Genomic DNA, 55,657 nt, shown 5'->3' with positions numbered 1-55,657 from the left:
CGGGGTCGGCGGCAGTTGCGAGCAGCCCTCTGATCTTCAGGCCGTTCTGGAGACGCTGAAGGACCGGGAGGCGCGCGTCGCCAGCCGCGAGCGCGCGCTCGAGGACCGGATGCAGGCGCTGGCCATCGCCGATGAGCAGATCACCACGCGGCTCGCGGCACTGGCAGAGGCCGAGGACTCGCTCAGGCGCACCCTCGCCATCGCCGAGACCGCGGCCGAGGACGATCTCGACCGTCTGACCCGCGTCTACGAGACGATGAAACCGAAACAGGCCGCCGCCCTGTTCGAGCAGATGGACGCGCGGTTCGCGGCGGGATTTCTGGCACGGATGCGCCCCGATGCGGCGGCGGCGATCATGGCCGGGCTGAGCCCGGAGGCCGCGCATATGTTCAGCGTCGTGCTCGCCGGGCGCAATGCCGAGAGCGATTGAGCGGCGGCTCTTAACCGGCGGGTAACCGGCGGGTGTGAAACTCGCGGTCAGCGTGTCGATACGGAGAGGGTGATGATCGGACTGGTCGGTATTGTAATGATCTTTGTCATGGTCTTCGGCGGCTATCTCGCTGCGGGGGGCAAGCTGGGCATCATCCTGCACGCGCTGCCGTTCGAGATGATGATGATCGCCGGTGCCGCCATTGGTGCCTTCCTCATCAGCAATGACCTATCCACCGTGAAACATACGGTTCGGGACATCGGCAAGGTCTTCAAGGGACCGCGCTGGAAACCCGGCGATTATCGCGATCTGCTGTGCCTGCTGTTCACCCTGATCCGGCTTGCGCGGCAGAACCCTGTAGCGGTTGAGGAACATATCGAAAACCCGGCTGACTCGTCCATTTTTACCCGCTATCCGCGCATCCTCGCCGATGCCGAGGCGGTCGCGCTGATTGGTGACACGATGCGCTCGGCCTCGATGAATTACGACGATCCTCACCAGGTCGAGGAGGTGCTCGACAAGCGGATGGAGGCTCAGCATCACCATGCCTTGCAAACCAGCCACGCGCTTCAGACCATGGCCGACGGGCTGCCGGCGCTTGGCATCGTGGCCGCCGTTCTGGGGGTGATCAAGACCATGGCTTCGATTGACCAACCGCCCGAAATACTTGGCAAGATGATCGGTGGCGCGCTTGTCGGCACCTTTCTCGGCGTGTTCCTGTCCTACGGGTTCGTCGGGCCCTTCGCCACAAAGCTGCGCGAGGTTGTCGAGGAGGATGCGCATTTCTACCGCTTGATCCGCGAGGTTCTGATCGCAAACCTGCACAGCCACGCCGCGAACATCTGCATCGAGGTGGGTCGGCAGAACACGCCCGGCCACAACCGGCCCAGCTTTGGCGATCTGGAAGAGGCGCTCAAGGCACTCAAGCAGGAGGCTGCATGATCCGCGCCGCTGTTTTCTGTCTGGTGCTTTTGTTTGCCGCGCCCGCTATTTCCCAGAGCGTGACGGTGCGCTCGGGCGCGCATGAGGGGTTCGACCGGCTGGTGATCGACCTGCCGCGTCGCCTTGATTACCGGATCGAGGAGCACTCGGGCGGCGCGACACTTGTGTTTGATGGTCCCACGCTCCGTTTCGACGTCACCGCCGTCTTTGCCCGGATCGCCCGAAACCGACTGCGCGCGCTTGTCGCACCCGAAGGGCAGGGGCGGCTCCGGCTCGACCTGATCTGCGATTGTCCGCTGCGCCCGTTCTGGCATGGCGCAGCCATGCTCGTCATCGACATCGCCGACCCGGTCCAGCCCTCGCTCACGCCCCGTCCTGCCGCCCGCCTTGGACCGGCAGCCCCGTCGCCCGCCACAGAGGCGCTGGTCGCTCAGCTCGACCTTGCGGTTGCGCCGGATCGAGGACTCGATGAAGCCTCCGCGGCCCTGGTGCCCGATCTTGACCGGATGCACTCGGTTCTGCTGCACCAACTGGGGCGCGCCGCCAGCCAGGGGCTGGTCACGGCAGAACCCGAGGCGCGTGGGATCCACCTCGCGCCGCCACCCTCCGACACGCCGGAGCCTGCGGCGCTGGCGGTTGATGTGCTGCCCGAAGCGCCCGATGATCCCATCGCCCTGCGCGCCCGGACCAGCATGGATCGCGACGTGGCGGGAGGGGCGAGCGCGGCACGATTGCCGGTTTCCAATGAACCTGACTGTCCGGCACCAGGGCGTCTCGACGTGCCGGCCTGGGGCGATAGCCTCGCTCTGCCGGAGGACATGGGCCGCCTCTACCGCGATCTTTATGGTGAATTCGACGTGATCAACCCACAGGTCGCGCACGATCTCGCGCGGTTTTACATCCATCACGGCTTTGGCGCCGAGGCCCACCAGATCCTGAATCTCGTCGCTGCACCGCATGCCGACACCCGGCTGTTGCGCGATCTCGCGCAGCTTGTTGATCAGACGCCCCTTTCCGCCAACAGCCCGCTGCAAGAGGCGACGGATTGCGGCGAACCGGCGGTGCTCTGGGCGCTGCTTGCACGCGGACCGATCGACGCGGCGCTGACCTTCGATCATGGGGCCTTGCAACGCAGCTTTGCGGCATTGCCGGCAGGGTTGCGCCGTGGCCTCGGGCCGGGGCTTGTGCGCAATCTGGTTGCGGTCGGCCATGTGGACACGGCCCAGCACCTTCAGCGCATGATCGAACGGATCGCTGCGCCGGACGAGGCCGGAACCGGTCTGGCGCGTGCCGATCTGGCGGCGCAGGTGGCCGGACCGAACATCGCCGCGCTGGCCGAGGTCAGCCGCAGCAATTCGCTCCATGCCGCCGAGGCGCTCGCGCTTGCCATTGAGGCCGCGCTCTCGCGTGGCGCGCCGGTGACCGTCGATCAGGCGCAACTGGCCGGGGCGTATGCGCATGAATTGCGCGACACGGTGATCGGCGACCGGCTCGCCGTGGCCCATGTGGCCGCTCTCGCCGCCGCCGGGGCCTTCGACGAGGCCGCCACCGCGTTCGACCGGCGGGCGCTCGACCCGGCGCAACCGGTGGCAAGGGCCATGGCCGAGAGCCTTTTGCGCGAAGTCGTCCGCGCCGCCGATGACCTTACGTTCCTGCGCTACGTGCTCGGTGATCGCGTCATGCCTCCGGAGGCCATGAGCGACCAACTTGTCGGGGCGATTGCCCGCCGCCTGCTTGACGCAGGCTTTGCCGATGTCGCCGACCGTATCCTGCCGACCATCCGGTCCGATCCCTCCCTCCGGCTTCTGCGCGCCGAAATCGCGCTTGCGCTCCAACGACCGGCCGAAGCCGATCTTGCGTTGTTGGGCCTTGACGGGCGCAAGGCCGACCGGCTGCGTGCCCGCGCCCGAAGCCTGCGCGGCGATCATGTCAGCGCGCAGGCGCTCTTTTCCGCAACCGACGCTCTGCCCGAGGCGGATCGGGCCGCTTTGTACACGCGTGACCCGGAGGTGCTGGCGCGGGCTTCGGATCCGCTCTTGCTCGAGGTGGCAGACCTGCTGGGCGGCCCGGCGGGTCCGGTTCCGGATGGCGTGGCAACGCTCGACCGGATCGCAAGCCTGCTGGCGGAAACGGGCAGCGCGCGCGCGACGCTGACAGGTTTGCTCGACGCACTCCCGCGCCCTCAGGACGGCGTGCGGTAAGGCGGGGCCGCGCTTACCGAATCTCAATCTCTCGCCGCGAAGATCGCACCGACCACCGATCTCCGCGGTGCACCCCAGAATGGATATTGTCTTGCAAAACCTGCTCATCACCCTGTGTTTCGCTCTTGTCCTGCCGACTGTCCTTTTTCCCGTGCCTCGGGCCATGGCGCGCACCGCGTTGTGCGATGCCGCAGCACGGGAGGTGGCAGATCGCGCGGGCGTGCCACTGCCGGTGATGCGTGCGATCACCCGCGTCGAGACCGGACGCGGGCGTGGCCTCGAGCCCTGGCCATGGACCGTCAACATGGAGGGCAAGGGCCATTGGTTCGAGACTCGCGCCGAGGCCGAGGCGTTTGTCGCCCGCGCCATGGCGCGTGGCGCGCGCAGCTTCGATATCGGGTGTTTCCAGATCAATCACCGCTGGCATGGCACGGCATTCCGCTCTCCCTCCGAAATGTTCGACCCGCTCCGCAACGCCGCCTATGCCGCTCGTTTTCTCAAGGATCTCCATGCGCAGAGCGGCAACTGGTCGGTGGCGGCGGGCTGGTTTCACTCGCGCACACCGGAGCGCGCACGAGAGTACCGCGCGCGGTTCGAGCGGGTGCGCGCCGCGCTTTCCGATGCCCCGCCCGATGTGCCGACCCTGCCGCGCGACCCAAAGTTGCCACGCGGCCCTGGTACGGCCCATGCCGCGACCCGAGCGCCCGCCTCCAACACATTTCCGCTCCTGACAAGAAGCATGTCGGGGGTCGTGCGCGGCTCGCTCGTGCCGCTCGACCGCCCCGCGCCGCCACCGTTTTTTCCCGCACTCGTTGCGGCGCGGGGGTCCTGAGCCATGCCGCGCCTGACCCCCACCCAACTCTTTCAGCCCACTGTTCTGCTTGCCGTCGCATTGATGGCGGTCATCACCATGATGATCCTGCCGATGCCGGCGTTCATGCTCGATATCGGCCTTGCTGCCTCCTTTGCGCTGGCCATCCTGATCTTCACCATCACGCTCTTCATCGAGCGGCCGCTTGATTTCTCCTCCTTTCCGACGATTCTGCTGGCTTCGCTGGTGCTCCGGCTGTCGCTCAATGTCTCTTCGACCAAGCTCATCATCGGCCAGGGCCATACCGGCACCTCGGCGGCAGGTGACGTGATCGAGGGCTTCGCCAATTTCGTCATGGGCGGCAGCGTGTTTCTCGGACTTGTCGTCTTTGGCGTGTTGCTCATCGTCAATTTCCTCGTGATCACCAAGGGGGCCGCGCGCATGGCCGAGGTGGGCGCGCGGTTTGCCCTCGATGCGATGCCCGGCAAACAGCTGGCCATCGACAGCGATATGTCCGCAGGCGCCATCACCCATGAGGAGGCGCGCGAGCGCCGCAGCCGCGAACAGCAGGAGACGACATTCTTCGGCTCGCTCGACGGGGCGTCGAAATTCGTCAAGGGCGATGCCGTCGCGGGCCTGCTGATCACGCTTCTCAACCTGGTGATGGGGCTGATCATGGGCACGGTGGTGCACGACATGCCGCTTGGCCGCGCTTTCGAGACCTACGCGATCCTGACGGTCGGCGACGGGCTGGTGACGCAGATCCCCGCTGTGGTCATCTCGATCGCCACAGCACTTCTGCTCGCGCGCGGCGGCACGCTTGGGGCCACCGACGCGGCCATCGGGGCGCAGATCGGTCGCCATCCGGCGGCGCTCGCCACGGTAGCCGTGCTCATGGGCCTCTTTGCACTGGTCCCGGGACTGCCCTTCGTGCCGTTCATTCTGGGTGGGCTGGTGCTTGGCGGGGTGGCGGCCATGGGGTATCGCGCGCGGTCAAAGGCCCCCCTGGCCGAGGCCGCAACCCCCAGCGCGCCGCCGCCCGAGCCGTCCATGGGCGACATTCTGGAGCTCGACGACATCCACGTCGAATTCGCCCCCGATCTGGTCAATATGGTGCTCGATCCCGGCGAGGGGCTCGATGCGCGCATCGCCAACATGCGCCGTCACGTCGCCACCCGCTACGGCCTCATCCTGCCCGAGATCCGGTTGACCGACGATGCAGGGCTACAGGCGGGCAGCTACGTGATCCGCGTGCACGGGGTCGAGCAGGCCCGCGCCGGGCTGCGCCCGGATAACCTTCTCGCGCTTGACCCGGCAAGTCACCCGGCCCTGCCCCCCGGCGAGACGGTGCGCGAGCCGGTCTATGGCGCGCCTGCCCGCTGGATCCCCGGTGCCGCGCGGGACATGGCGGCGCTTGATGGTGCGACGCTCGTGACGCCGACCGAGGTGCTGGCCACCCATCTGCTCGAGGTGATCCGACGCAATCTCAGCCGCCTCTTGACGATGAAGGCGATGCGGCGGCTGCTCGACGAGATGGTCAACCTCTCGGACCGTGCTCGCGGCGAGGCCAATCGCAAGCTGCTGGAGGAGATGATCCCCGACCGTATCGCACCTGACCTCTTGCATGCGGTGTTGCGGCTCCTGCTGGCCGAACAGGTCTCGATCCGCAACCTGCCGCTGATCATCGAGGCGGCGGCGGAGGGCCGCGCGGGCGGCGCCGCGCCCGAGACGGTCTGCGAGCATGTCCGCCAGCGTCTCGGCTTTCAGCTCGTGGCCGAGCTGACCCGCCCCGACGGCACCTTGCCGCTCATCCAACTGGCCCCGGAATGGGAAGAGCGGTTCAGCGCCTACCAGATCGAGGCCGAGCGCGGGCGGATCGACGTGGCGCTGCCGCCGGATCTCTTCAACGCGCTGACCGGGGCCGCCGCCGAGGCGGTCAACGCGGCGCAGGAAAAGGGCATCGCACCCGCCATCGTAACCTCGACGCCGCGCCGCCGGTTCCTGCGCACGGCGCTTGCCGCCAAACAGATCGGCGCGCCGGTGCTTTCCTTCGAGGAGATCGGCACCGAGAGCAGACCCTCTCTCGTGGGGGTGGTGGCGGCATGAGCGGGCTGGCGACACTCCTGCCGCTGGCGCAGGAGCTGCTATGGCTGCATGCGCTGGTGTTTCTCCGGATCGCGCCGCTCATCGCGCTCTTCCCCGGCTTCGGCGAGACGTCGGTGCCAATGCGCCTCAAGCTCGGGCTTGCCCTCGGCCTTTCGGCCATCGTCACGCCCGCCATGGCCCCCGACCTGGCCGGGCGGCTTCCCGTCAATCCCGACCTCCTGCGTCTCATCCTGACCGAGACCGGCATCGGCCTGATGCTCGGTCTTGGCATCCGCCTTTTCGTGCTTGCGCTTCAGACCGCCGGGGCGATTGCCGCGCAATCCACCTCGCTGTCGCAGATCCTCGGCACGGCTGGCGTCACCCCCATGCCGGCCATCGGTCACCTGCTCGTGACCGGCGCGCTGGCGCTTGCCATGATGCTCGGGCTGCATCTGCGGCTGGCCGAGCTTGTGATCGCAAGTTACCGCCTCCTTCCGCCCGGCGTGCCGCCGCTTGCGGCGGCAGTGGCGGAATGGGGCATTGCGCGCGTGGCCCATGCCTTTGGTCTTGCCTTCACGCTGGCCGCTCCCTTCGTCATCGCCTCCACGCTCTACAACCTCACCCTTGGTATCATCAACCGCGCCATGCCACAGCTCATGGTGGTCTTTGTCGGTGCGCCGGCGATCACCGGGGCGGGGCTCGTTCTCCTGATGCTGCTGGCTCCGGCCATGCTCGGGCTCTGGGCGGAGGCACTTGGTGATTTTCTCGCCGATCCGATGGGGGCGCGCTGATGGCCGACGCGCAGGACGAGGGCGACAAGAGCCACGAGGCCACGCCGCAAAAGATTGAAAAGGCGCGCGAAAAGGGAGAATTGGCGCGCTCCGCCGATCTCAATACCGCAGGCTCCTATGCGGGCTTCGTTCTGGCGGCACTGGCGCTTGGCGCGGGCTCGGTGTCCGAGGCCGGGTCCCTGATGATGCGCTTTCTCGAACAGCCGGACCGCCTTGCCGCGCTGGCCTTCGAAGGCGGCTCGGGCGGCGCGGCGCTCGGCGGACTCATGGGCGGGCTCGCGCTGGCGCTCATGGCGTGGTTCCTGCTGCCCGGCGCGGGCGCGCTCCTGTCGGTGGTGGCGCAGCGCAGCCTTGTCTTTGCACCGTCAAAGCTTGAGCCGAAGCTGTCGCGCATCGACCCTGTCGAGAATGCCAGGAACAAATACGGGCCCAGCGGTCTATTCGAATTTGCCAAGAGCGCAGTCAAGCTTTTGGCCTATTGCGTGCTGCTCGGCACCTATCTTACCGGGCAGTTGCCGCGCCTTGCGGCCACGCTTCATGCGGCACCAGGCCAGATCGGGGCGGTCATGGCGCGCATGGTGGTGGAGTTTCTTGCCGTGGTGCTGCTGCTGGCCATCGCCATCGGCGCGGTCGATTATCTCTGGCAGCGCTTCGATCATGCCCGCCGCCAGCGCATGTCGCACCAGGAGATCCGTGATGAGCACAAGGAGAGCGAAGGCGATCCGCACATGAAGCAACAGCGCCGTCAGCGCGGCATGGACATCGCCTCTCGGCAGATGATGGCCGAGGTGCCGAAGGCCGATGTGGTGATCGTCAACCCCACCCATTACGCGGTGGCCCTCAAATGGAGCCGTGCGCCCGGCGCGGCCCCGGTCTGCGTCGCCAAGGGCGTCGATCACATGGCCCGTGCCATCCGCGAGACGGCGCATGAGCACGGCGTGCCGGTCCACAGCGATCCGCCCGCCGCGCGCGCGCTCCATGCCGAGACCGAAATCGGGCAGCAGATCGACCCGCGCCATTATCGCGCCGTCGCGGCCGCGATCCGCTTTGCCGATGCGATGCGCCGCAAGGCGCGGGCCTTCGGATGAGGCCGGGCGACGGCTCTGCGCTTGCTGCGGTGACGGCGGCGCGGCTCGACCAGGAAACGGCGCGGCTACGCGCGGTTCTGGCGGACGAGGCGCGGCTGCGCGCGGCGCTTGCGCGCCTTGACGCGCAGGCCGAGGCGGCGCGGGCTCTGCCGGAGCAGGCGATGCGCGGACTGCGCGAAATCGGCGCGGATCTGTCATGGCAGGGGTGGGTGGGACGAAGCCGCGCCGCTCTCAATTCCGAGCTTGCGCTTGCACTTGCGCGCAAGGAGCGGGCGCTGCCACCCCTACGCCAAGCTTTTGGCAAGGCCGAGGCGGCGCGTGCGCTTGTCGCGCATCATCTCAGCCTGAGACATCACGACCGCCAGGCCCGCGAGGCGCAGCGCCTCGAGCATCTCGCGCTTCTGCGCCTGGCCCGTGCCCGCGATCACACGTCCTGACGCGCGATTTCGGTGATCAGCACGCCGCGCACATCCTCGCCCAACAGATCGCGCGCCACTTCGATCAGCATCCGGCGCAGCACATCCATGCTGTTGGCATCGGTGAACGCCCCGTCAAAGCCACCCCGGTTGGCGTGATCGAACATTGCCTGAAGAAGTCCATCGCGCAGTCGCGGCTCGCGGTTGTAGACCGCGTCCGCTGTCCCAAGCCGCATCTCGACGCTGAGCGAGATGACCACCATGGCGGTCACCCGGTCACGCGCAACGACCGGCACGACGAACTGGTTGTTGAGCCGCACGAATTCGGTTTGCCCGCCAGTCTGCCCATCGGTCTGCCCATCGGTCTGCCCCGCCGCCGCGGGTGCGGCCGTCTCCGCGTCGCCCGCCTCGGGGACGGGTGTCGCAAGAAACAGCCCCGCGCCGATCCCGGCGCCGAGGCCAAGCAGCAAAAGCAGCACGGGTAAGAGAATGCGCATCATATCGCTGGCCCCCGTTCAGAACGGCAGGATCGCGTCCAGCACCTGCTGGCCGATCCGGGGTTGCTGGACATCGGTGATCTGACCGCGCCCGCCATAGGAAATGCGCGCGGCGGCGATCTTGTCATAGGTGATCTCGTTCTGGCGCGAAATGTCCTCGGGACGCACGAAGCCCGTCACCAGAAGCTCCCGCAGCTCGAAATTGACCCGCACCTCCTGCGAGCCCTGGATTTCCAGAACCCCGTTGGGCAGTACCTGCATCACCGTGGCCGCGACCCGCAGCGTCAACTCCTCGCTGCGGCTGACCGAGCCGTCGCCGCCCGAGCGGCTGGAGGAAGTGATCCCGACCGCCTGATCGAGGCTCGCCCCCTCGGGCAGGTTCCGGTTGATCCGTTGCGGCAGGCCGAAAAAATCGGGAATGCCGAGATTTTCCGAGCCGGTGCGCGCGCGGTCCGTCGTGTTTGAGATTTCTGCTTCCTCATCGATTTCCACCACCACGGTCAGGATGTCACCGCGCCGCGCCGCGCGCCGGTCACCCAGAAGCGACTTGCGCCCGCCATCCCACAGCGAGGCCTCCTGCACCGGCACGCGGCCCGCGCTCTCGAGCGGCAGGCCCGGATCGAGCATCGCCAGTTGCTCGGTCGAGTTCATGGTCGGCGTGAAACTCGGCGGCTTGCCGATGTGATCCATCCGCCCGCAGCCCGCGACGGCCAGCCCGACCAGTAAAACCACTCTCATGATCCGCTCCTACCTTGACACTTCAATGCGCCCATCGGCGGTGACGCGGCCCGTGACGGTGGCGCGCGAGGCAAGGTTCATCACCCGCACGTAATCGCCCGTTCCGGCGCGGGCGAGCGCGCGGCCTTCGGTTTCGATCCTTAACCCGCCATGGGTATAGATCAGCGGCACCACCTGGTTGCGCTCGATGCTGGCGGGCGGGCCGATATCGCCCGCCCGGATCGCGCGGCCCGGATAGAGCGCGACGCGCGCCTCCTGACCGATGATCGCGTCGAGCCCGGGCAGCCCCGTCGCGCCACCGTCGCGCCGGATCACGTCCTCGGGCGCGATGATCTCCTGCGGGCGGATCACGCGCAGTGCCTCCACCCGGTCCGCGAGCGCCGGGGTGGCCAAGGCGACGAGGATCGCGAGCAGAAACCGCATCACCGCACCTGCGTCGTGGCGGCGAGCATCTGGTCGGCGGCGGTGATCACCTTGGCGTTGAGCTCATAGCCGCGCTGCGCCTCGATCAGTTCGGTGATCTCGCGCACCGGATCTACAGAGCTGTCCTCGAGAAAGCCGTGGCGCAACGTGCCAAGTCCGTCCTGTCCGGCGGTGGTCACATTGGCCGGGCCCGAGGCCTCGGTTTCCAGAAAGAGATTGCTGCCGATGGCCTCGAGCCCCTTGGCATTGGCAAACCCGACAAGGTTGAGCTGCCCCAGCGACTGTGCCTCGACCGCATCGTCGAAAAAGGCAAAGACCTCGCCCTCGGCATTGATCGACAGGCTGCGCGCATCGTCGGGAATGGTGATCTCGGGCGCAACCGCAAAGCCCTCGGAGGTGACGATCACCCCCTCGGCGGAACGTTTGAGCGCCCCGTCGCGGGTATAGCCCGACTGCCCCGAGGGCAGCGTCACCTCGAGATAGCCGTGACCGTCGATCGCCACATCGAGATCGCCGCCCGTGGCCCGCAGCGAGCCTTGGGTCAACTCCACCGTCACGGCGGCGGGCCGCACGCCGAGGCCCAGCTGCACGCCGGTGGGCAAGACCGAGCCGTCGGAGGCCGAGATCGTGCCCGCCCGCGTCACCTGCTGGTAATGCAGATCGGCAAATTCGGCGCGGCGCGCATTGTAACCGGTGGTCGACATGTTGGCGAGGTTGTTGGAGATGGTCTCGACCCGCATCTGCTGCGCGGCCATGCCGGTGGCGGCGATCTTGAGAAGTCTCATGGCGGTCTCTCCTTATCGGGTGAAGGTGTCGAGCGCGCGGCGGACGCGTTCATGTTCGGCCTCGAGAAAGCTCTGGCCCATTTCATAGGCGCGCTGCACCTCGATCATCCGCGCGATTTCGCTCAGCGGCTCCACGTTGGAGCCTTCGCGGAACCCTTGCAGGATCTTGCCCTCCTCGACCGGGACAATCGCGCCCCGGCTCTCGAAGAGGTTGCCACCCACGCGGATGAGCGCCGCGCCCTCGACCGGCTGAAAGAGGCCAAGCTGCGCCAGCGGGCGGCCATCCGCGCTCAGCGTGCCGTCGGTCCCGAGGCCGGGACGGCCCGCGTCGGGCGGGATGAAGACCGGCGCGCCGCCCGCATCAAGCACGCGAAACCCGTCCATCGTCACCAGATCGCCCTCACCCGAGAGCGCGAAGGCCCCGGCGCGCGTCAGCCGCTCGCCCTCGGGCGTGTCGATCAGGAAAAACCCCTCGCCCTCGATGGCGAAATCGAACGCGCCGCCGGTGGCCTCCACCGGCCCCTGCACTTGCGAGGTGACGGGCGTGTTGCCACGCGCCATCGACAGCGACGGCGCGCCCTCGGCGCGGGCGACGAATTCCGAGAAGATCATCCCCTCGGCGCGATAGCCCGTGGTTGCCGCATTGGCGATATTGTTGGCGATCATCTGCATTTCGCGCATCAGCCCGGTCTGGCGGGTGAGCGTGGCATATCCTGCGGCTTCCATGTCTCAGCCTCCGATGATGAGCGGCACGAGCCGGTCCTGAAAGAACGCCACCAGCGTCTGGGTCATGAATCCCATGCTGAGCCAGAACACGAGCACGATGGCCCCGAGCTTGGGCACGAAGGTCAGCGTCATTTCCTGGATCGAGGTCAGCGCCTGGAAAAGGCCGACGATCAGTCCGCCGACCAGCGCCACCGTGAGGATCGGCAACGAGATCAGCATCGCAACCCAGAGCCCCTCGCGCAGCGTGTCGTAAAAGAGGATTTCCTCGCGCATGGGTCAGACCGGCATCCGCAGGATTTCCTGATAGGCCTCGACCACCCGGTCACGGACCGTCACCGCCGTCTCGACGGCAAGTTCGGTCTGCGCGAGCGCCTGGACAAGCGCGTGCGGATCGGCCTTGCCCGCGATGGCGGCCATCGCCGTATCTTCGCCCGCGCGCAGGGTGGCGGCGAAATCGCGCGCCAGCGCCTGAAAACCTGCGGCGGCATTGGTCCCGGCCTCGGGTTCGGTCGCGGGGCGAAGGGCGGCATAGCCCCGCGCGGCGGAAACGGCACTCACATCCATTCTGGCTCTCCTTTTCTCGGTTGGGGTCAGCGGCGCAAGAGATCCATCAGGCTCGACGACATCTGTCGCGCCTGCTCGAACATCTTGAGATTCGCCTCGTAGCTGCGTTGCGCCTCGCGCGCGTCGGCCATCTCGATCATCAGATCGACGTTGGAGCCGTCGAAATGCCCGGTCTCGTCGGCAAGCGGATGCCCCGGCTCATAGACCTGGCGGAGCGCGCTGCGGTCGAGGCGCACCGGCCCGGTTTCGACGCGCCCGGTTTGGGCCGCGCCGTGCTCGGGGCGAAAGGCCACGGTCTTGCGCCGGTAGCCGGGCGTGTCGGCATTGGCCATGTTTTCGGCCACATGCCGGAGCCGTTGGGATTGCGCCTTGAGGCCGCTTGCCGAGACGCTCAGCGCGTTGGAAAAGTCGCTCATTGCTCAGCCCTTCTAACTGCGTGAAATGGCGGTGCGCAGCACGGTCAGCCCGGACCGGTATATGGCCAGCGCGCGCCCGTGTTGCCGCTGCACATCGACGGCGCGCAGCATTTCCGTCTCGAGCGAGACCGAGTTGCCGTTGGGATCGCGCGCGGTGCCACGTTCCGCATGGCTCTCGAAGGGCTGCGGGCCGCCCTGCCCGAAAAGATGGCCGGGCCGTGTCGCGCGCATCCCCGGCGGGGCGTCGAGATAGGCGGAAAAGGGCGCGATATCGCGCGCCGCATAGTCCGGCGTGTCGGCATTGGCCATGTTCTGCGCCACAACCGCCTGCCGTGCGCCAGCGTGCCGCGCAAGCGCATGGGACAGGCGAAAGACGTCGAGATTTTCAAACATCGGGGCTTCTCCCTCGATTGGCTTCAACCAAGGCTTAACCCTGATTCGTTTAGAAATGGTTCTCGGGCGACGGTCAGGAGCGATTCCATGAAACAGACGGCATTGGCGGGGCTGCGGGCGGAAATCACGGGGCTGAGTGCTGCGCATCCGGTCGGACGGGTGATTTCGGTGGCGGGCGGGCTCTTGCGGGTCAGTGGCCTCTCGGGCGCGGCGCGGCTTGGCGACCGGGTGCAGGTTCAGACCGCGCGCGGCCAGCTTTCGGGCGAGGTCTTGCAGATGGAGGCGGCCGCGCTGCTGATCCTGCCTGACGAGGCCGCCGAGGGTGTGGCTTTGGGCGACCGCGTGCGCTTGATGGGGCCATCCGAGATTGCCCCGTCGGACGACTGGATCGGTCGCGTGATCGACCCGTTCGGCGTGCCGCTCGATGGCCGCCCGCTATTGCGCGGACCGGTCGCGCGGCCCCTGCGCGCCGACCCGCCCGCGCCTGCGCGCCGTCATCCGCTGGGCGCGCGGCTCGAGACGGGCATGGCCGTGTTCAACACCCTTCTGCCTGTCGTGCGCGGGCAGCGGATGGGGCTTTTCGCCGGGTCCGGCGTGGGCAAATCCATGCTTCTGGGCCATCTCGCGCGGCATATGCAGGCCGATGTCGTCGTTGTCGCGCTGATAGGCGAGCGCGGGCGCGAACTGGGAGAGTTCGTGCGCCATGTGCTTGGCCCCGAGGGCATGGCGCGCGCGGTGATCGTGACGGCGACCTCGGACCGCTCGGCGCTGGTGCGGCGGCGCTGCGCGCTTGCCGCCATGGCCGTAGCCGAGCATTTCCGCGACGCGGGCCGCCATGTCCTCTTTCTCGCCGATTCGATCACCCGCTTTGCCGAGGCGCATCGCGAAGTGGCCATCGCGGCGGGCGAGATGCCCGCGCTGCGCGGCTTTCCGCCCTCGACGGCGCACACGATCATGTCGCTGTGCGAGCGCGCGGGACCGGGCGAGGGGGGGCAGGGCGACATCACCGCACTTCTGACCGTGCTTGTCGCCGGATCGGACATGGAGGAGCCGGTGGCCGACATCCTGCGCGGGGTGCTCGACGGGCATGTGGTGCTCGACCGCGAGATCGCCGAGCGCGGGCGCTATCCGGCCATCGACCTGCTGCGCTCGGTCTCGCGCAGCCTGCCACAGGCGGCGAGCGACGATGAGAACCGCCTCATCGGGCAGGCGCGCCACCTGCTTGGGACCTATGCGCGTTCCGAGACGATGGTGCGCGCGGGGCTTTATGCCGAGGGCAGCGACCCCGCGCTCGATCAGGCGATCCGCATCTGGCCCGAGCTTGACGCCTTTCTGGCCGAACGCGAACCGGCCGATACCGCCAACAGTTTCGCACGCCTCGGCCTTTTGCTGCGTCGTGCGGGGCCGGGGGGCGGGCGTGTTCCTGTGGTGCGTTAGCGTCGGGCGGCGCGACGGTGAAGGTCATGCCGGACCGGCTCATAGGCAATCCTCCGGTCGAAACCCCTCGGGGATGTGGTCGATCCCGTCGAGCATGAGATCGGCCATCACCTCGGCCACCTTCGGGGCCATGCCGAAGCCGATCTTGAAGCCGCCATTGGCGATGAACGCACCCGCCTTGAACGGGTGCGGCCCCAGCATCGGCGCGCGGCTGCGGGTGCGCGGGCGCAGCCCGGCCCATCTCAGGATCACCGGCGCAGCCGCCAGCGCGGGCAGGGCAGCGCGGGCGCGCGCGATCACGTCGTCAAGCTGTGCATCGGTGGCGGCAGGGTCTGCAAAGTCACGCTCGGAGGTGGAGCCGATGGCCACCGTCCCATCATCGTGCGGCACGATATGCACGCCCCCGGCAAAGACCTGCGGCAGCGCGCGCGCGTCAAACGCCAGAAGCGCGGCCTGCCCCTTGACGCCGTTGCCCACAGGGTGGCCCGTGGCGGCGCTCAGCTCTGCCAGCCCCGCAACGCCGGTGGCCCAGAGGATGCGCCCCTCCTGCGCGCCGTCGCGGACCACGTCGGCCCCGGTCGCGCGCAGGGCCGCCACCAGCGCCGCGCAGGCCCGTCGGGGGTGAAGCCGTGCGCTCAGAGTGTCGTGGATGACGTGGCCGCTCGGGCTCTCGGGGCACCAGGCACCTGTCGCCGCCTCCACCCGCCAGAGGGCCTTGCCCTGCCAGAGCCGCGCGGCGCTTTCTTCGCGGGCCCGTGCCAGTGCCAGCGCCGGCGCGTCCGCGACGGGCTGTATCCGGCCCAGCCGCGCATAGCCGGACGAGACCCCGCCTGCCGCCTCCACTTCGGTCCAGAATGCCTCGGCCATCATGAGGCTGTCGAACTGGAACGCCTTCTTGGGGTTCCAGTTCTCCGGCACATGCGGGGCAAGCGTGCCGACCACCCCGCCCGAAGCCCCGGCCCCCGGCCCGTGCGGGTCGATCACACGCACACCCGCGCCGCGCCGCGCGCAGGCCCAGGCCACCGAGAGACCGAAGATCCCCGCCCCCATCACCGTGATGTCGGTCATTGCCAATTCCCCTGTGCGCCGCCATGCTTCGCGCGCTTTCTAGCGGAGTGCCCCATGCAGGACCAGCAGGCCGGGATCGACTGGCGCGAGGGTGAGGTGCCGGTCTCGACCCGGTTCGATGACCCGTATTTCAGCCTCGAGGACGGGCTGGCCGAAACGCGGCATGTGTTTTTGTCGGGCAACGATCTGCCCGCGCGCTTCCGGGACGGGTTTCACGTCGCCGAACTGGGATTCGGCACCGGTCTGAACCTTCTCGCGGCGCTTGGCGCGTGGCGGGGCGCGGGTGTGACGGGGCGGCTTTGCTATAGCAGTTTCGAGGCCTTCCCGATGACCCCCGCAGACATGCGCCGAGCGCAAGCCCGGTTTGCCGAAATCGGAGGGCTGGCCGCCGAGCTTGCCCCCCATTGGCAGGGGGGCGCGCAGGAAATCCACCTGCCGGATCTGCATTTCACGCTGGTCGTGGGGGACGCGCGCGAGACGCTAAGGGCTTGGCCGCATAAGGCCGATGCGTGGTTTCTCGACGGGTTTTCGCCCGCGAAGAACCCCGAGATGTGGCAGCCCGAGCTGATGGCAGAGGTTGCGCGCCACACGGTCCGGGGCGGCACGGCGGCGACCTACACGGCGGCTGGCCATGTCCGGCGGGGCTTGGAGGCGGCGGGATTTTCTGTCACTCGTGTGCCGGGATACGGGCGCAAGCGCCACATGACGCGCGCCATACTGGCCCGCGAAACACCGGGATGCGCATGACCGATCAGAACACCCGCCTCGGCATCTGGATGATGGTGCTCACCACCTTCATCTTCGCGGTGCAGGACGGCCTTTCGCGGCATCTGGCGGGCGAATACAATGTCTTCATGGTGGTGATGATCCGCTACTGGTTCTTCGCCGCCTTCGTCATGGCGGTGGCGGCGCGCAAGGCGGGCGGGCTCATGGCGGCCGCCGTGACCACGCAGCCGCTGGTTCAGGGATTTCGCGCGCTGCTGCTGGTAGCGGAAATTTGCGTAATGATTTATGGCTTTACCCTTCTCGGTCTGGTCGAGAGCCATGCCGTCTTTGCCGCCTATCCGCTTCTGGTGGCGGCCCTGTCGGGTCCGGTTCTGGGCGAGCGGGTGGGTTGGCGGCGATGGGTTGCCATCGGCGTTGGCTTTGTCGGTGTGGTGATCATTCTGGAGCCGGGCTTCGGCGTGTTCCAGCCCGCCGCCGTGGTGCCCTTTGTCGCCGCGCTCATGTTCGCGCTTTACGGGCTGCTCACGCGATACGTGGCGCGGCGCGACACGGCCGCGACCTCGTTTTTCTGGACGGGCACAGTGGGCTCTCTTGCCATGACCGCCGTCGGCATCTGGTTCTGGGAGCCGATGACCGGCCCCGACTGGATCTGGATGGGCGCGCTCTGCATCACCGGGGCGGCGGGGCATTATACCCTCATCAAATGCTACGAGGTCGCCGAAGCGAGCGCCGTGCAGCCCTTTGCCTATCTGCAACTGCCCTTTGCCAGCACGATCGGCATTCTTGTTTTTGCGGAGACCATCCGCCTCAACGTGGCGCTTGGCGCGGCGCTCATCGTCGCGGCGGGGCTGTTCACGCTCTGGCGGCAACGCGTGGCGCGCTGATCGCTTGACGCAAGCGGCGGGTCACGGCTAGACTTTTCACAGTTTCGTGAGCGCGGGTCCGCGCAGGTATGGGTCCGCGCAGGCATATTTTTTCAGGAGATCGCTGCGGCGATAGGATTGATGGGCTGGGCAGGGTTCAGGCGCGGATTGAGAGAGATCCGGTTTGGCCCCGCGCACCGCTCCCAATGTCGGCTTTACCGACCTGCCGCCGCTCAATGCCGACTGCCATGCGCGCATCGGCTGGCAATACGCGTTCTGAGCCTCAGTCCATCGCACTGCCGAACCCGCTGCCGCGCAACTCTTCCGTAAAAGGGCGCGGCAGCGCCGTTTCCCCGAGGCGCGCGCGATAGGCGGGCAGGCTCTCGGTCACGCGCATCACGTAGTTGCGGGTCTCCCGGAACGGGATGTGCTCGATCCAGTCGATCACGCCATGGGCGTCGCGCGTGCGCGGATCGCCATAGTCTTCGAGCCACGCGGCGACACGCCCCGGCCCGGCATTGTAACCCACCGCAATCAGAACCGGATTGCCATCGAAGCGCGCCGCCAGCTCTGCCAGATAGGCGCTGCCAAGCCGGGCATTATAGGCCCAGTCATCGAGCAGCCGACCCGCATCATAGGCCAGCCCCAGCCCCCCCGCCACCTCGCGCGCCGTGGCGGGCATGACCTGCATCAACCCGCGTGCGCCCGCCGCGCTTGTCACCACGGGATTGAACTCGCTCTCGCGGCGCGCGATGGCCAGCGCCCACTCCATCGGTGCGGGCAGATCCATCTCCGCCATCGGGTGCAGCGCGTAATAGGGGGCCCCGACGACGATCCCGCGCTCCGCCGCCGCCTTGCCCAGCATGACCTGAAGGTGGGGCTGGCCCAACTCTTCCAGCATCGCGCCCATCTGGCCGATGCCCTCCCGGTCCAGCCCATCGGCCAGATGCAGGAAGAACCGCCGCGCCTGTCCGATATCGCCCATGCGCAGGCTGAGTGTGGCGATCTCGTGGAGGTCGGAGCGTGCGAAATCCGCCATGCGCCAGTCGGGAAAGGACTCCGTGCCCGAGAGCGGTCCGGTCACGTCCACCCCGGCCTTTTCTGCCGCCAAAATCCCGTAGAAGCTGGTCGCATGCGCGGCCCCTTCGGTGTAGGCAAGCTGCGCCGCCTCCCTGTCCCCCGCCGCCTCCTGCGCGCGCCCCAACCAATAGCCCGCGCGCCCCAGCGAAATCGGCGTGGCCACGGCGGCACGGAACCGCTGGAAATGGTCAAGCGCCAGATCGGGCGCATCGAGATAGCCGAGCGCGATATACCCCGCGAGCCATTCCAGATCGGCGTAGTTCGCGCCTTCGGCAAGCTGATGCAGCGCGGCCAGTTCATAGGCCAGTGCCGCCTCGCCCGCGCGCATCTTCTGCCGCGCGAGCGCACGCCGCCAGCTGGCCCAGCGTTCCGCCTCGCCCAGGCCCCCCGCGATCCGGCTCTGGCGCAAAAGCACGGCAATCGCTTCCTCGGCCGATCCCTTGAGGTGATGGGTGAAACTCTCAAACGCGATGCCGGGGTCAAGCCGGAGCGCCTCGGGCACCTCCCCCGGCCCTTCGCGCGCAATCCGCTGGCGCGTCTCGGCGCGCTGGCGCGTGTCCTCATTCACCAACGGCAGCATGTCGGCCACATCGTTCAGCCCGCGCCAGAGCGCCATCTCCAGCCGCGCCGCGTGATGCGCGGCCAGAAGCGGCGCGAATTCCAGCAGGAAATCGTCATGCTCGGCGCGGGTCAGATCGAGCGTGCGCCACGCCAGCACCACGCCCGCCTCTGCCTCGCCCGCCCGCCCCCGGGCAAGCAGCGCGCGCGCCAGGTTGAGCGTGCCGGTGCCGGTCTGCGGCCTGTAGCCCTCGTAAAACGCCAGCACCTGATCGAACGTGCCGTGGGTCATCGCCATCTCGCTCTGCGCGCGCAGATGGTCAAGGCCGGGCCAATGCCCGTTCCGCGTCAGGAAATCGAGGATCTCGCCCGGTGCCCCCAGCCCCGCGCGCAGCCGGTGCCACTCGATCAGCGTCACCGCCGCAGGCCCCTCGCGCGCGGCCAGGCGCGCCGCCACCTCCCACCGCCCGCCTTGCATCGCGGCAAGCGCGCTGGCCAGCGGGCGTGGTGCCACCCGCGGCACCTCGGCGGCCTGCGCCGCACCAGGCGGCGCACCGAGCATCAAAACCATGAGCAGGACGCGCAACATCTCTTGCCTTTTTCGCCATGAATGCGGATAGACAGCCCCAGCCTAAGCGGCCCCGCGCCCATGGTCCACTCACGATCAACGGCTCGGCCACATCTTGCGACGTAAAGGAGCGTGTCATGTTCAGAGGATCATTCCCGGCCCTCGTCACGCCGTTCAGGAACGGCGAAGTCGATTGGGACACGCTCGGCAAACTCGTGGAATGGCATATCGGCGAGGGCAGCCATGGCCTTGTCCCCGTGGGCACCACCGGCGAAAGCCCGACGCTCAGCCATGAAGAGCACGAGCGCGTGATCGAAGAGGTGGTGCGCGCCGCTTCGGGGCGCATCCCGGTGATCGCGGGCGCAGGCTCCAACAACACGCTCGAGGCGATTCGCTTCATGCGCCACGCCGAGAAGGTGGGCGCCGACGCGGCCCTCGTGGTCACGCCCTATTACAACAAGCCGACGCAGGCCGGGCTCATCGCGCATTTCACCGCACTGCACGATTGCTGCGACTTGCCGATCATCATCTACAATATCCCCGGTCGCTCGGTCGTGGACATGACCCCCGAGACCATGGGCCGCCTCGCGCAATTGCCGCGCATCATCGGGGTCAAGGATGCCACCGGCGATCTGGCGCGCGTCTGCGCGCAGCGCATCAGTTGCGGCAAGGATTTCCTCCAGATCTCCGGCGAGGATGCGACGGCGCACGGGTTCAACGCCCAGGGCGGCGTGGGGGTGATCTCCGTCACCGCCAATGTCGCGCCGAAACTGGTGGCGCAGGTGCAGGAGGCGACGCTTGCGGGCGATTACGCCACCGCCCTTGCGCTTCAGGACCGGCTCATGCCGCTGCATCGCGCGATCTTTGTCGAGCCGGGGCTGGTGGGCGTGAAATACGCCATGTCGCGGCTCGGGCTGTGCAGCGAAGAGGTGCGCCTGCCGCTTGTGGGGCTGAGCGAGCCGACCAGGGCGCTGGTCGAGCACGGACTGCGCCACGCGGGCCTGATCAACTGAGGCCGCGCCGCTTCACTGTTCCGCAAATACTCCCGCCGGAGGCGTCCCGGCGGGCCTCATGCGCCCCGCCGGATATCCGCGCCAAGCGCGGCCATGAGCGGCTCGAAGACCGGAAATGACGTGGCGATGGGGCTGGCGTCATCGACGCTCACGGGGCTTTGCGTGGCCATGCCCATCACCAGGAACGACATGGCGATGCGGTGGTCCAGATGGCTCTCGCAGGTCTGACCGCCGGGCACATCGCCATGCCCCCGGCCATGCACGATCCACCAGTCGGGGCCATCCTCGACGGTGACGCCGCCCGCGCGCAGCCCCGTGGCCATGGCCTCGATCCGGTCGCTTTCCTTGACGCGCAATTCCTTGACGCCGCGCATGACCGTCTGCCCTTCGGCAAAGGCGGCCACCACCGACAGGACGGGATATTCGTCGATCATCGAGGCGGCGCGCTCGGGCGGCACCTCGATACCCCGCAGGTCCGGCGAGAAGCGCGCGCGCAGATCGGCCACCGGCTCACCGCCCTCCTCGCGCAGGTTTTCGTAAGTGAGATCCGCGCCCATCTCGCGCAGCGTCTCGAAAACGCCCGCCCGCGTCGGGTTCAGCCCGATATTCGGCACCAGCACATCCGAGCCGGGCACGATGAGCGCGGCGCAGACCGGGAAGGCCGCCGAAGAGGGATCGCGCGGCACCACGATGCTCTGCGGGTGCAACTCCGGCTGACCGGTGAGGGTGATGACGCGGCCCTCGTCGGTCACGTCCGTGGTGATCGCGGCCCCGAAGCCTGCCAGCATCCGCTCGGTATGATCGCGCGTCGCCTCGCGCTCGATCACCACGGTCTGCCCCGGCGCGTTCAACCCCGCGAGCAGCACCGCCGATTTCACCTGCGCGGAGGGCACCGGCACGGTGTAGCGCACCGGCACCGGGTGTTCGGCACCGATGATGGTCATCGGCAGGCGCCCGCCCGACCGCCCCACCGCCCGCGCACCGAAAAGCGCCAGCGGATCGGTGACGCGCGCCATGGGTCGCTTGTTGAGGCTGGCATCGCCGGTGAAGGTGGCGGTGATGGGCGAGGTCGCCATCACCCCCATGATCAGCCGCACGCCGGTCCCGGAATTGCCGCAGTCGATGACCTGATCCGGCTCGGCAAAGCCGCCCACGCCCACACCCTGCACGCGCCATGTGCCGTCATTGTCGCGCGTGACCTCGGCCCCAAGGGCGCGCATCGCCTTCGCGGTATCCAGCACGTCCTGCCCCTCGAGCAGCCCGGTGATCACCGTCTCGCCGACGCACATCGCCCCGAGGATCAGGGACCGGTGCGAAATCGACTTGTCGCCCGGCACCTCAGCCGTGCCGGAAAGCGGCGCGGCGCGGTGCGAGGTCATGGGAATGGGGCTGCCGTGGCCGGACATGGGCGTTCCTCGATGCGAAATCGCCTGCCTGATAGCTCAGGCAGGCGATCCCGTCCATGGGGCAATCCGGGGCGACGTGCAGGGATCAGGTCACGTCGAACTGAAGCCTGCGGATCTGCTGGAACTTGCCGGTGGCCTCGAGCGCCGCAAGCGCAGGCGCGGGCACGGGCTCGTCCACATAGAGCAGGGCGATTGCCTCGCCGCGCGCCTCGGCGCGGCCAAGGGTAAAGTTGGCGATATTGACGCCGTTCTCGCCCATGGTCTGGCCCAGCGTGCCGATGATGCCGGGCACGTCGTCATTGGTGGTGTAAAGCATGTGCCGCCCGATCTCGGCGTCGATATTGATGCCCTTGATCTGGATGAAGCGCGGCTTGCCGTCCGAAAACACCGTGCCGCCGATGGAGCGTTCGCGCAGGTCGGTCACCACGGTGATCTTGATATAGCCCTCGAACGCGCCCGATTTGTCCTGCTTGGTGGTCGAGATCCTGACGCCGCGTTCCTTGGCGATGATCGGGGCCGAGACCATGTTCACCTCGGGGTTCACCGATTTCATGATCCCCGCCATGGCGGCCGAGGTCAGCGCGCCGAGGTTCATCTCCGAGGCCACCCCGTCATAGAGGATGTTGACGGCCTTGATCGGCTCGTCGGTCATCTGGCCCACGAAATTGCCCAGATGGCCCGCCAGCTTGATCCACGGGCCCATGACCTTGGCCTCTTCCGCCGTCACCGAGGGCATGTTGAGCGCGTTGCTCACCGCCCCGGTCAACAGGTAATCCGACATCTGCTCGGCCACTTGCAGGGCGACGTTTTCCTGCGCCTCGGTGGTGGCCGCGCCCAGATGCGGGGTGCAGACAACATTCGGCAGGCCGAAAAGCGGGTTTTCCACGGCGGGCTCCTCGGCGAACACGTCAAAAGCCGCGCCCGCGACATGGCCGGATTTCAGCAGATCGGCGAGGGCCTGCTCGTCCACCAGACCGCCGCGCGCGCAGTTGATGATGCGGACGCCCTTCCTGGTCTTTTCAAGGTTCTCGCGGTTCAGCATGTTGCGGGTCTGATCGGTCAGCGGCACATGCAGGGTGATGAAATCGGCGCGCTTGAGCAGATCGTCAAGCTCCACCTTCTCCACCTGCATCTGATCGGCCTTTTCCTGGCTCAGGAACGGATCGTAGGCGATCACCTTCATCCTGAGGCCCCGCGCGCGGTCGCAGACGATGCCGCCGATATTGCCCGCGCCGATCACGCCCAGCGTCTTGCCGGTCAACTCCACCCCCATGAAGCGGGATTTCTCCCATTTTCCGGCATGGGTCGAGGCACTGGCCTCGGGGATCTGCCGCGCCACGGCAAACATCATCGCAATCGCGTGCTCGGCGGTGGTGATCATGTTGCCGAAAGGCGTGTTCATCACGATCACGCCCTTTTTCGAGGCAGCGTCCTTGTCGATATTGTCCGTGCCGATGCCCGCGCGCGCGATCACCTTGAGATTGGTGGCATTGGCGAGGATCTTTTCCGTGACCTTGGTGGCCGAGCGGATGGCAAGACCGTCATAATCGCCGATCACTTCGGCCAGCCTGTCCTTGTCCTTGCCCAGTTCGGGGCGGAAATCCACGTCGATGCCGCGATCCCTGAAGATCTGCACGGCGGTCTCGGAAAGCTTGTCGGAGACGAGAACCCTTGGAGCCATGTGTCTGGTCCTTTGATGAAACGTTGGGGGGAAGGGTCCGAAGTCTTTGAAAGACTTCGGACCGATTTCTTTTCAAGAAATCGGGGTCACGCCGTCTCGGTGAGCGCCGCGATTTCGGATTGATACGCCCAGTCGATCCAGGGCATCAGCGCGGCCACATCCGCCGTCTCGACCGTGCCGCCGCACCAGATGCGCAGGCCCGGCGGGGCGTCGCGATAGGCCCCGATATCAAGCGCCACGCCCTCGGCCTCGAGCCGCTTGGCCACCGCCTTGGCAAATCCCGCGCCGTCCGCGATGCGCGCATCCGTGAACGTGAGGCACACGGAGGTATTCGAGCGGATCGCCGGATCGGTGGCAAGAAAGCCGAGCCAGTCATGTGCCGCGACAAAGCTCTCGACCGTGGCGAGGTTCGCGTCGGCCCGCGCCTTGAGACCTTTGAGGCCCCCGACCGAGCGCGCCCAGTCGAGCGCGACAAGGTAATCCTCGACCGCCAGCATCGAGGGCGTGTTGATCGTCTCTCCAACGAAAATGCCCTCGATCAGCTTGCCGCCCTTGGTCAGGCGGAAAATCTTGGGCAGGGGCCAGGGTGGCGTATAGCTTTCGAGCCTTTCGACCGCGCGGGGGCTGAGCACGAGCATCCCGTGCGCCGCCTCGCCGCCCAGCACTTTTTGCCAGCTGAACGTGGTCACATCGAGCTTGTCCCAGGGCAGGTCCTGCGCGAAGGCGGCCGAGGTCGCGTCGCAGATCGTCAGACCCTGTCGGTCGGCCTTGATCCAGTCGCCATCCGGCACGCGCACGCCCGACGTTGTGCCGTTCCAGGTAAAGACCACGTCCTTGTCGGTATCGACCGAGGCCAGATCGACGATCTCGCCATAATCGGCGGTTTTCACCACCGCGTCGAGTTTCAACTGCTTGACCGCGTCGGTCACCCAGCCCGCGCCAAAGCTTTCCCAGGCGAGCATTTCCACGGGCCGCGCCCCCAGAAGCGACCACATCGCCATTTCCACGGCACCCGTGTCGGAGGCGGGCACGATGCCGATGCGATAGTCGTCGGGGATGCCGAGGATCTCGCGCGTGCTCTCGATCGCGGCCTTGAGCCGCGCCTTGCCGACAGCGGCCCGATGCGAGCGCCCGAGAGGGGCACCGGCCAAAAGATCAAGGGAATGTCCGGGGAATTTGGCGCAGGGGCCAGACGAGAAACGCGGGTTGGCCGGCCGCGCGCCGGGCAGTGCAATAGCCATGTGCTATCCTTCCAGATAAGCGCCCCTCGTTGGGGAGGGGTGTCCCAAGGACCGAACTACGTAAACCCCTGAAAAAAGGCAACCTGGAAAGCATCGCGCCGCGCAGTTTGTCGCAGGGCGCAGTGAAGCCGACGGGCGGGCGCGGAGCCGGGTGGCACAGGGCCGACACAGCGTGTCCGTGGCCTGTTGCGGCGCGCGTCCTTGCAAGGCGTCTTCCTCAAAGCCGGGCGATCCGGGGCAAGAGCGGCCTGACAGTCGCTCGCTCGGTCCTCGTGCGACCGCACATCAAGAATCGTGATGGAATCGAACACGTGCTGCCATGCGGCCTCGCCCCTCCTCTCATGGATATTGACAAATCACAATTTCGTGTTCATCGTTATCACGAGGTCGTGAATTTTGGCGACGGAATTTTTATGTCGTCAAATCAATAATTTAAGGTTCACGGCGCAGTCATCATTTAAGAGGTCCCGTGCACCATGTCCAATTCTCGCCGCTCTCTTCTCCTCGCAACAAGCGTTGCAGCCCTCATGTCATCCCCCGCCTCGGCGCAGGTGATCATTGACAACGGCACCATTCAGCTTGGAATCAACCCGGCAGGAAACCTTGTTACCGGCGGTATCGGTCTAACCTTCCTCACCACGACAGCCTCCTCGGGTGAAGTGCTCGCGCCCGGTTGCGCCTGCGAGGGTTGGGGCGTGGCCGACCTCTCGACCGGCGCGTTCGCGCAGGCTGGTCAGGATTTCGGCTTTTCCAATATCGTTTCCTCCTCGGTCACGGCCTCGGGCGCGGGCACCGATCCGCTGTCGGTCGGTAATGCCGCCGTCTCGGTCACCGATATCGCGGACGGCGCGCTGTCGTTGCGGCTCACCCATGATTTCGCGCCTTCGGCCACGGATAACCTCTACGCGGTTGATGTGTTGATCGAGAATACCGGCGCGGGGGCGGTCGGCAATCTGGTTTATCGCCGCGCGATGGACTGGGATGTGCCGGATACTGAGTTCTCTGAATTCGTGACCATCGGCGGCTGGCCCGCCACCAACCTGATCGGGTCGAGCGACGACGGCTTTGTTGCCGGAAACCCCAACGTGCCGCTCGCGACCCTCTCGCCCGACGCGGTGCTGAACGGCAACTTCACCGATAGCGGCCCGGATGATCACGGCGCCGTGTTCGATTTCGGCTTCGGCACGCTCGCCGCGGGCGGCACGCAGGATTTCACGATCTTCTATGGGGCGGCGGCAAGCGAGGCGGACGCCTTTCTCGCGCTCGGGGCCGTCGGTGCCGAGGTGTTCTCGCTCGGCCAGCCAAGTTCGCCGGAGGGCGACACGCAGGGCACGCCGCAAACCTTCATCTTCGGCTTTGCCGGGGTCGGCGGCACGCCCATCCCGCCGGGCGGCGGCGGTGGCGGCGGCGGTTTCGGCGCGACGACGCCGCTCAACTTCGCCACACAACTCGCCACGCTCGTCGTGGACCATCATCTCTATCGCTCGGCGCAGCGTCTCGACCGGCTTTCCCTCGGCACGTCCGCTGCGACCGTCTCCACTCAGGGGCAAGCGTCCGATTTCCGTCCCGCAGGTTTCGACGGCCTCGTTCTCAGCCTGACCGGCAGCTATTTCGATGGCGATTTCGACAACACGACGAACAATGTCGGGCTCGATTACGACTCCCATTATCTCGGCCTTTCGATCGAGCGCGAAGTCGATATCACCGGCGGGCCGTTCTCGCGCGGGCTGTATGGCTTTGCGATCGGCTACGAGGACGTGTCGGCCTCGCGCAAGGACAATCTCGGCTCGATCGACCTCGAGGGGCTGTCCTTTGCCTTCTACGGCGGTGTGGCCGACCCGAAGGGCCCTTTCGTGGACGGCGCGGCGTTCTTCACCGATCTCGATTACGATCAGACGCGGATCGGGATCGCGCAGACCTTCCGCTCCAACCCGAAGGGAGATTCATACGGCACCAAGCTGCGCGCAGGGTATAATTTCGGCCTGCCTGCAAACAGCGCGGTCGCGAACCATACGCTCGCGGCCTATGCCGAATGGACCTACACCAACACCGAGATCAACGACTTCACCGAGACGAACGCAGGGCTGACCACCGCTGGCTTCTCCGACACCTCCAACGAGGTCGGGGTCGGCGTGCGCTACGCCTTTGATGGGCTCGGCGCGCAACGCAACATCTTCGGCGTGATCGACCTCGCCGTGCTTACCGACCTGTCGGGCGACGATTTCAACGTCGCCCAGACCACAGCGGGCGGGGCTGCGATCGTGAGCCTCGTCGATGGCGACGACAGTGCAACCCTGCGGAGCAGCGTCGAGGTTGGTTTTGCCGATGCCTCCGGATGGTCCGGGGCGGCGCGCCTTGGTGGTCGCGCAAGCAGCGATCACTCCGAATTCGAGATCGGTCTGCGGGTCAGCCGCCGGTTCTGAGTCCGTGCGCCCAGGTCTGGCCCTGTAACGATCTTGTCGGCCCGGTTGCGGACACCGGACCGGGCCGATTGTGTCACGGCGCGGTCCGGCGTCTTGACCCGCCCGCCGGGCTGGCCTAATTGAGGGGCGTTGCGGGCGTTGTGTAATGGTAAGACCTCAGCCTTCCAAGCTGATGATACGGGTTCGATTCCCGTCGCCCGCTCCATACCTTTGCTTGTCGCGCCATTGATACGGTTCTGCATTGAAAAATGCAGCAGATTGCGCCATTTTCAGCGGCAACAGACCTCCGACGCACGGGGGCAGAGGCAGCAGAGGCAATCCTCATGAAACAGATCGCGTTTTTCGGGCTGGTCCTGACGCTGGCCTCCTGTGGCGGGGCAAACCGGTTCGAGAGCGATCCGCGCGCCGGACGGCCCTCAGCTTCCGGGCCTATTTCGGCGGCCTGTCTGGCCTCGGACCGCAAGGCGCGCTCGCCCGCGCTCTGCGGCTGCATTCAGGCGGTGGCCAACCAGACGCTGAGCGGGGCCGAACAGCGCCGCGCCGTGGGCTTCTACCGCGACCCGCATCAGGCACAGGAGGTGCGCACCTCGCAGCGCCCCGGCGATCAACGCTTCTGGGCGGCCTACAAGGCCTATGCCGACCGCGCCGAACAGATCTGCGCATGAGCGGCCTTTTCGGCTTTCTGCGGAATCTGCCGCCCTATGACGAGAACGAGACGACGCTTTATCGGCTGGCGCAGCGCCATAAACTGCTGATCGCACCTTTCGAAGAACAGATCGCGGGTGCGCGCGTGCTGGACCTTGCGGCGCATGACGGGCGCTGGTCCTATGCGCTGGCGGCGGCGGGTGCCGCCGAGGTGGTGGGGGTAGAGGCGCGCGCCGAGTTGATCGCACGTTTTCACGCCTTTCCCGAAACCCCCTTCAAGGGCCGTGTGCGGCTGGTCGAGAACGACCTTTTCGCCGAAATGGAAGCGCGCGTCGCGGCGGCCGAGCGGTTCGACGTGATCGCGGTCTACGGCATCTTCTATCATGTCATGGATCATTTCCGCCTGCTGTCGCTGGCGCGCAGGCTTGGGGCGCAGCTCATCATCATCGACAGCGAGTTCATCACCCTCGACAACGCCATGATCCAGGTGCTGAAGGAGGCGGTGGACAACCCGCTGAACGCGGTGACCGAGGTGGGCGGTCAGACACACACTGTCGTCGGCGTGCCCAGCCTGCGCGCGACCGAATTCATGGCCGAGGCGCTTGGTCTGGATCTGGTCTGGCTCGATCATGCGATGATCCTGGGCCCGGACCGGCGCGGGATGCGCGACTATTTCCGCGACGGGCGCAAGGTGCGCCATGTCTGTGCGCTCACGGCGCGCGGCTGAGCCTCAACGCAATGGGCGGTGTTATCCGGGCGCGTGGGGGCCTGCGACGCCTCCCCACCGGCGATACATGCCAGAGGCCGGGCGATCCCCGGGTCCGATTGCCATTTGATAACGACACGGGGCCGAGACACATTTGCGTGTCCCGGCCCCGCGTGTTCACGGAGATGTCGCCGCCAACGCGGCGACATCATGGATCAGAAGCGGATCTCGTAGGACAGCCGCGCGGTATTGCGGGTGTAGTCGTCCGAGTATGCACCGCGGTATTCAGCCCGCAGTTGACCGCTCTGGCCGGCATCGACAACAAGGCCAAGACCAACGTCGAGCCAGTCGTCATCCGCGCCTGCGACCTGCGTGCTCCCCGGCAGCAGCCCGCCGAGCGACGTGCCCACGTCGAGGTCATCGCCGTTCCGCGTCGCCCAGGCCAGGTGGCCATAGGGCCGCAGATTGCCATAGGCACCGCGTGCGCGCACGCCGAGGCGGGCCACCGTCATGTCGGTGTCCTGTTTTCCGACCGTCAGGTTGAGGATACCGGCACCCGTTTCCGTGAAACCGTCGATCTCGGTGTCGTAGTATTCGACCGCCGCCATAAGCCCGAAATCGAAGGTTTGGGTCTTGTAGAGGGGCAGATCGCCCGTCACCCCGGCGAAGAACACAGAGCCGTCGGTATCGCCTTGGGCCGTCTGCACCGGATTGCCCGGAATGAAGATGTTGCGTTCGCTGTCAAAGGACAGATCCTGATATCCCAGGAAGCCACGCAGCGACGCACCGTTGGCAAACCGGTTCTGCACGAACCCCGCCACCGACGCCCCGTCGACCTCGATCTTGCCGAGACCGTTGTCGATATCGGCATCGCCGTCGCCATAGCCCACCATGACCCCGGCTGTAAGGGTCTCGGTCAGGTGCATGGCCAGACCGGCCGTCACGCTGTAGGTGTCGAAGTCATAGCCGAGATTGGCGCCGTTCGGATCAACGTCTCCGGTGCCGCCCGAAATCGCGAAGAACGCGTCCAGGTTGTTGCCGAGGGTGCGCCAGTTGCCGCCTTGGGTCGAAATCGTGGCCTCACCCGGGCGGCCCAGATCTGCCGGCGTGCTGAGCGCGTAGATCTGTTCCTGCACGATACCGAACGATAGCCCGGTATAGGTTTCGAGAAAGTTGAAGCCCATGCTGTCAAGGGCCCGGTTCTGGGCGGCGAGACCTTCCTCACCCTCGTTCCCGGCCACGACCAGTTGGTCGATCAGGTCGAGATAGGGTTGCCGCTCTTCCAGCGTGCCGAGGAACGGCACATTGGCCAGATCGAGTGTTGCAGCCGTGCTGAACTGGCTCGCGGTCACGGTCTCGGCGACCAGTTCGGCAAAGCGGGGCGCGATCCGCAGGGTGAACTCCCCGGCCTCGATGTCACCGACATCGAAAGAGAAGTTGAGGTTGAGGTTGGACAGGTCCTCGATCCCCGCTGCGGCAAACACACCGCCACCTTCGAGAATTGCCACGACGTCCGCAGGGACCGTATCGCCGGGCGTGTATTGCAGGTCAGCAACATCCACGCCCGCAGCCGTCGCAAGATCGGCCAGGCGCAGATCGACCTCGTTCTCGGCGGTGTCGGGATCGTCAAGCGCGATGCTGCCATAGATCCAGGTATCCTCCGCCGGGCTGAACCACGCGATCAGGGCACTTTCGTCGGTGGGGTTGTCGTTGTCGTCCCAGAAAAGGCCTGTCGGGATGATCGAGCGCGGCAGCAAGCCGTCGCCGAAGAGCGCGAGGTGCTCGGCACCGAACAGGAAGCTCGCATCGATCGTGGTCAGATCCGTCGAGGGCACGGCCACGAATCCCGAACTGGCCGCCGTCAGGAAATCGTCGATCTCGGCGCTGGTCAGACCATCCGGCACGGCGGTGAAAAAGCCGATCTCGCCTTCCTGTCCGCCGCTGCCGAAGAGGCCGCCGGGGAAGAAGATGCGTTGCAGCGGGTTCTGACCCTCGGTCGCTCCGTCGAGACCGGGCCATTCCAGGGCCCGCGCCGAGAGCGGCACGAGTTGGTCGAAGAACACCCCCGCTTCGGGCGCAAGGGCCGTGTCCATCACCACAAAATCGTCCCCGGTCCCGGTGCCGAGTTGCATGTCAAAGCCCAGCACGCGCGCGTCGGTCCGGTTGGTGGTCTTGCCGAAGTTGAAATATTCGGTCACGCCGCCAGAGGTCGAGGTGGCGAAGGCAAGGTCAAGCGGCCCGCGGCCCGTCAGGTTGGTCTTGTAGCGCTTGCCGTCCCCCGGAGGGGCGTCACAGACCAGATCGTTGCTGGCCATGATGCAGTTGTAATCAAGCTCGGTCACGCCGGGGCCGCTCGAGGGCGAGAATCCGTTGGCGGAGGTCCGGTCATCGTTGTTCGGGGCCACGGTCACCGGCTTGAGACCGGGGGCCACCACGTTCTCGTCCTCGTCGACAAGAATGAAGCCGTCACCGAAGACGCCCACAAATCCGGTGATCTCGCCAGCCATCAAGGGGCTTGCGCAAAGCATCGTCAGGGCCACGGACGCGTACAAATAGCTTGCGCGGCTGCGATGGAAATTTTTCATCAGGAACTCCTGCGGTTTATTTGATGTCACTGTTCTCGGAGATAGGGGCCACGCAACCCGTGGCGTAACACACGACAGGCAGCGCTCCGTATCCTGGGGGTGTCCGGTATGGCCCACCCGCACGTGAGTCCTTCAAGGGCGCCTCACGATCCTGAAACCTGCGACGTGCATTAAACCGCTCCGTTCGCATCGGAAAAAGTGCAAAAAAATTAATCTATTTGCGTGTTTGAATGTGTTGCGTTTTGGTCGCACGCGGCTCACACCTTGAGGCGCGTGCCCCGCGCCAGCATCACCCAGGCGAGGAGGCATACCGCAAGCGTCACCGCCCCTGCCACGCCAAGCCCCAGCATCGGCGCGCTGTCCGAGACACCGATCATACCAAAGCGCACCCCGTCGATGAGATAGAACACCGGGTTCACATGGGTGACCGCATAAAGCGCGGGCGGCAGCGCCTCGACCGAGTAGAACGTGCCCGAAAGAAATGCGAGCGGGGTGACGATGAAATTGGTGATCGCCGCCATCTGGTCAAACTTGTTGGCGTATATCCCCGCGACCAGCCCCACCGCGCTCAGCAGCGTCGCCCCCAGCATTACGAACACGATGAGCCACACGGGATGCGCGGGCACGATCCCAAGCACCAGCCAGAACCCGACCGTTATCGCCGTTGCCACCAGCGCCCCGCGCCCGACACCGCCCGCGAGATAGCCAAGCAGCAACTCGCCCCCCGACAGCGGCGGCATCAGCGTGTCGACGATATTGCCCTGCACCTTGGAGATCACCACCGAGGACGAGGTGTTGGCAAAGGCGTTCTGGATCACCGTCATCATCAGGATGCCGGGTGCTATGAAGGTGGTGAAATCGACGCCCATCACCGCGCCCCGATGCGGTCCGATGGCAATGGTGAAGATCACCATGAAGAGCGCCGCCGTGACCAGCGGTGCCAGCAAGGTCTGGGTCCAGACCGCAAGAAAGCGGCGATTTTCGCGTTCGGCCAGCGTCCAGAGGCCCAGCCAGTTGACCCGGCCAAAGCGCCGCGCGCCCATGGGCTGCGGATGCGGCTCGGGGGCATCGGTCCTGGCGGCGGTCATGGTGGCGCTCCTTTTCCGGCTCACGCGATTCGGTGCCTTGTAACTCACCGTCGAGTGATTAGAATAGGCCCCTGATCCGAATGACAAGGCGGGCGGGCGCTTCGGTGCCATCGCGCGCCTTTTACCATCAAGGGAAGCCCCGAATGTCGTGGAGCGATGAGCGCGTCGATCTGTTGAAGAAGATGTGGACAGAAGGCCAGTCCGCCAGCCAGATCGCCAAGGAATTGGGCGGTGTCACGCGCAATGCGGTCATTGGCAAGGTGCACAGGCTTGGCCTCTCGAACCGCAATGGCGGCGGCGGGACACCCGCGCCCGAGACGCCCGCGCCCGAGGTTGCCGCGCCCGCGCCCAAGCCCGTAGCACCCAAGCCCGCCGCGCCCAGGCCGGTGGAGGCCACCGAGCCGGAACCGGTCCAGACCGTCTCGCAGGCGCGCGCCAAGGCGATCATCCCGGCGGGCCGTCCGCTGCCGCCGCAGCCTTCGGCCAACGAGATCGACCCCGAGGCCCTCGCCAAGGTCAGCGCGATCGAGAAGAAGGCGAAAAAACTCACGCTGATGGAGCTGACCGAACGGACCTGCAAATGGCCCGTGGGCGATCCGGCGACACCCGATTTCTGGTTCTGCGGCCTGCCCGTCCAGACCGGCAAGCCCTATTGCGAGGCGCATGTTGGCGTCGCCTTTCAGCCGATGTCGAGCCGCCGCGACCGCAAACGTTGAAACGTGGAACCCATGCGCCGCTTGCAGGGGATCGCCGCCAGCGCGAGGATAACAGAGAAGTGCGTGCGGCCCGGTCGCGCCCCTTGCCGCCACGCCCCGGCAGGCATATCTTCGCAGATGCAGCACCGGCCCCGCGCCGTGCCCGCTGCGCCCGAGGGCTCATCGCCCTGACCCTGTCAGGCCCCCTGATCCCCTGAGCACGGACCGGTCCGGCATCCCGCCCGACCGGGATCTTTCAGGAGACGCTCCCATGTCCAAAGGTAAAAGCCAGAGCAACCGCGAGGCCAAGAAGCCGAAGAAGGAAAAGCCCAAGGTCCTTGCCACCGCGAATTCCAACAGCGGCAAGAACGCCACCGTGATCGCGGGCAAATCGGTCAAGTGACCGCCGCACGGCGCGCACAGGGCAGGGAACACCCCGCCCTGTGCGCCCTCGGCCCCGTTCAGACCTCTTCCGTGCGGCGCGGCAGAACCCAGTCCGCGCGGGGGAAGTGGCAGGTATAACCCTGCGGGAAGCGGTCGAGATAGTCCTGATGCTCAGGCTCCGCCTCCCAGAAATCGCCCACGGGTTCCACCTCGGTCACCACCTTGCCGGGCCAGAGGCCGGACGCCTCGACATCGGCGATGGTGCGCAGCGCCTCGGCCCTCTGCTCCTCGGAGCAATAATAGATCGCCGAGCGATAGCTGAGGCCCACGTCATTGCCCTGCCGGTTGACCGTGGTCGGATCGTGGATCTGGAAGAAGAATTCCAAGAGCCGCCGATAGCTGATGCGCGCAGGATCGAAGATGATCTCGATCCCCTCGGCATGGGTGCCGTGGTTGCGATAGGTGGCATGGGGCACATCACCCCCGGTATAGCCCACACGGGTGGAAATCACCCCGTCAAGCTTGCGGACAAGGTCCTGCATCCCCCAGAAACAGCCCCCCGCCAGAACCGCGCGTTCGCTCATGTCACATCCTCCACCTGATCGAGATAATCCCCATAGCCTTCGGCCTCCATGTCGTCACGATGGATGAATCGCAGGCTCGCCGAGTTGATGCAATAGCGCAGACCCCCCCGGTCGCGCGGCCCGTCGGGAAAGACATGGCCCAGATGGCTGTCGCCGTCGCGGCTGCGGACTTCGGTGCGGATCATGCCCATCGTGAAATCATGTTTTTCCACCACATGCGCAGGCGTGATCGGCTTGGTGAAACTCGGCCAGCCGCAGCCCGACTCGAACTTGTCGGAACTGGCGAAAAGCGGCTCGCCCGAGACGATGTCCACATAGATGCCCGGCGCCTTGTTGGTCAGATAGGTGCCCGTGCCGGGGCGTTCCGTGCCGTTTTTCTGGGTGACGCGGTATTGCTCGGCGGTAAGGGCGGCGATCCGCGCCGGGTCCTTGTGATAGTGGGGCATGTCGGTCTCCTCTGAAGTCTCATCATAGAAGATGGGACGCGGACAGGGAAATCAATGGCGCGTGGGGATTGCCGGACCCCCCGGTCTGGTCATATGATTTGACCAGTCGTTTCAGGACAGCGCAATGCCATTTGAAAAGGTCACCCCCGAAAAGCTCTCGACCGCCGTGACGCGGCAGATCGAGAAACTTATCCTGCGCGGCATCCTGCGCCCCGGTGAGCGGCTGCCCGCCGAGCGCGAACTGGCCGAGAAACTGGGCGTGTCGCGCCCCTCGCTGCGCGAGGCGGTGGCCGATCTTCAGGGCAAGGGGCTGCTCAGCACGCGGGCCGGCGCGGGTGTTTACGTGGCCGATGTTCTGGGGAGCGCGTTCTCGCCCGCCCTGATCCGGCTTTTCGCCGATCATGACGAGGCGGTGTTCGACTATATCGGTTTTCGCCGCGATCTGGAGGGGCTTGCCGCGTGCCGTGCGGCGCGGCTCGCGTCCGATACCGACCTGCGGGTGATCCAGACCATCATGGACAAGATGGAGGCGGCCCATAAAAAGACCAACCCGGCGGATGAGGCGCGGCTCGATGCCGAGTTTCACATGGCGATCATCGAGGCGAGCCATAACGTCATCATGCTGCACATGATGCGCTCGATGTTCCAGCTTCTGCGCGAGGGGGTGTTCTACAACCGTCAGGTCATGTTCAAGCAGCGCACGACTCGCGGCGCGCTTCTTGATCAGCACCGGGCGATCAACACCGCGATCCAGGCGCGCGATTCCCGCGCGGCGCGCGCCGCCGTCGAGGCGCATCTCAGCTATGTGGAAAAGGCGCTGTCGGACCAGCAGAAGGCCGAACGCAACGAGGCCATCGCGCGGCAGCGCTTCGAGCATGAGCAATCGCGCTGAGGGGCGCAAACCGTTCATGTTGGGAAACGTTGGGGTCCGACCACAAGATGTTCCCTGAGCGGCGCGCGCTCTTGTGAAATTTTCTATATAAATTCGTGCTTTAATCAACGCTCTTGATGTGATACCATTCTCGCAACAATAAAGCTGACCGCAAAAATGTGGCAGCGCGAGGCAGTAGAGAGCGGTTCAATGAAAACATGGGGCAGGCAGCCTCTTCTATGGGGTTTGGTCGTATTGGCAGCCGTTTGGATGCTGGTTGTCGTGCCGTTGAGCGCGGCGGCGGCACCCTATGCCGGCTTTGTCATGGACGCGCGCAACGGCAAGGTGCTCTATTCCCAGAACGCCGATACGCCGCTGCACCCGGCCTCGCTCACCAAGATGATGACGCTCTATGTGGTCTTCGAGGCGGTCGAGAATGGCGAAATCGGGCTCGACGACATGGTGACCATATCGCGCCACGCCGCGTCGGAGCCGCCGAGCAAGCTGGGCTTGCGGGCCGGGCAGCGGATCAAGCTGCGCTATCTCATCCGCGCCGCCGCCGTGCGCTCGGCCAATGACGCGGCGACAGCCCTTGGCGAGGCGATCGAAGGGTCGGAGGCGCAATTCGCGCGGCGCATGAATCGCACCGCCAAGGCGATGGGAATGACCCGCACGAATTTCAAGAACGCCCATGGCCTGACCGAGGCGGGGCACCTGTCGAGCGCGCGCGACATGAGCATTCTCGGGCGACACGTCTTCTACGATTATCCGCAATACTACAATCTCTTCTCGCGGCTTGAGGCCGATGCGGGCGTGGCCAGAGTGCGCCACACCAACCGACAGATGCTGAGCAGCTATCGTGGCGCGGACGGGATCAAGACCGGCTACACCAACGCGGCCGGGTTCAACCTGACCGCAAGCGCAGAACGGGGCGGCGTGCGGATCATCGCCACGGTCTTTGGCGGCAATTCCACGGCGTCGCGCAATGCCAAGGTGGCCGAATTGCTCGATCTCGGGTTTCGCAAGGCGTCGACGCGGGTGGCGGTCGTGGCCCCGCAACGCCCCGCCTACATGGGCAAGGCCGGCACCGCCCCGATCATGATCGCCGAAGGGCAGGCGCGCCCCAACCTTGCGGGCAAGACCGTGCGGCTGACTGCCGCCGCCGCTGTCAAAAAGAGCCTGCGGCCGGGTGCGGCAGCGCCGGTGCAGGTGGCGGTGACCGATTCCGCGACCATCGAGCGCGCGGTCATGGCCGCTGCCGAGGCCGCGGCCAAGCTTCAGGCTGTGCCGGAGGTCGTGGCCGAGGTCGCACCCGATGTCTCGCGCCGCCCCGAGCCGAGGCCGGAGATCACGCAGGCGGTCGAGGTCGTGGCCGAGGCCACGCCCGAGGTTGTCACGCGCCTCTCCACCTCGGACGGGCGGCACTGGGGCGTGAATGTCGGGCGTTACCCGAGCGAATACAAGGCGCGACAGGTGCTCTTGCAGACCGCGCTGTCGGAGATGGCGACGCTTGATGGCAGCCTGCGCAAGGTGGTCAAGCGGCCTGCGGGGTTCGACGCGAATTTCATGGGGCTAAGCCGCGAGAGTGCCGATCTTGCCTGCCGACGCCTTCAGGCCAAGAAAGTCACCTGCTTCATGATCGGGCCGGGCTGAACGGTCATTCGCCGCGCAGCACCGCAAGCGCATAGGGCGGCCACATCATCGCCCGCCGGAACCGCCCCAACGGCCAGCGCCGGGGCGGTTTTTTCATGATCTCGGGATAGGGGTTACGCGGCGCGTGGTCCATCGCCAGATCGGCAAGCAGCGCGCCTGCATAACTGGCCATCGCCACACCGTTGCCGTGATAGCTGAGCCCGGTAAAGGCCCCCGGCATATCGGGGATCGGCCCGGCATAGGGCGTGAGGTCCGGGGCAAGCGACAGAAGGCCGTTCCAGCTATGCGGGGTCTCGACATGGCGCCATGCCGGGAACATCGCCTCGAAATGCCTGCGGATCGTGCGATGCATCCGGGCATCGAACCGGGCCGAGGAAAACAGCCCGCCGCGCATCCCGAAGAGCATCCGGTTATCTGGCATCAGCCGGAAATAATGCAGAAAGAACCGGTCGTCATAGCACATCTGCCGCGTGGTCCAGCCCTGCGCGGCAAGCTCGTCATCGCTCATCGGGCGGGTGACGATCACGTTGGATTGCGTGGGCAGATAGCGCGCCCGCATCCAGCCGGGCAGATCGTCCGACGAATAGCCATTGGTCGCCACGATCAGGCGGCGCGCTGTGATCCGCGCCCGGCCCGTGGTCAGGTGAAACGCGCCGTCCTGCCGGATCGCGGTGACGGGGGAGCGGGCATGGATCCGCGCCCCTGCCCGCGTTGCGGCCCTTGCCAGTCCAAGCGCGTATTTCATCGGGTTGAGCGCGAAGCCAAGCGGTGTTGTGAGGGCTGCGTGAAACGGGCCGCGCATCCCTGCCTGCGCCAGTTCCTCGCCGGGGATCAGCACGGGCGTCACGCCGTAATTCTCGGTGATGCGCGCGGCACGCGCGGGGAAAGAGGCGGCCGCCTGTGGGGTATGGGCGAGCAGGGTCTCGCCGTCGGAATGGGTGTCGGCGGTGATCCCGTGACGCCTGATGAGGTCCTGCGCCACGCGCACCGCCTCGACTTCGGTCCGCCGATACGCGCGGCGGGCCTCCTCGCCATGCATCTGGCGCAGCATCGCATCAGAGGCCGCCGACCCACCGAGACAGCAGAACCCGCCATTGCGCCCCGACGCGCCCCAGCCCGGTGTTTGTGCCTCGAACACGCGCACATCCTGCCCTGCCTCGGCCAGATGCAGCGCCGCCGACAGCCCGGCAAAGCCCGCGCCGATCACCGCCACGTCGCAGGTGATCGGCCCGTCGGCGCGCGGATAGTCGGGCGGCGTGGCGGTGTCAGGCCAGAAACAGCGCGCGCGCGGCCCCTCGCCGTAAGCATGGGCGGGAAAGACGCGCCTCATCCCTGAACCGCGGCGCGCTCCTCGGCCTCGCGGCGCAGCGCCGAACGCTTGGTGATCAGCGAGGCACTGATCACGCCAACGGCGACGATTCCGATCATGATGGTCGAAAGGGCGTTGATCTCGGGCGAGACGCCAAGGCGCACCGCCGACCATATCTTGATGGGCAGCGTTGTGGCGGATGGTCCGGCCGTAAACGACGCGATCACCAGATCGTCGAGCGACAGCGTGAACGCCAGAAGCCAGCCCGAGATGACCGCCGGCGCGATGATCGGCAGGGTGACAAGGCGGAAGGCGTCGAAATGCGAACACCCAAGATCAAGCGCCGCCTCCTCCAGCGAGCGGTCGAAGGTCATCAGCCGCGACGACACCACCACCGCGACGAAGGCCATGGAAAAGGTGGTATGCGCGAGGATGATGGTGAAAATACCCCGGTCAAGCCCGATCCCGATGAACAAAAGCAGAAGCGACAGGCCGGTGATCACCTCGGGCATCACAAGCGGCGCGTAGATCATTCCCGAAAACAGCGTCCGGCCCGGAAAGCGCCCCACCCTCACCAGCACGAGCGCTGCCATCGTCCCCAGAACCGTGGCGACGGTGGACGACGCCACCGCGACCTTGAGCGTGACCTTGGCCGCGTCGATGAAACCCTGATTGGAAAACAGCGTGCCATACCATTGCGTCGAGAACCCGGCCCAGACCGTCACCAGCCGCGAGGCATTGAAGCTGTAGATGATGAGAATGAGCATCGGCAGGTAGAGAAAGACAAAGCCGAGCGTGAGCGAGGTGGTGTTGAACCATGTGAGCCGTCTCATGTGCGTGGCCTCCGGTGGCCGATTTCTTCAAAAGAAATCGGCCCGAAATCTTCTGAAGATTTCGGGAACGTATCGCGCCTCATTCCTCGGCCTCCCGCTGCTTTTGCTGGTTGATCTGAAAGAGCACGATGGGAACGATCAGGATCAGCAGCAGGATCACCGCCACGGCGCTTGCCACCGGCCAGTCGCGGTTGTTGAAGAACTCCTCCCACAGCACCTTGCCGATCATCAGCGTCTGCGAGCCGCCCAGAAGCGAAGGAATGACAAACTCGCCGATCACCGGGATGAACACCAGAAAACACCCCGCGATGATGCCGTTTTTCGACAAGGGCACCGTCACCAGCCAAAAGGCCGAGAGGCGCGAGCAGCCGAGATCCTCGGCCGCCTCCAGCAATGATCCATCCATCCGTTCCAGCGCCGAATAGATCGGCAGGATCATGAACGGCAGATAGGTGTAGACGATGCCGATATAGACCGCGGTCGGCGTGTTCAGGATGGTGAGCGGCGTGGAAATCACGCCGATCCAGAGCAGGAACTGATTGAGATAGCCTTCGTTCGACAGGATCCCCATCCATGAATAGACCCGGATCAGGAACGAGGTCCAGAACGGCAGGATCACCAGCATCATCAGCGTGGGTCGCCAATGATCGGGCGCATTGGCCATGCCATAGGCGATGGGATAGCCCACGAGAAGTGTGAGTGCCGTGGCGATGACGGCGATTTGCAGCGACGACAGGTAGGCCTTCCAATAGAGATCGTCCTGCGTGAGGAAGATGAAATTCTCGAAGTCGAGTTGTGACAGAAACTCCCTGACCCCGGCCAAGCCCGCGCCGAAATCGAGTGTGGGGGTATAGGGTGGGATCGCAAGCGCGATATCCGACAGCGATATCTTGAGCACAATGATGAAGGGCACAAGAAAGAGCGCCAGAAGCCAGCCATAGGGCAGCGCGATCAGCAGGAAACGGCGCATCCCCTCACTCCCTCAGCAGCACGGCGGCGGTGTCGGTCCACGAGAGCCACACCGTGTCCTCCCATGTGAAGTCGCGCCGCGAGAGGCGCCGGGTATTGGCGGTCTGGGCCTTGATCATCTGCCCCGACGGCAGCTTGACGTGATAGGTCGAGAGATTGCCCAGATAGGCGATGTCGATGATCGTGCCCTCGACCGCGTTGCGCCGGTCCTCGGGGCGTTCGGCGCTGATCGCCACCTTTTCGGGGCGCAGCGCGATATGGCAGGTGTCGCCATTCTCGAAGGCGGTCTCTGACTCGGCATAAAGCGGCGGCACCCCGTCGGCATAGTGGATCTCGTATCCCGCGCCGGATTTGTGCGCCTTGCCGGTGATGATCGTCACCTCACCGATGAAGTCCGCGACATAGACGGAATTGGGCGTCTCGTAGATGCGCGCGGGCGTGTCGGCCTGGATGATGCGGCCATTGTCCATCACGGCCACGCGCGACGCGACGGTCATCGCCTCTTCCTGATCGTGGGTGACGATGACGAATGTGGTGCCGGTCTTTTCCTGAATATCCATCAACTCGAATTGCGTCGCGGTGCGCAGCTTGGCGTCGAGCGCGCCGAGGGGTTCGTCGAGCAAGAGCAGCTTGGGCGCCTTCGCAAGGCTGCGCGCGAGGGCCACGCGCTGCCGCTGGCCGCCGGAAATCTGGTGCGGCTTGCGCTTTGCGAATTGCGTGAGGCGGGTGAGCTTGAGCATCTCCTCCACGCGCGCCGCGATCTCGTCTTTGGGCCTGCCGTCGCGCTTGAGGCCGAAAGCGATATTCTCCCAGACCGAGAGATGCGGAAAGAGCGCGTAGGACTGGAACATCATGTTCACCGCCCGCTTGTTGGGCGGGATGGGGGCGATGTCCTTGCCGCCCAGAAGGATCGTGCCCTCGGTCGGCTTCTCGAAGCCTGCCAGCATCCGCATCATCGTTGTCTTGCCACAGCCCGAGGGGCCGAGCAGGGCAAAGAATTCACGCTCGTAGATGTCGAATGTCTGGTTGTCGATGGCGGTGAAATCGCCGAACCGCTTGGTGACGCCCTTGAACTGGATGAGCGGTTTTGCCTCGGGATCGTTCCACGGCTCGAAGACGGTCTGCCCCATTATTGCCCCCGGCTGATTATCGGTGGAAAAAGGCCCGCGCCGATGGGGCGCGGGCCGGATGCGGGCTCAGGTGCCGGACTTGATCTTGGTCCAGAGGCGGGTAACGGTCCGCTGCACGTTGGCCGGATAGGGCGTGGTGGTGAAGAGGTTGTCCATCGCTGCCTGCGACGGGTAGATCGCCGGGTCGCCGATCACGTCCTCTTCGAGAAACTCCTTCGAGGCCGCGTTGCCATTGGCGTAATAGACATAGTTCGAGGCGGCGGCCATGTTCTCGGCGTCCATGATGAAGTTCAGGAACACATGCGCCGCGTCCGGGTTGGGCGCGTCGACCGGAATGGCCATCTGGTCGAACCACATCTGCGCGCCTTCGGTGGCGGCGTTATAGACGATCTCGACGCCGTTATCGGCCTCGTCGGCGCGGTCGCGCGCCTGAAGGATGTCACCCGACCAGCCGACAGCCACGCAGATATCGCCGTTGGCGAGCGCGTTGATGTATTCCGAACTGTGGAATTTCTGGATATACGGGCGCACCGCGCTCAGCACCGGTTCGGCCTTGGCGATCACGTCCGGGTCATGGCTGTTGGGGTCCTCGCCGATATATTTGAGCGCCATCGGGATCATCTCGGCGGGCGCATCGAGGAAATGCACACCGCATTCGGCCAGCTTGGCCATGTTCTCGGGGTTGAGCACCAGCTCGAGACTGTCGAGCGGCGCATCGTCGCCAAGGATCTCGGTCACCTTGCCGACATTCGCGCCGATGCCGGTGGTGCCCCACATGTAGTTGATCGAATAGGCGTTCCCGGGGTCGTATTGCTCGGTGCGCGCCTCGATCACGTCCCACATGTTCTCGAGATTGGGCAGCTTCGATTTGTCGAGCTTCTGAAACGCCCCTGCCGTGATCTGACGCTGAAGGAACGTGCCTGTGGGCACGACCACGTCATAGCCCGATCCCCCGGCGAGCATCTTGGTTTCCAGCACCTCGTTGCTGTCGAACACGTCATAGATCAACTTGATCCCGGTCTCCTGCTCGAACTTGGTCAGAAGACCTTCGTCGATATAGTCGGACCAGTTGTAGACGCGCACTTCCTGTGCCTGGGCGGCGAAAGCCGTGAGGGCAAGCGCCGCGGTGGTGGTCATCATCAGATGTCGCATTATCTTCTCCCGTTGGTTCGGCACGTTTCCTGCCTTGTCGCGGATTTGATCAAAAAATCGCGCGTCTGGCAATATGGTAATGTTTTCATGCAGCCGCTAAACTCGCAAGTATGGAGTTGCGGCAAGGATCGAAGAGGGCGCAAGGATGCAGAAGACAGCACGGAAAACGGGCAGCGAGTCAGCCGCCGTCTCGCGCCTTCCGGCGCATGAGACGATTTACCGCCAGTTGCGCGATCTCGTGCTCTTTGGCGATCTGGCACCGGGACAGGCGGTGACGATCCAGGGCCTGTGCGACCGTCTCGGCGCGGGCATGACCCCGGTGCGCGAGGCATTGCGGCGGCTGATCGCCGAGGGGGCGCTTGAATTTCAGGGCAACAGGCGGGTTTGCGTGCCCCTGCTCGATGCCGGGCATGTGGGCGAATTGATCTATGCCCGTCAATGGCTTGATCCACATCTGGCAGAGCGCGCCACGGCGCGGGCAAACGCCGCTGACCTGCGCGGGCTGACCGTCATCGACGACGATCTAGATCGCGCGATCCTGCGCGGGGACATGCGCGGCTATCTCGAACTCAACTACCGCTTTCATCGGCGTATTTACGAGATTGCCGATGCGCCGATCCTTGCCGATGTCGCGGATGGTCTTTGGCTGCGCTTTGGCCCGTCGTTGCGGGTGGTGTGCGGGCGGGTCGGCACGCAGGGCCTGCCTGACAAGCACAAGGACCTGCTCGAGGCCATGCGCGCACGAAACGGTGAGGCCGCCGCAGAGGCGATCCGCGCCGATGTGGTGCAGGGAATGGAGCAGGTGCGGCAATCCCTTGCGCAGGCGGCGCGGGGTCACTGATTCGATTGACAGCAAAAAATTTGATCATATTCTTGGCGCAAAGCGGCTGACCGGGCCGCCCCCCCGATTCCCAGGACCGAAAGGGACCGCCATGACCGCGATCACCAACCACCTGCCCACGGCCGAGCTTCAGGCGCTTGACGCCGCGCATCACATGCATCCCTTCACCCATGGCGACGAGTTGGGCACGAAAGGCGCGCGGATCATCACCCGCGCGCGCGGCGTGACGCTCACCGACAGCGAGGGCAACGAGATCCTCGACGGCATGGCCGGGCTCTGGTGCGTCAACGTAGGCTACGGGCGCGAGGAACTGGTCGAGGCGGCGGCGCGCCAGATGCGCGAATTGCCGTTCTACAACACCTTCTTCCAGACCAGCCACGTGCCCGCCATCGCGCTTGCGGCCAAGCTGGCGGAGCTGGCACCGGACGATCTCAACCACATCTTCTATGCCGGGTCGGGATCCGAGGCGAACGACACCAATATCCGTATGGTCCGCACCTATTGGGCCGAACTGGGCGAGCCCGAGCGCAAGATCATCATCGCGCGCAAGAACGGCTATCACGGCTCGTCCATGGGCAGCGCCTCGCTGGGCGGCATGGCGGGAATGCACGCGCAGGGCGGAATGCCGATCCCGGACATCCACCATATCGACCAGCCGCACTGGTATGGCGAGGGCGGCGACATGGACCCCGAGGCATTCGGCCTCGCCCGCGCGCGGCAGTTGGAAGAGAAGATCGAGGAACTTGGGCCCCACCGCATCGCCGCCTTTATTGGCGAGCCGGTGCAGGGCGCGGGCGGGGTGATCATCCCGCCTGACAGCTATTGGCCGGAAATCCAGCGGATCTGCGACAAATACGGCATCCTCTTGATCGCCGACGAGGTGATCTGCGGGTTCGGGCGCACCGGCAACTGGTTCGGCAGCCAGACCATGGGCATCCGCCCCGACATCATGACCATCGCAAAGGGCCTCTCGTCGGGCTATGCGCCCATCGGCGGCTCTATCGTCAACGACCGTGTGGCCAAGGTTATCAACGCCTGCGAGTTCAACCACGGCTATACCTATTCCGGGCATCCCGTGTCCTGCGCGGTGGCGCTGGAAAACCTGCGCATCCTCGAGGAAGAGCGGATCATCGAGCGCGTGGCGCAAGACACCGGGCCCTATCTCAAGCAAAAATGGGAGAGCCTTGCCGAGCATCCCCTGGTGGGCGAGGCGCGGATCGTGGGGCTGATGGGCTCCATCGCGCTCACGCCCGACAAGGCCAACCGCGCCAAGTTCGCCTCCGAGCCGGGCACCGTGGGCTATATCTGCCGCGAACGGTGCTTTGCCAACAACCTGGTGATGCGCCATGTCGGCGACCGCATGATCATCTCGCCGCCGCTGGTGATTTCCAAATCCGAGATCGACACGCTGATCGAGCGCGCCTGGCAATCGCTCGACGAGGCCGAGCGCCAGATCCGGGCCGAGGGGCTGATGCAAGCGGCGGCGTGAGGGGCCAGCCCCTCACACTCCCCGGGATATTTGCGGCAAGATGAAGGGCGCGGCCTCAGTCCTTGACATACATCTTGCGGGGGCGGTTGCAGAAGGTTTCCGCCGGGCCGCTCTCGGTGATGAGGATCGATTCGGTGATCTCGAGCCCCCAGTCGGACATCCAGAGACCGGGCATGAAATGGAAGGTCATGCCCGGCTCCAGCACGCTCTCGTCCTCGGCGCGCAGGGATATCGTACGCTCGCCCCAGTCGGGCGGGTAGCTCAGGCCGATGGGATAGCCGCAGCGCGCACCGCGCTCGATGCCCGCGCGTTCCAGCGGGGCGGCAAGCGCATTGGCGATGTCGCAGGCACGGTTGCCGGCCTTTGCCGCCTCCAGCCCCGCTTCCAGCCCCTCGACCAGCGCCTTTTCGGCGTCGAGCAGGAATTGCGGCGGCTTGCCCAGAAACAATGTCCGGCAGAACGGCGCGTGATAGCGGCGGTAGCAGCCGGATATCTCGAAAAAGGTCGCCTCGCCGGTGGCGAAGGCGCGCCCGTTCCATGTCAGGTGGGGGGCTGCGGCATCCGAGCCCGAGGGCAGCAAGGGCACGATGGCCGGATAGTCGCCCCAGGCCCCGTCAACGCCCCGGATCGCGTCGCGGAAGATCTCGGCCACGATCTCGTTCTTGGGGATACCCGGCTCGACCCGCTCCATCAGCCCGTCGGTGATCTTTTCCGAGATTGCCGCGGCCTTGCGGATAAAGGCCAGCTCCTCATCGGATTTCACCCCGCGCTGCCAGTTCACCAGCGCCGTTGCGTCAAGCAACGTGGCCTCGGGCAGTTCCGCGCGCAGCACGTCCATGGCCTTGGCGGAGAAATAGTAATTGTCCATCTCCACGCCGATGCGCTTGTCCGCCAGTCCCATGCCGCGCAAGCGTTCGGCCAGATCCTGCATCGGGTGGCGCTCGGTCGATTGCACGTAATTGTCGGCATAGCCGATCACCCGGTCATCGGTCATCCACACGGTGCGCACAGCGCCATTGGCATCCTGATTGCGCCCCCACCAGACCGGATCGGCCTCGGGCAGGACGATCACGCCCTGATGCACGTAGAACGACCAGCCGTCATAGCCCGTGATCCAGTGCTGGTTCGAGGGATCGGTGACGAAGAGCACCTCAAGCCCCTGCCGCGCCATGGCCGCGCGTGTCTTGTCGAGGCGGCGGGCATATTCGGCGGCGGAAAAGGGCAGGTCTTTTTCAATCATGATCGGGTCCCGTGCTGGTGGCTTTTGCCCGGATAGGCGGTTCGCTTGGGTCTCGGCCCGAGAAATCCGTCAATCCGTGTCGTTTTCAGAGCAGGTTCTGGCGGCATGTTGACCCCATTGCGTCATCCCTGCAAGTTGCCTGCACCGCAAAGGGAGCGTGTCAATTTGCCCAGCCTCGCGAATCATCCGGCTTTGGTCAATCCGTTCAATGCCTTGGCGTCCGGCGCGGCGCGGCTCCGGCCTGTCGGTTGCGCGCGGGCTGCGGTGATCCATCCATGAAGCTCGACGCGCGCGATCTCGATATCTTGCGGGTGCTGGCCGATGAGGGGCGCATCACCAAGGCCGATCTGGCGGCCCGCGTCGGCCTCTCGGCGAGCCCGTGCTGGGAGCGGCTGCGAAGGTTGGAGGAGGCAGGGCTTATCGAGGGTTATCACGCGCGTATCAGTCTCAAGAAGCTGGGGCCGCATGTGACGGTGTTCGTCGCGGTGGAACTGGCCGATCACACCCCGGCAAGCTTTCGCGCCTTCGAGGACAGCGTGCAGCAATATGGCGAGGTGACGGCCTGTTGGGCGCTGGGTGGCGGGTTCGATTATCTCATGCAGATCGTCACCCGCGACATCGACGCCTATCAGCGGCTGATCGATGAGATGCTGGAGGCACGCATCGGGCTGGCGCGCTATTTTACCTATATCGTGACCAAGCCGGTCAAATCCCCGCGTCTGCCGCCGCTTGAGATGTTTTTCGGTTGAATCGTCTGCTGGAAGCAGGTTTTTCCGAAGAAAAATCTTCATTCGAGCACAAAGTCAGCCCCATCCTTTGCGCGCGCAGCCTATCCTTCTGCGATAAAGGAGGGCCTCATGTCTCACTCAGCGATCTGGACCCGTAACGGGATCACCGACACGCGCCTTGTGCGCAACTTCGCCTATCTGGGCGGAAAATGGGTGGCCGGCGACGGCGGAGAGACCTTCGCCGTGCGCAATCCCGCCGATGGCGCGGTGCTTGGCGATGTGGCCGCGCTCAGCGCCGATCAGGCGCGGCTGGCGGTCGATGCCGCGCAGGACGCGTTCGACGATTGGGCGATGACCCTGCCGCAGGACCGGTCGGCCGTGCTGCGCCGCTGGTTCGATCTGATGATCGCGCACAAGGAAGACCTCGCGCGCATCACGGTGCTGGAGCAGGGCAAACCCCTCTCGGAAGCGCGCGGCGAGATCGACTATGCGGCGAGTTTCGTGGAATATTACGCCGAAGAGTCAAAGCGCCCCAATATCGAGGGCGTGACCAGCCACCTGCCCGATGCCGAGGTCGAGCTGTGGCTGGAGCCGGTGGGCGTGGCTGCCCTCATCACCCCGTGGAATTTCCCCGCCGCGATGCTGACGCGCAAGGCGGCGGCGGCGATGGCGGCGGGCTGCACGGTGGTGGCGCACCCGAGCGGAGAGACGCCCTATTCGGCGCTGGCGCTCGCGGAACTCGCGGAGCGCGCGGGCATCCCGGCGGGCGTGTTCAACGTGGTGACGGGCCGCGCCGCAACGGTGGTGGAGCCGTGGACCCAAGACACCCGCGTGCGCGCGCTGAGCTTCACTGGCTCGACCAATATCGGGCAGTTGCTCTATCGCCAATGCGCGGGCACCGTGAAGAAACTGGTGATGGAACTGGGCGGCCACGCGCCGGTGATCGTGTTCAGGAACGCCGATCTGGAGACGGCGGTCGAGGAGACGATCAAGGCGAAATTCGCCACATCCGGGCAGGATTGTCTGGGTGCCAACCGCATCTACGTGGAGCGCGCGATTTATGAGGAGTTCTGCCGCCGGTTCACCGAAGCGACGCAAAAGCTCACCCTCGGGCTCGGTATGGACGACCCCGATATCGGCCCGCTGATGAACGAGGCGGCGGTGCGCAAGCAGGAGGAGCATGTAGCCGATGCGCTCGAACACGGCGCGAAACTGGCCTGTGGCGGGCAGCGCGACGATCTCGGCCCGCTCTTCTATCAGCCCACCGTGCTCATCGATGTGCCCGACGAGGCGGCGATCATGTGTGACGAGACCTTCGGCCCGGTGGCCGCCATCACGCCCTTTGACACCGAAGAAGAGGTGGTGCGCCGTGCCAATGCGTCCGAGTATGGCCTCATCGCATATCTGCACAGCCATGATCCGCGCCGCATCTACCGGATGACGCGGGCGCTGCAATTCGGCATGGTCGCGGTCAACCGCACCAAGGTCACCGGCGCGCCCATTCCCTTTGGCGGGGTCAAGCAATCGGGGCTGGGCCGCGAAGGGGCACGGCGCGGCATGGAGGAATTCATGGAGATCAAGTATGTCTGCCGCGATTGGGCGTGAGCAGACGAAATCTTGAAAAGATTTCGGCCCGGAATTTTTTGAAAATTCCGGTGCCGACCATAAACGAAAGGAACAACGATGCTGCGGAATGACCAACTCGATCAATGGGATCGCGAAAACTTCTTCCACCCCTCGACGCATCTGGCGCAATTCGCGCGCGGCGAGGCCCCAAACCGCGTGATCCGCACCGCAAGCGGCTGTCATATCGAGGACCGTGACGGCAACCGGCTGCTTGATGCCTTTGCCGGGCTTTACTGTGTCAACGTGGGCTACGGGCGTCAGGAGATCGCCGAGGCGATTGCCGCGCAGGCGCGCGAGCTGGCCTATTACCACGCCTATGTGGGCCACGGCACCGAGGCGTCGATCACTTTGGCAAAGATGATCATGGACCGCGCGCCGGCGCATATGTCGAAGGTGTATTTCGGTCTGTCGGGTAGTGATGCGAACGAGACCAACATCAAGCTGATCTGGTATTACAACAACATCCTCGGCCGCCCCGGGAAGAAGAAGATCATCTCGCGCTGGCGCGGCTATCACGGCTCTGGCCTGATGACCGGCTCGCTGACTGGCCTGCACCTCTTTCACCAGAAATTCGATCTGCCGCTTGCGCAGGTGATCCACACGACGGCCCCCTATTACTATCGCCGCGACATCCTCGAGCAGTCCGAGGCGCAGTTCGTGGCCCATTGCGCGGCAGAGCTTGAGGCGTTGATCGAGCGGGAAGGGGCCGACACCATCGCCGCCTTCATCGGCGAGCCGGTGTTGGGAACGGGGGGCATCGTGCCGCCGCCCGCAGGCTATTGGGCCGCCATTCAGGAGGTGCTGGAGAAGCACGACATCCTGCTTGTCGCGGATGAGGTGGTGACCGGCTTTGGTCGCTTGGGGACGATGTTCGGGTCGGATCATTACGGCCTCAAGCCCGACCTCATCACCATCGCCAAGGGGCTGACCTCGGCCTATGCGCCGCTCTCGGGTTCCATCGTCAGCGACAAGATGTGGGCCGTGCTGGAGCAGGGCACGGACGAGAACGGCCCCATCGGCCATGGCTGGACCTATTCGGCGCATCCCATCGGGGCCGCGGCGGGGGTGGCCAACCTCAAGCTGCTCGATGATCTGAACCTCATCGCCAACAACCGCGAGGTGGGCGGCTATCTCAACCGGACCATGGCCGAGGCGCTCGGGCATCACCCCAACGTGGGCGAGGTGCGTGGCGAGGGGATGCTCTGCGCGGTGGAATTCGTCAAGGACCGTGACAGCCGCACCTTCTTTGACGCCGCCGACAAGGTCGGGCCGCAGATCGCGGCAGCCCTTGCCGAGAGTCACGTCATCGGGCGGGCCATGCCACAGGGCGACATCCTCGGGTTTGCGCCTCCGTTTTGCCTGACACGCGAAGAGGCCGATGAGGTGGTGACCAAGACGGTGCGCGCGGTCGAGAAAGTGCTGCGATAGCGCTCGGCCCTTGCATGGCGTGGGACGTTCTTGCGCAGATGCCGGATTTGTGACCGATTCTTCGATTGTCATGCGTCGCTCGGCCTGAAAGCGGCAAATCCTGCTTGCGCGACCATGCTAATGACGATTTACTTTGATGTGAACGTGGGCAAACCACGCGCGAATAAAACAGGGAGTGGCCGGTGGCCTCAACATCCGCAAGGGATGCGTTCGTTGAATTCGAACGCGTGCAAAAAAGCTACGACGGCGAAACGCTTGTCGTGAAGGATCTCAACCTCAGCATCCCCAAGGGCGAGTTTCTGACCATGCTCGGGCCGTCGGGATCGGGCAAGACCACCTGCCTGATGATGCTGGCCGGCTTCGAGACCGCGACCCATGGCGATATCCGTCTGGACGGGCGGCCCATCAACCACATCCCGCCACACAAGCGCGGGATCGGGATGGTGTTCCAGAACTACGCGCTGTTTCCGCACATGACGATTGCCGAGAACCTGAGCTTTCCGCTCGAGGTGCGCGGCATGGGCAAGTCCGAGCGCGAGGGCAAGATCCGGCGCGCGCTCGACATGGTGGAAATGGGGGCCTTTGGCAACCGGCGTCCGGCGCAGCTATCGGGCGGGCAGCAGCAGCGCGTGGCGCTCGCGCGCGCGCTGGTGTTCGAGCCGGAATTGGTGCTGATGGACGAGCCGCTTGGCGCGCTCGACAAGCAGTTGCGCGAAAAGATGCAGTTCGAGATCACGCACCTCGCGCATAACCTCGGGATCACGACGGTCTACGTGACCCATGACCAGACCGAGGCGCTGACCATGTCGGACCGGGTTGCCGTTTTCAACGATGGCAAGATCCAGCAGATCGCGCCGCCCGACGAGCTTTACGAGAGTCCGCAGAACAGTTTCGTCGCGCAGTTCATCGGCGAGAACAACACGCTTGAGGGCACCGTCAAGGAGATCAAGGGCGGTGTGGCGCTGGTCGAGCTTGACAATGGGGATCTGATCGACGCCAAACCCGTCAATGTCGAGCGGCCGGGCGACCGCACGCTGATTTCCATCCGCCCCGAGCGGGTGGAGTTCAACCGCGAGCGGCTCAAGGCGGGCGTGCATACGCTCAAGGCCGAGGTGCTCGAATTCATCTACATGGGCGATATCTTTCGCACCCGGCTCAAGGTGGCGGGGCGCGACGATTTCATCATCAAGACCCGCAATGCCCCCGATCAACGCCGCCTGCAACCGGGCGAGGAGATCGAGATCGGCTGGTTGCCGGAGGATTGCCGCGCGCTCGATCTGCCGGCGCGCTAGACCAGATACCCCGTGCGCGGACTGTGGGCGGGGCAAACACGGCCGGGGCGCAAAAGGCGACCCGTGCCTGATAAACTCAGGGAGTAACCATGAAAAAGACACTTATCCTTACCACCGCCCTGACCGGGATGGCCTTCGCCGCCTCGGCGCAGGAAGTCACGGTCATGTCCTGGGGCGGGGCCTATACCAAAAGCCAGGTGGAAGCCTATCACAAGCCCTTTACCGCCGAGACCGGCATCAAGGTCAATTCGGTCGATGCCGACAACCCGGCAACGCCGATCAAGGCGCAGGTCGAGGCAGGCAACATCACCGTGGACGTGGCCGATATCGAATTGGCCGACGCCGTGCGCCTCTGTGACGAGGGCCTGCTTGAGGTGATCGACCATTCGGCCCTGCCGGCCGCGCCCGACGGCACGCCCGCGACCGAGGATTTCCTTCCCGCCGGGATGGTCTCGGATTGTGCCGTTCCGTCAATCGTGTGGTCGACCGTTGTCGCCTACAACACCAACAATGTGAGCGGCACGCCCACAACCCTCGCCGATTTCTTCGACACCACGACGTTCCCCGGCAAGCGCGGCGCGCGCAAGGATCCGACCGCCCTTCTGGAAATGGCGCTCATTGCCGATGGCGTCCCTGCCGATCAGGTCTATGACACGCTCGGGACCGACGCGGGCGTTGACCGCGCCTTTGCCAAGCTCGACACGATCAAGTCCGACATCGTCTGGTGGGAAGCGGGCGCGCAGCCGCCGCAGCTTCTGGCCGATGGCGAAGTGGTGATGACCACCGCCTATAACGGGCGGATCTTCAACGCGCAGGTGACCGAGGGCCAGCCCTTCGACATCATCTGGGACGGCCAGATCCTTGATTTCGACCTCTTCGTGATCCCCAAGGGCGCGCCCAACAAGGAAGAGGCGCTGAAGTTCATCAGCTATGCCACCGACACGCAACGTCTGGCGGATCAGGCGGCCTGGATCAGCTACGGTCCGGCGCGCAAATCCTCCGCACCGCTCGTGGGCCTGTTCAACGATGGCAAGACCGAGATGGGCCCGCATATGCCGACCGCGCCCGAGAACCTCAAGACCGCGCTGGCCAATGACTTCGAGTTCTGGGCCGACCGCAAGGTTGAGTTGACCGAGCGTTTCAACGCCTGGCTGCTTCAGTAACCGTGACACGCGCCGGGGCGGGGCCGTGCCCGCGCCCCGGCGACATTCGACACGAAGGACCGCACCGACATGGCCGACACCGCCGCCGATATGCAAACCGACATCGCAGGCGCCTTGCGGACACCGGATGGCCGGCCGCTCAAGCAGGCGCTTGCGCAGGCAGAGCGGCGTGCGCGTATCCGGGCCTTTCTTCTGGTGCTGCCGCTGCTGGCCTTCGTGTTGCTGACCTTCATCATTCCCATCGGGCAGATGCTGTCGCGGTCGGTGCTGAACGACACGTTCAGCGCCAACATGCCCGCGCTCACCCAATGGTTTTCGGAAAATCCGGATGCCGAGCCGGACGAGTCGGCCTTCGAGGCGCTCGTGACCGACCTGCGTGCCGCAAAGGAGGCGCGCACGCAGGGCGCCGTCGGCACACGGATCAACTACGAGGTGCCGGGCACGCGCTCGCTTTTCACTTCGACGGCGCGGCGCGTTGACGGGCTTGAGCCACCCTATCGCGAGGCGGTGCTTGACGTGGACAATGGGTGGGAGCGGCGCGATCTCTGGGCGGCGATGCGTTCCGCCGCGAAGCCTGTCACGTTGAATTTCTATCAGGCGGCGGTGGATCGCAAGATCACGCCGGAGGGCGAGTTTGCCCGCGCCGATGAGCAAAACCGCATCTATGTGACGCTCTTCACCCGCACGTTCGTGCTTTCGATCGTGATCACCGGGCTGTGCCTCATCCTCGGGTTTCCGGTGGCGCATCTGCTTGCGGTGTTGCCGATGCGCAAGGCGAGCCTGCTGCTCATTCTCGTGCTGCTGCCGTTCTGGACCTCGTTGCTGGTGCGCACGACAAGCTGGATGGTCCTGTTGCAGGGGCAGGGGGTCATCAACAACACGTTGGTGGGGCTTGGGATACTGGGCGATGATAACCGGCTTGCGATGATGTATAACCAGACCGGCACGATCATAGCCATGACGCATATCCTGCTGCCCTTCATGATCCTGCCGCTCTATTCGGTGATGAAGACCATCCCGCCCAGCTATGCCCGCGCCGCGCGCAGTCTGGGGGCCACAAGCTGGACCACCTTCCGCCGCATCTATGTGCCGCAGACCGTGCCGGGGATCGGTGCGGGGGCGATCCTCGTCTTTATCCTTGCCGTGGGCTATTACATCACGCCCGCGCTGGTGGGCGGGGCCACCGGCACACTGATTTCCAACCAGATCGCCTTTCACATGCTGAGTTCGCTCAACTGGTCGCTGGCGGCGGCCCTGGCGGCGATGCTGCTGGCGGCGGTGCTGGTGCTCTATTGGGTGTATGACCGTATCGTCGGTATCGACAACATGAAACTGGGATAGGACCGATGGCGCTTCCGATCTACGCATCCCCGCTCGAACGGCTCTGGCATTACGTCTATCTGGTGCTCTGCGGGCTGATCTTCTTTTTCCTGATCGCGCCGATCCTCGTGATCATTCCGCTCAGCTTCAACGCCGAGCCGTATTTCACCTTTACCCAGAAAATGCTGACCTTCGATTCCGAGGGCTATTCGACGCGCTGGTATGAGAACCTTTTGACTTTCGGGATGCTGGAGCCTGGGGCGGCCCGCGACAATAGTTGGTGGTCGGACGTCTGGCAGAACGCGGCCTGGGTCAAGGCGGCCAAGAATTCGGTCATCATCGGGTTTTTCTCGACGATCCTGGCCACCTCGCTTGGCACGTTGGCGGCGCTTGGCCTGTCGCGGCCCGAGATGCCCTATCAAAAGGCGATCATGGCGATCCTGATCTCGCCGATGATCGTGCCGATCATCATCACGGCGACGGGGCTGTTCTTCTTCTACTCGGCGACGGGTCTGGCCAACAGTTATCTGGGCGTTGTTCTGGCCCATGCGACGCTTGGTATTCCCTTCGTCATCATCACGGTGACGGCGACGCTTGCAGGCTTTGACCGCTCGCTCTTGCGGGCCTCGGCCAATCTCGGGGCAGGGCCTGTGCGCACCTTCTTCAAGGTGCAATTGCCGCTGATCACGCCGGGGGTGGTGTCAGGCGCGCTCTTCGCCTTTGTCACATCGTTCGACGAGGTGGTGGTCGTGCTCTTCATCGGCAGCCATGAGCAACAGACCATCCCGCGCCAGATGTGGAACGGGATCCGCGAACAGATCAGCCCGTCGATCCTGGCCGTGGCGACGCTTCTGGTGATCATCTCCATCGCGCTGCTGACCACGGTCGAACTCTTGCGCCGCCGCTCCGAGCGCCTTCGCGGGATGAGCCCGACCTGACGTGAGGTCGCGCTTGGCCGGTCGCTCTGCTGCGCCCTGGACTGGCGCAAGTGCGGGAAGGGCCGGGCATGTTCGATTACATCATTGTCGGAGCAGGGTCGGCGGGTTGCGTGATGGCCGCGCGGCTGAGCGAGGATCCGGGCGTCAGCGTCTGTCTGATCGAGGCAGGGGGCGGCGGGCGCGACATCTTCATTCGTGCGCCGGGGCTGGTTGCGGCGATGGTCTCGGGGCGGCCCCGGATCAACAACTGGGCGTTTCACACCGTGCCCCAACCCGGCCTTGGCGGTCGGCGCGGCTATCAGCCGCGCGGCCGCGCGCTTGGCGGATCGAGCGCGATCAACGCCATGCTCTATGTGCGCGGCCACCCGAGTGATTACGACGACTGGGCCGATCTGGGCTGCGACGGCTGGGACTGGCAGAGCGTGCTGCCATGGTTCCGGCGCGCCGAGGGCAATGCGCGCTTTGGCGACGATCTGCACGCGCAGAACGGCCCGCTCAAGGTCTGCGATCAGAGCGCGCCGCGCGTGATCTCTGCGGCCTTCGTGGAGGCCTGCGCGCATCTGCAAATCCCGCGCAATCCCGATTTCAACGGAGCGCGGCAGGAGGGGGCGGGGTTCTATCAGGTCACGCAGTTTTCCGACGGGGCACAGAAGGGCGAGCGCTGTTCGGCGGCGGAGGCCTATGTCTTTCCGGCGATGGCGCGCCCGAACCTGACGGTGATCACCCGCGCGCAGGCCGAGCGGGTTCTGATCGAGGACGGGCGTGCGGTGGGGCTGCGCTATCGCAGGCGGGGGCGGCTGCATGAGATGCGCGCGCGGCGCGAGGTGATCCTGTCCTCGGGGGCCTTCGGCTCGCCGCAACTGCTCATGCTGTCGGGCATCGGCCCGGCGGAGGAGCTCGAGGCGCATGGCATCGCGGTTCGGCACGACCTGCCCGGCGTGGGGGCGAACCTTCAGGATCATCTCGACTATATCCTCGCCGACACCGCGCGCCGCGACGATGTGGTCAGCCTCGGACCAAAGGGGCTGTGGCAGATTGCAAGAGACGCGCTGAAATGGCGGCGCACCGGAACCGGCCTGCGTATTCCGGAACATCCGCCCACCCATTCCGACAACATGCGCCCACCTGTTCCGGGCTATCCGCCCACCTGTGACGCGTTGCCGTGAGGCAGC

Annotated in this window: 52 protein-coding genes, 1 tRNA gene and 1 pseudogene (1 of these 54 cut by a window edge); 30 read left to right on the top strand and 24 right to left on the bottom strand. The window is 65.5% G+C overall.

The window, feature by feature from the left end:
* The 8 genes from ABIE57_RS10800 to ABIE57_RS10765 all read left to right on the top strand — a co-directional run.
* Positions 1–430 carry the 3' portion of a MotE family protein gene (locus ABIE57_RS10800; protein ID WP_354539029.1) on the top strand. The gene continues 149 nt to the left of window position 1, outside the view, so 430 of the gene's 579 nt are visible here — the last part of the coding sequence; its start codon lies beyond the left edge, outside the window; the stop codon is at positions 428–430.
* 72 nt (positions 431–502) lie between these two features.
* Positions 503–1,372: a flagellar motor stator protein MotA gene (motA, locus tag ABIE57_RS10795; protein WP_354539028.1), complete on the top strand. Its 870-nt coding sequence runs from the start codon at positions 503–505 to the stop codon at positions 1,370–1,372.
* The gene (locus ABIE57_RS10790) at positions 1,369–3,573 is read left to right on the top strand and encodes a hypothetical protein (RefSeq protein ID WP_354539027.1); all 2,205 of its coding nucleotides are present in this window, start codon (positions 1,369–1,371) and stop codon (positions 3,571–3,573) included. Before motA ends, ABIE57_RS10790 begins: the two co-directional genes overlap by 4 nt.
* A gap of 79 nt (positions 3,574–3,652) precedes the next feature.
* Positions 3,653–4,405 carry a lysozyme family protein gene (locus ABIE57_RS10785; RefSeq protein WP_354539026.1) on the top strand — a complete coding sequence of 251 codons (753 nt, stop codon included), beginning with the start codon at positions 3,653–3,655 and terminating at the stop codon, positions 4,403–4,405.
* 3 nt (positions 4,406–4,408) lie between these two features.
* Positions 4,409–6,490: a flagellar biosynthesis protein FlhA gene (gene flhA / locus ABIE57_RS10780; protein WP_354539025.1), complete on the top strand. Its 2,082-nt coding sequence runs from the start codon at positions 4,409–4,411 to the stop codon at positions 6,488–6,490.
* Positions 6,487–7,260, top strand: a complete 774-nt coding sequence (locus ABIE57_RS10775; RefSeq protein WP_354539024.1) for a flagellar biosynthetic protein FliR — start codon at positions 6,487–6,489, stop codon at positions 7,258–7,260. Before flhA ends, ABIE57_RS10775 begins: the two co-directional genes overlap by 4 nt.
* A complete protein-coding gene (locus ABIE57_RS10770) occupies positions 7,260–8,348 on the top strand; it encodes an EscU/YscU/HrcU family type III secretion system export apparatus switch protein (RefSeq protein ID WP_354539023.1) in 1,089 nt (362 codons plus the stop codon). The genes ABIE57_RS10775 and ABIE57_RS10770 overlap by 1 nt, the downstream gene beginning before the upstream one ends.
* Positions 8,345–8,785: a hypothetical protein gene (locus tag ABIE57_RS10765; RefSeq protein WP_354539022.1), complete on the top strand. Its 441-nt coding sequence runs from the start codon at positions 8,345–8,347 to the stop codon at positions 8,783–8,785. Before ABIE57_RS10770 ends, ABIE57_RS10765 begins: the two co-directional genes overlap by 4 nt.
* Here the strand turns inward: ABIE57_RS10765 and ABIE57_RS10760 are convergent.
* The 9 genes from ABIE57_RS10760 to ABIE57_RS10720 are packed head-to-tail and all read right to left on the bottom strand — an operon-like array spanning position 8,773 to position 13,306.
* Positions 8,773–9,264, bottom strand: coding sequence for a flagellar basal body-associated protein FliL (locus ABIE57_RS10760; protein WP_354539021.1), 492 nt, complete (start codon positions 9,262–9,264; stop codon positions 8,773–8,775). The two genes, ABIE57_RS10765 and ABIE57_RS10760, sit on opposite strands and share 13 nt — an antisense overlap.
* Positions 9,265–9,279: 15 nt before the next feature.
* On the bottom strand, positions 9,280–9,999 hold the full coding sequence (flgH, locus tag ABIE57_RS10755; RefSeq protein WP_354539020.1) for a flagellar basal body L-ring protein FlgH: 720 nt from the start codon (positions 9,997–9,999) through the stop codon (positions 9,280–9,282).
* Positions 10,000–10,008: 9 nt separating this feature from the next.
* Positions 10,009–10,422 carry a flagellar basal body P-ring formation chaperone FlgA gene (gene flgA / locus ABIE57_RS10750; protein ID WP_354539019.1) on the bottom strand — a complete coding sequence of 138 codons (414 nt, stop codon included), beginning with the start codon at positions 10,420–10,422 and terminating at the stop codon, positions 10,009–10,011.
* The gene (gene flgG, locus ABIE57_RS10745) at positions 10,422–11,207 is read right to left on the bottom strand and encodes a flagellar basal-body rod protein FlgG (RefSeq protein ID WP_354539018.1); all 786 of its coding nucleotides are present in this window, start codon (positions 11,205–11,207) and stop codon (positions 10,422–10,424) included. The genes flgA and flgG overlap by 1 nt, the downstream gene beginning before the upstream one ends.
* 12 nt (positions 11,208–11,219) lie before the next feature.
* Positions 11,220–11,933, bottom strand: a complete 714-nt coding sequence (locus ABIE57_RS10740; protein ID WP_354539017.1) for a flagellar hook-basal body complex protein — start codon at positions 11,931–11,933, stop codon at positions 11,220–11,222.
* A gap of 3 nt (positions 11,934–11,936) precedes the next feature.
* Complete coding sequence (locus ABIE57_RS10735; protein ID WP_354539016.1) at positions 11,937–12,206, bottom strand: flagellar biosynthetic protein FliQ; 270 nt, start codon at positions 12,204–12,206, stop codon at positions 11,937–11,939.
* 3 nt (positions 12,207–12,209) lie between these two features.
* Complete coding sequence (gene fliE, locus ABIE57_RS10730) at positions 12,210–12,497, bottom strand: flagellar hook-basal body complex protein FliE (protein WP_354539015.1); 288 nt, start codon at positions 12,495–12,497, stop codon at positions 12,210–12,212.
* A gap of 26 nt (positions 12,498–12,523) precedes the next feature.
* Positions 12,524–12,913 (bottom strand): flagellar basal body rod protein FlgC, encoded by a 390-nt coding sequence (gene flgC / locus ABIE57_RS10725; protein WP_354539014.1) that lies wholly within the window; start codon positions 12,911–12,913, stop codon positions 12,524–12,526.
* A 12-nt stretch (positions 12,914–12,925) separates the two neighbouring features.
* A complete protein-coding gene (locus ABIE57_RS10720; protein ID WP_354539013.1) occupies positions 12,926–13,306 on the bottom strand; it encodes a FlgB family protein in 381 nt (126 codons plus the stop codon).
* A gap of 87 nt (positions 13,307–13,393) precedes the next feature.
* On the opposite strand from ABIE57_RS10720, the gene ABIE57_RS10715 reads away from it, so the two are divergent.
* Entirely contained in the window at positions 13,394–14,743 is a 1,350-nt protein-coding gene (locus ABIE57_RS10715) for a FliI/YscN family ATPase (protein ID WP_354539012.1), read from the top strand.
* Between the two features lie 39 nt (positions 14,744–14,782).
* On the opposite strand, the gene ABIE57_RS10710 is transcribed toward ABIE57_RS10715, so the two are convergent.
* A complete protein-coding gene (locus ABIE57_RS10710; RefSeq protein ID WP_354539011.1) occupies positions 14,783–15,811 on the bottom strand; it encodes an NAD(P)/FAD-dependent oxidoreductase in 1,029 nt (342 codons plus the stop codon).
* A gap of 54 nt (positions 15,812–15,865) precedes the next feature.
* Between ABIE57_RS10710 and mnmC2 the strand changes: the two genes are divergently transcribed.
* Both mnmC2 and ABIE57_RS10700 read left to right on the top strand, forming a co-directional pair.
* Positions 15,866–16,558 (top strand): tRNA (5-methylaminomethyl-2-thiouridine)(34)-methyltransferase MnmC2, encoded by a 693-nt coding sequence (gene mnmC2, locus ABIE57_RS10705; RefSeq protein WP_354539010.1) that lies wholly within the window; start codon positions 15,866–15,868, stop codon positions 16,556–16,558.
* Positions 16,555–17,421: a DMT family transporter gene (locus tag ABIE57_RS10700; protein ID WP_354539009.1), complete on the top strand. Its 867-nt coding sequence runs from the start codon at positions 16,555–16,557 to the stop codon at positions 17,419–17,421. The genes mnmC2 and ABIE57_RS10700 overlap by 4 nt, the downstream gene beginning before the upstream one ends.
* Positions 17,422–17,683: 262 nt before the next feature.
* Here the strand turns inward: ABIE57_RS10700 and ABIE57_RS10695 are convergent, their stop codons facing one another.
* Entirely contained in the window at positions 17,684–19,609 is a 1,926-nt protein-coding gene (locus tag ABIE57_RS10695; RefSeq protein ID WP_354539008.1) for a lytic transglycosylase domain-containing protein, read from the bottom strand.
* A gap of 134 nt (positions 19,610–19,743) precedes the next feature.
* Between ABIE57_RS10695 and dapA the strand changes: the two genes are divergently transcribed.
* Positions 19,744–20,619 (top strand): 4-hydroxy-tetrahydrodipicolinate synthase, encoded by an 876-nt coding sequence (gene dapA / locus ABIE57_RS10690; protein WP_354539007.1) that lies wholly within the window; start codon positions 19,744–19,746, stop codon positions 20,617–20,619.
* 56 nt (positions 20,620–20,675) lie between these two features.
* Here dapA and aroA read toward each other — a convergent pair whose 3' ends face one another.
* The 3 genes from aroA to ABIE57_RS10675 form a co-directional block, all read right to left on the bottom strand.
* Positions 20,676–22,025, bottom strand: a complete 1,350-nt coding sequence (gene aroA, locus ABIE57_RS10685) for a 3-phosphoshikimate 1-carboxyvinyltransferase (RefSeq protein WP_354539006.1) — start codon at positions 22,023–22,025, stop codon at positions 20,676–20,678.
* 85 nt (positions 22,026–22,110) lie between these two features.
* Positions 22,111–23,706, bottom strand: coding sequence for a phosphoglycerate dehydrogenase (gene serA, locus ABIE57_RS10680; protein WP_354539005.1), 1,596 nt, complete (start codon positions 23,704–23,706; stop codon positions 22,111–22,113).
* An 86-nt stretch (positions 23,707–23,792) separates the two neighbouring features.
* The gene (locus ABIE57_RS10675; protein ID WP_354539004.1) at positions 23,793–24,947 is read right to left on the bottom strand and encodes a phosphoserine transaminase; all 1,155 of its coding nucleotides are present in this window, start codon (positions 24,945–24,947) and stop codon (positions 23,793–23,795) included.
* Positions 24,948–25,498: 551 nt separating this feature from the next.
* Between ABIE57_RS10675 and ABIE57_RS10670 the strand changes: the two genes are divergently transcribed.
* The 4 genes from ABIE57_RS10670 (at position 25,499) to ABIE57_RS10655 (ending at position 28,742) form a co-directional block, all read left to right on the top strand.
* Positions 25,499–27,370 carry an autotransporter domain-containing protein gene (locus tag ABIE57_RS10670; protein WP_354539003.1) on the top strand — a complete coding sequence of 624 codons (1,872 nt, stop codon included), beginning with the start codon at positions 25,499–25,501 and terminating at the stop codon, positions 27,368–27,370.
* Between the two features lie 131 nt (positions 27,371–27,501).
* Positions 27,502–27,575: transfer RNA gene (locus ABIE57_RS10665), tRNA-Gly, on the top strand.
* A gap of 118 nt (positions 27,576–27,693) precedes the next feature.
* A complete protein-coding gene (locus ABIE57_RS10660; protein ID WP_354539002.1) occupies positions 27,694–28,035 on the top strand; it encodes a hypothetical protein in 342 nt (113 codons plus the stop codon).
* The gene (locus ABIE57_RS10655) at positions 28,032–28,742 is read left to right on the top strand and encodes a methyltransferase domain-containing protein (protein ID WP_354539001.1); all 711 of its coding nucleotides are present in this window, start codon (positions 28,032–28,034) and stop codon (positions 28,740–28,742) included. The genes ABIE57_RS10660 and ABIE57_RS10655 overlap by 4 nt, the downstream gene beginning before the upstream one ends.
* 194 nt (positions 28,743–28,936) lie before the next feature.
* Here the strand turns inward: ABIE57_RS10655 and ABIE57_RS10650 are convergent, their stop codons facing one another.
* Positions 28,937–31,228: a choice-of-anchor F family protein gene (locus tag ABIE57_RS10650; protein ID WP_354539000.1), complete on the bottom strand. Its 2,292-nt coding sequence runs from the start codon at positions 31,226–31,228 to the stop codon at positions 28,937–28,939.
* A 335-nt stretch (positions 31,229–31,563) separates the two neighbouring features.
* A complete protein-coding gene (locus ABIE57_RS10645) occupies positions 31,564–32,394 on the bottom strand; it encodes an ABC transporter permease (protein WP_354538999.1) in 831 nt (276 codons plus the stop codon).
* Positions 32,395–32,537: 143 nt separating this feature from the next.
* Here ABIE57_RS10645 and ABIE57_RS10640 point away from each other — a divergent pair, with 143 nt between their 5' ends.
* Both ABIE57_RS10640 and ABIE57_RS10635 read left to right on the top strand, forming a co-directional pair.
* Positions 32,538–33,110 carry a GcrA family cell cycle regulator gene (locus tag ABIE57_RS10640; RefSeq protein WP_354538998.1) on the top strand — a complete coding sequence of 191 codons (573 nt, stop codon included), beginning with the start codon at positions 32,538–32,540 and terminating at the stop codon, positions 33,108–33,110.
* Positions 33,111–33,360: 250 nt separating this feature from the next.
* Positions 33,361–33,492 carry a hypothetical protein gene (locus ABIE57_RS10635; protein WP_296429671.1) on the top strand — a complete coding sequence of 44 codons (132 nt, stop codon included), beginning with the start codon at positions 33,361–33,363 and terminating at the stop codon, positions 33,490–33,492.
* 58 nt (positions 33,493–33,550) lie between these two features.
* Here ABIE57_RS10635 and msrA read toward each other — a convergent pair whose 3' ends face one another.
* Both msrA and msrB read right to left on the bottom strand, forming a co-directional pair.
* Positions 33,551–34,057: a peptide-methionine (S)-S-oxide reductase MsrA gene (msrA, locus tag ABIE57_RS10630; RefSeq protein ID WP_354538997.1), complete on the bottom strand. Its 507-nt coding sequence runs from the start codon at positions 34,055–34,057 to the stop codon at positions 33,551–33,553.
* Positions 34,054–34,503, bottom strand: a complete 450-nt coding sequence (gene msrB / locus ABIE57_RS10625; protein WP_354538996.1) for a peptide-methionine (R)-S-oxide reductase MsrB — start codon at positions 34,501–34,503, stop codon at positions 34,054–34,056. The genes msrA and msrB overlap by 4 nt, the downstream gene beginning before the upstream one ends.
* A gap of 124 nt (positions 34,504–34,627) precedes the next feature.
* On the opposite strand from msrB, the gene ABIE57_RS10620 reads away from it, so the two are divergent.
* Together ABIE57_RS10620 and ABIE57_RS10615 are read left to right on the top strand one after the other, a co-directional pair.
* Complete coding sequence (locus ABIE57_RS10620; RefSeq protein ID WP_354538995.1) at positions 34,628–35,395, top strand: FadR/GntR family transcriptional regulator; 768 nt, start codon at positions 34,628–34,630, stop codon at positions 35,393–35,395.
* A gap of 249 nt (positions 35,396–35,644) precedes the next feature.
* Positions 35,645–37,027, top strand: coding sequence for a D-alanyl-D-alanine carboxypeptidase family protein (locus tag ABIE57_RS10615; protein WP_354538994.1), 1,383 nt, complete (start codon positions 35,645–35,647; stop codon positions 37,025–37,027).
* 4 nt (positions 37,028–37,031) lie between these two features.
* On the opposite strand, the gene ABIE57_RS10610 is transcribed toward ABIE57_RS10615, so the two are convergent.
* The 5 genes from ABIE57_RS10610 to ABIE57_RS10590 form a co-directional block, all read right to left on the bottom strand.
* Complete coding sequence (locus ABIE57_RS10610; protein WP_354538993.1) at positions 37,032–38,357, bottom strand: NAD(P)/FAD-dependent oxidoreductase; 1,326 nt, start codon at positions 38,355–38,357, stop codon at positions 37,032–37,034.
* Positions 38,354–39,169 (bottom strand): ABC transporter permease, encoded by an 816-nt coding sequence (locus tag ABIE57_RS10605; protein ID WP_354538992.1) that lies wholly within the window; start codon positions 39,167–39,169, stop codon positions 38,354–38,356. The genes ABIE57_RS10610 and ABIE57_RS10605 overlap by 4 nt, the downstream gene beginning before the upstream one ends.
* A gap of 79 nt (positions 39,170–39,248) precedes the next feature.
* Positions 39,249–40,139, bottom strand: a complete 891-nt coding sequence (locus tag ABIE57_RS10600; RefSeq protein WP_354538991.1) for an ABC transporter permease subunit — start codon at positions 40,137–40,139, stop codon at positions 39,249–39,251.
* 4 nt (positions 40,140–40,143) lie between these two features.
* Positions 40,144–41,268, bottom strand: a complete 1,125-nt coding sequence (locus ABIE57_RS10595; protein ID WP_354538990.1) for an ABC transporter ATP-binding protein — start codon at positions 41,266–41,268, stop codon at positions 40,144–40,146.
* Between the two features lie 66 nt (positions 41,269–41,334).
* The gene (locus ABIE57_RS10590) at positions 41,335–42,408 is read right to left on the bottom strand and encodes a polyamine ABC transporter substrate-binding protein (RefSeq protein ID WP_454283733.1); all 1,074 of its coding nucleotides are present in this window, start codon (positions 42,406–42,408) and stop codon (positions 41,335–41,337) included.
* Between the two features lie 157 nt (positions 42,409–42,565).
* Here ABIE57_RS10590 and ABIE57_RS10585 point away from each other — a divergent pair, with 157 nt between their 5' ends.
* Positions 42,566–43,261 carry a GntR family transcriptional regulator gene (locus tag ABIE57_RS10585; RefSeq protein WP_354538988.1) on the top strand — a complete coding sequence of 232 codons (696 nt, stop codon included), beginning with the start codon at positions 42,566–42,568 and terminating at the stop codon, positions 43,259–43,261.
* A 91-nt stretch (positions 43,262–43,352) separates the two neighbouring features.
* Positions 43,353–44,750 (top strand): aspartate aminotransferase family protein, encoded by a 1,398-nt coding sequence (locus ABIE57_RS10580; protein WP_354538987.1) that lies wholly within the window; start codon positions 43,353–43,355, stop codon positions 44,748–44,750.
* 55 nt (positions 44,751–44,805) lie between these two features.
* On the opposite strand, the gene ABIE57_RS10575 is transcribed toward ABIE57_RS10580, so the two are convergent.
* Complete coding sequence (locus ABIE57_RS10575) at positions 44,806–45,990, bottom strand: M24 family metallopeptidase (RefSeq protein WP_354538986.1); 1,185 nt, start codon at positions 45,988–45,990, stop codon at positions 44,806–44,808.
* A gap of 275 nt (positions 45,991–46,265) precedes the next feature.
* On the opposite strand from ABIE57_RS10575, the gene ABIE57_RS10570 reads away from it, so the two are divergent.
* The 8 genes and pseudogenes from ABIE57_RS10570 to ABIE57_RS10535 form a co-directional block, all read left to right on the top strand.
* Positions 46,266–46,739, top strand: coding sequence for an Lrp/AsnC family transcriptional regulator (locus ABIE57_RS10570; RefSeq protein WP_354538985.1), 474 nt, complete (start codon positions 46,266–46,268; stop codon positions 46,737–46,739).
* Between the two features lie 108 nt (positions 46,740–46,847).
* Positions 46,848–48,323: an NAD-dependent succinate-semialdehyde dehydrogenase gene (locus ABIE57_RS10565; protein ID WP_354538984.1), complete on the top strand. Its 1,476-nt coding sequence runs from the start codon at positions 46,848–46,850 to the stop codon at positions 48,321–48,323.
* Between the two features lie 78 nt (positions 48,324–48,401).
* The gene (locus ABIE57_RS10560) at positions 48,402–49,772 is read left to right on the top strand and encodes an aspartate aminotransferase family protein (protein WP_354538983.1); all 1,371 of its coding nucleotides are present in this window, start codon (positions 48,402–48,404) and stop codon (positions 49,770–49,772) included.
* Positions 49,773–49,954: 182 nt separating this feature from the next.
* Positions 49,955–51,064 carry an ABC transporter ATP-binding protein gene (locus ABIE57_RS10555; protein WP_354538982.1) on the top strand — a complete coding sequence of 370 codons (1,110 nt, stop codon included), beginning with the start codon at positions 49,955–49,957 and terminating at the stop codon, positions 51,062–51,064.
* A gap of 89 nt (positions 51,065–51,153) precedes the next feature.
* Positions 51,154–52,227 (top strand): ABC transporter substrate-binding protein, encoded by a 1,074-nt coding sequence (locus ABIE57_RS10550; protein ID WP_354538981.1) that lies wholly within the window; start codon positions 51,154–51,156, stop codon positions 52,225–52,227.
* Between the two features lie 69 nt (positions 52,228–52,296).
* Positions 52,297–53,568: an ABC transporter permease gene (locus ABIE57_RS10545; RefSeq protein ID WP_354538980.1), complete on the top strand. Its 1,272-nt coding sequence runs from the start codon at positions 52,297–52,299 to the stop codon at positions 53,566–53,568.
* Positions 53,569–53,573: 5 nt separating this feature from the next.
* Positions 53,574–54,485, top strand: a complete 912-nt coding sequence (locus ABIE57_RS10540; RefSeq protein ID WP_354538979.1) for an ABC transporter permease — start codon at positions 53,574–53,576, stop codon at positions 54,483–54,485.
* A 68-nt stretch (positions 54,486–54,553) separates the two neighbouring features.
* Positions 54,554–55,564: pseudogene (locus ABIE57_RS10535) on the top strand (GMC family oxidoreductase); the annotation flags it as partial.
* Positions 55,565–55,657 lie beyond the last annotated feature (93 nt).

Source organism: Roseovarius sp. MBR-6 (assembly GCF_040547525.1).
Classification (GTDB): domain Bacteria; phylum Pseudomonadota; class Alphaproteobacteria; order Rhodobacterales; family Rhodobacteraceae; genus Roseovarius.
The sequence above is the reverse complement of the archived record's forward strand: the minus strand, read 5'-3'. Positions and strand labels throughout refer to the sequence as shown.

Coding starts and splice junctions, on each gene's coding strand:
- motA (WP_354539028.1), top strand. CDS start 503: ATGATCGGACTGGTCGGTATTGTAATGATCTTTGTCATGGTCTTCGGC.
- ABIE57_RS10790 (WP_354539027.1), top strand. CDS start 1,369: ATGATCCGCGCCGCTGTTTTCTGTCTGGTGCTTTTGTTTGCCGCGCCC.
- ABIE57_RS10785 (WP_354539026.1), top strand. CDS start 3,653: ATGGATATTGTCTTGCAAAACCTGCTCATCACCCTGTGTTTCGCTCTT.
- flhA (WP_354539025.1), top strand. CDS start 4,409: ATGCCGCGCCTGACCCCCACCCAACTCTTTCAGCCCACTGTTCTGCTT.
- ABIE57_RS10775 (WP_354539024.1), top strand. CDS start 6,487: ATGAGCGGGCTGGCGACACTCCTGCCGCTGGCGCAGGAGCTGCTATGG.
- ABIE57_RS10770 (WP_354539023.1), top strand. CDS start 7,260: ATGGCCGACGCGCAGGACGAGGGCGACAAGAGCCACGAGGCCACGCCG.
- ABIE57_RS10765 (WP_354539022.1), top strand. CDS start 8,345: ATGAGGCCGGGCGACGGCTCTGCGCTTGCTGCGGTGACGGCGGCGCGG.
- ABIE57_RS10760 (WP_354539021.1), bottom strand. CDS start 9,264: ATGATGCGCATTCTCTTACCCGTGCTGCTTTTGCTGCTTGGCCTCGGC.
- flgH (WP_354539020.1), bottom strand. CDS start 9,999: ATGAGAGTGGTTTTACTGGTCGGGCTGGCCGTCGCGGGCTGCGGGCGG.
- flgA (WP_354539019.1), bottom strand. CDS start 10,422: ATGCGGTTTCTGCTCGCGATCCTCGTCGCCTTGGCCACCCCGGCGCTC.
- flgG (WP_354539018.1), bottom strand. CDS start 11,207: ATGAGACTTCTCAAGATCGCCGCCACCGGCATGGCCGCGCAGCAGATG.
- ABIE57_RS10740 (WP_354539017.1), bottom strand. CDS start 11,933: ATGGAAGCCGCAGGATATGCCACGCTCACCCGCCAGACCGGGCTGATG.
- ABIE57_RS10735 (WP_354539016.1), bottom strand. CDS start 12,206: ATGCGCGAGGAAATCCTCTTTTACGACACGCTGCGCGAGGGGCTCTGG.
- fliE (WP_354539015.1), bottom strand. CDS start 12,497: ATGGATGTGAGTGCCGTTTCCGCCGCGCGGGGCTATGCCGCCCTTCGC.
- flgC (WP_354539014.1), bottom strand. CDS start 12,913: ATGAGCGACTTTTCCAACGCGCTGAGCGTCTCGGCAAGCGGCCTCAAG.
- ABIE57_RS10720 (WP_354539013.1), bottom strand. CDS start 13,306: ATGTTTGAAAATCTCGACGTCTTTCGCCTGTCCCATGCGCTTGCGCGG.
- ABIE57_RS10715 (WP_354539012.1), top strand. CDS start 13,394: ATGAAACAGACGGCATTGGCGGGGCTGCGGGCGGAAATCACGGGGCTG.
- ABIE57_RS10710 (WP_354539011.1), bottom strand. CDS start 15,811: ATGACCGACATCACGGTGATGGGGGCGGGGATCTTCGGTCTCTCGGTG.
- mnmC2 (WP_354539010.1), top strand. CDS start 15,866: ATGCAGGACCAGCAGGCCGGGATCGACTGGCGCGAGGGTGAGGTGCCG.
- ABIE57_RS10700 (WP_354539009.1), top strand. CDS start 16,555: ATGACCGATCAGAACACCCGCCTCGGCATCTGGATGATGGTGCTCACC.
- ABIE57_RS10695 (WP_354539008.1), bottom strand. CDS start 19,609: ATGGTTTTGATGCTCGGTGCGCCGCCTGGTGCGGCGCAGGCCGCCGAG.
- dapA (WP_354539007.1), top strand. CDS start 19,744: ATGTTCAGAGGATCATTCCCGGCCCTCGTCACGCCGTTCAGGAACGGC.
- aroA (WP_354539006.1), bottom strand. CDS start 22,025: ATGTCCGGCCACGGCAGCCCCATTCCCATGACCTCGCACCGCGCCGCG.
- serA (WP_354539005.1), bottom strand. CDS start 23,706: ATGGCTCCAAGGGTTCTCGTCTCCGACAAGCTTTCCGAGACCGCCGTG.
- ABIE57_RS10675 (WP_354539004.1), bottom strand. CDS start 24,947: ATGGCTATTGCACTGCCCGGCGCGCGGCCGGCCAACCCGCGTTTCTCG.
- ABIE57_RS10660 (WP_354539002.1), top strand. CDS start 27,694: ATGAAACAGATCGCGTTTTTCGGGCTGGTCCTGACGCTGGCCTCCTGT.
- ABIE57_RS10655 (WP_354539001.1), top strand. CDS start 28,032: ATGAGCGGCCTTTTCGGCTTTCTGCGGAATCTGCCGCCCTATGACGAG.
- ABIE57_RS10650 (WP_354539000.1), bottom strand. CDS start 31,228: ATGGCTGGCGAGATCACCGGATTTGTGGGCGTCTTCGGTGACGGCTTC.
- ABIE57_RS10645 (WP_354538999.1), bottom strand. CDS start 32,394: ATGACCGCCGCCAGGACCGATGCCCCCGAGCCGCATCCGCAGCCCATG.
- ABIE57_RS10640 (WP_354538998.1), top strand. CDS start 32,538: ATGTCGTGGAGCGATGAGCGCGTCGATCTGTTGAAGAAGATGTGGACA.
- ABIE57_RS10635 (WP_296429671.1), top strand. CDS start 33,361: ATGTCCAAAGGTAAAAGCCAGAGCAACCGCGAGGCCAAGAAGCCGAAG.
- msrA (WP_354538997.1), bottom strand. CDS start 34,057: ATGAGCGAACGCGCGGTTCTGGCGGGGGGCTGTTTCTGGGGGATGCAG.
- msrB (WP_354538996.1), bottom strand. CDS start 34,503: ATGCCCCACTATCACAAGGACCCGGCGCGGATCGCCGCCCTTACCGCC.
- ABIE57_RS10620 (WP_354538995.1), top strand. CDS start 34,628: ATGCCATTTGAAAAGGTCACCCCCGAAAAGCTCTCGACCGCCGTGACG.
- ABIE57_RS10615 (WP_354538994.1), top strand. CDS start 35,645: ATGCTGGTTGTCGTGCCGTTGAGCGCGGCGGCGGCACCCTATGCCGGC.
- ABIE57_RS10610 (WP_354538993.1), bottom strand. CDS start 38,357: ATGAGGCGCGTCTTTCCCGCCCATGCTTACGGCGAGGGGCCGCGCGCG.
- ABIE57_RS10605 (WP_354538992.1), bottom strand. CDS start 39,169: ATGAGACGGCTCACATGGTTCAACACCACCTCGCTCACGCTCGGCTTT.
- ABIE57_RS10600 (WP_354538991.1), bottom strand. CDS start 40,139: ATGCGCCGTTTCCTGCTGATCGCGCTGCCCTATGGCTGGCTTCTGGCG.
- ABIE57_RS10595 (WP_354538990.1), bottom strand. CDS start 41,268: ATGGGGCAGACCGTCTTCGAGCCGTGGAACGATCCCGAGGCAAAACCG.
- ABIE57_RS10590 (WP_454283733.1), bottom strand. CDS start 42,408: ATGATGACCACCACCGCGGCGCTTGCCCTCACGGCTTTCGCCGCCCAG.
- ABIE57_RS10585 (WP_354538988.1), top strand. CDS start 42,566: ATGCAGAAGACAGCACGGAAAACGGGCAGCGAGTCAGCCGCCGTCTCG.
- ABIE57_RS10580 (WP_354538987.1), top strand. CDS start 43,353: ATGACCGCGATCACCAACCACCTGCCCACGGCCGAGCTTCAGGCGCTT.
- ABIE57_RS10575 (WP_354538986.1), bottom strand. CDS start 45,990: ATGATTGAAAAAGACCTGCCCTTTTCCGCCGCCGAATATGCCCGCCGC.
- ABIE57_RS10570 (WP_354538985.1), top strand. CDS start 46,266: ATGAAGCTCGACGCGCGCGATCTCGATATCTTGCGGGTGCTGGCCGAT.
- ABIE57_RS10565 (WP_354538984.1), top strand. CDS start 46,848: ATGTCTCACTCAGCGATCTGGACCCGTAACGGGATCACCGACACGCGC.
- ABIE57_RS10560 (WP_354538983.1), top strand. CDS start 48,402: ATGCTGCGGAATGACCAACTCGATCAATGGGATCGCGAAAACTTCTTC.
- ABIE57_RS10550 (WP_354538981.1), top strand. CDS start 51,154: ATGAAAAAGACACTTATCCTTACCACCGCCCTGACCGGGATGGCCTTC.
- ABIE57_RS10545 (WP_354538980.1), top strand. CDS start 52,297: ATGGCCGACACCGCCGCCGATATGCAAACCGACATCGCAGGCGCCTTG.
- ABIE57_RS10540 (WP_354538979.1), top strand. CDS start 53,574: ATGGCGCTTCCGATCTACGCATCCCCGCTCGAACGGCTCTGGCATTAC.